The following is a 56,879-nucleotide window of genomic DNA, read 5'->3' on the forward strand; positions in this document are numbered from 1 at the left end:
GGGCCGTGACCGAAAGCCAGTAGCCAAGGGAGTCATGAAGCTTGTAGGGGGGGATCTCGCTCTCCATGCGGCCCATCAGACTGAGCAGGGCCGGAAAGTCAAGCATTGCCGGAGTGATAGCCTTTGCAAATATGGCCCGATGTGTTTGCAAAGGCCGCTTGTCGGTTTGCAAAGGGGTGGTGGGGTATTTGCAAACAGACTGCGGCGCGGGGATGCGGCTGGGCGCCCTGCGGTCGCCGAAACTCCGCGCGGCGCGGTAACGCCGACGGGCCATCGGGGCAGGGCGGCCGCTGATCGGTGCGTGGGGGAGCGCGGCTTGAAGCTGGCCGGTGACGGCCCGGTGGCAGTCTTTCGGCGTGCCTGCGGACAGGATCACAGGGCATATGCCTGACCATTTTCGCTCCTGACCGGTTCCGCGCCGCTGACAGATCCTTTCGATAGATCCTCCCGGCAGATCCTCTGCACTCCGGCCGGGACACGGCCACGACAGGGGCCGCAGCGCGACAAGACCCTGTCAGGGGGACACTGAATGGGGCATTGGATGGGGTGTCGGAGGAGGCGCCGGGACCGGGCATTGAGGCGGGGCGCAGGGACCTGACGGTGGCTGCGTCCGATGCAGGGTCGTCGCTATCCTGCTGAAAGGTGGCGGAAATGTCCCCCTGGCGTGACACCTTCGCCCTAGGTGCGTTTCCGGCTGGACCCGGACGGCGAGAGGGGCTTAGCTCAATGTTGGGCGTTCGGTGCGATCCGGGCAGGCGGCTTTGGGGGCCGTGGGATACCCGGCCGGAGCGGCAGGGCGCCCAGGAACATCAACAGGCGCGCCAGTTCGAAATGCCAGTTTGAATTGCCATGCTGATTTGCCGGTCTGACTTGCCAGTCAGAGAGCGGATCCGATCGCCGGGCCGACGACCGCTGCAATCCCGTCGACGGGCGCAGGGGCCTGAACCCCAGGCGTTTCGGCCAATTGGCGGGCGGTGAGGCGACCCCGGAATGGACCCGGCACCGGCACCGGCCCCGAAGCCGATACCGGTGCTGAACTTATCCGGGACCGGTCCGCAGGTGGGCGACGGGAAAGGCAGGCGGTTGGTAAGGCAGGCGGCGGCGCGCGCAGGGCAGTAGGGGACACTGCATGCTCAAGGGACTACTTTTCGACAAGGACGGCACGCTGTTCGACTTCGGCGGCACCTGGAACGCCTGGGCGTTGGGGGTGATGCAGACGCTTTCGGGCGGGGATCCGGCGCTGATGCAGGGCATGGCGCGCGCGCTGCGCTTCGATCTGGAGGCGGGCAGCTTCCTCCCCGACAGCCCGGTGATCGCCGGGACCAACCGCGAGGCGTCGGAACTGTTTCTCAGCCAATTGCCCGGGCGGGAGATGGAAGAGGTGGAACAGATCCTGATCTCCGCCGCGGCGGAGGCGCCCCTGGTGCCTGCAACCCCCCTTGTTCCCCTTTTCGAAGACCTGCAGGCGCGCGGCCTGGCCCTTGGGGTCATGACCAATGATTCCGAGCATTCGGCCCGGGTGCAGATCCGCAAGGCCGGGCTGGACCCCTTCCTCTCCTTCCTCGCCGGTTTCGATTCCGGCCATGGGGCAAAACCCGACCCCGATCCCCTGCTGGCCTTTGCGCGGCAGGCGGGCATCGGGCCGGCGCAGATCGCCATGGTGGGCGACAGCACCCATGACCTGATCGCGGGCCGGGCCGCGGGCATGATCTGCATCGGCGTCCTGACCGGCTTCGCCCCGGCGGAGGAGCTCACGCCCTACGCCCATGTCGTCCTGCCCGACATCGGCCACCTGCCGGGCTGGCTCGACTCCCTCACCTGACCGCGCCCCGTCGCGACCATCAGGGGGCCGGAAGCCTCGGGGACCCGGCCCCGCCTCCGATCGGGGACACCCGGCCGCTGTCGTCGCCCCCCGACTGCCCCCCAACACCAACCCCCGCCGCCTGACCCTGCACAGTCCCGCGCCAGTACGGCGGCGCATACGCCCCGCCCAGGGCCTCCCACCCCCGGACTTGCCTGAAAACGACGCCTCCTGTCGCATCCGTGGGCGCGCGCCCGCGGCGCCACCGCTCTGCTGGATCCAGCGATGGAGGATCCGATGACCGACACCCCGACCAGCCCCGCCGACACCGCCGCCCCGCGCAGCCGCCGCCGTGGCGGGGGCCGCGCCGGCTCCGCCGCCCGCCGTGGCTCCGCTGCCATCGCGCAAAGCCCCTGGCGCATTCCGGTCAATATCGACGCCCCCACCGAACCCCTGTCCGAAGACGGCGTCGCGGCCATCCACGATGCCGCCATGACCGTGCTGGAAGAGATCGGCGTCGCCTTCCTGCACCCCGAAGCGCGCAGCATCCTCGCCCAGGCCGGTTGCATGGTCGAAGGCGAGGTCGTCCGCATGGACCGCGATTTCGTGACCGAGATGCTGGCCCATGCCCCCGCCGAATGGACGCTCTATTCCCGCAACCCCGACCACGACCTGCCCGTGGGCGGCCGGCACATCCTCTTCGGCAATGTCTCCTCGCCGCCGAACTACTGGGACATGGACCTCGGCCGGAAGATCCCCGGCACCCGCGAACACTGCGCCAACCTGCTGCGGCTCACCCAGTACTTCAACTGCATCCACTTCGCCGGCGGCTACCCGGTGGAACCGGTGGACATCCACGCCTCCACCCGCCACCTCGATGTGCTCTTCGACAAGCTGACGCTGACGGACAAGGTGCCCCACGCCTATTCCCTTGGCGCCGAACGGGTCGAGGACGTGATGGAAATGGTGCGCCTCTCCGGCGGCTGGGACGAGGCGACCTTTGCCGCCCGCCCGCACCTCTATACCAACATCAACTCCACCTCGCCGCTGAAGCACGATTACCCGATGCTCGACGGCTGGATGCGCATGGCGCGGCGGGGGCAGGGGCTGATCGTCTCGCCCTTCACCCTCGCGGGCGCCATGGCGCCGGTGACCATGGCGGGCGCGGTGGTGCAAAGCCTGGCCGAGGGCCTCTCGGCCATTGCCCTGGCGCAGCACATCCGCCCGGGTGCCCCCTGCGCCTTCGGCACCTTCACCTCCAACGTCGACATGAAATCCGGCGCCCCCGCCTTCGGCACCCCGGAATACATGCGCGCCACCCAGATGACCGGCCAGATGTGCCGCCACTACGGCCTGCCGATGCGCGCGTCGGGCTCCTGCGCCGCCAACGTGCCCGACGGGCAGGCGATGTGGGAAACCTCCAACGCGCTCTGGTCTGCCGTGCAGTCGGGCGCCAACGTCGTCTACCACGCGGCAGGCTGGCTCGAAGGCGGCCTGATCGCCAGCCCCGAAAAGTTCGTCATGGACTGCGAGGTGATCCAGCAGATCCAGCGCTACCTGGAGCCGGAAATCTGCGCCACCGACCCCGGATCGCTCGCGCTGGAGGCGATGCGGGAGGTCCGCCAGGACGGCCACTTCTTCGGCATCCAGCACACCCAGGACCGCTACGCGACGGCCTTCTACCAGCCCTTCCTGTCCGACTGGCGCAACTTCGAGGCCTTCCAGCAGGCGGGAGAGGTCTGGACCGCCGAACGCGCCCACATGACCTGGAAACGCATCCTCGACGATTTCACCCCGCCGCCCATGGCGGATGCCAACCGCGCCGCGCTGGAAGACTTCGTCATCCGCCGCAAGGAAGAGGGCGGCGCGCCGACCGACTTCTGACCTCCGCCCGTTGCGGCAGGGGCAGGATGGGGCCATGGAGCAGGAGGCCGGGGAACCGTTCCGAAGAATTTGGGCCGATGAACGTGCTCCGGGGCAGGGGACAGGACCGGGAAACAGACCGGGTCAACAGACCCGCCAAGACAGGCCACCAAAAGCGAAAGGGCCGCCCCCACAAAAAGGACAGCCCCCACTCACTCAAGTCCCGAAATGTACCGTCCTCCCCAGAACGGTGCTTAAATTCCGTGCCGCGCCCTAGCGCACGGCAGAGACGGAGACGATCTCCGGCTCTTCGGTATCTCCCGGCTGCGGCAGGATGAACCCGTCCACCGGGTAGACGCTGCCGAAGGCGCCGGGGAAGCTTTCCAGCCGGACCCGCGACCAGTCGTTGTTCTTGGACACGTCCAGCACGCGCATGCCCAGCGACACCTCGTTGCGGTGCCAGTTGGCGTGATCCACCAGAAGCTCGCGATCCGACACCAGTTCGGACACCACCGCGACATGGCCCAGCGGCATCGACGGGGTGGCGGTAAAGGCCATGACCGCGCCCACGACGGGGCGGTGGTCGACCTCGAATTCCTCGGCCTTGGTGGCCTGCGGGAACCAGGTGCGCGCGTCGCCGTGGATCTGGATGCCCGAGAGGTTGCGGGCGAAGGGCACGCACCACACGCGGGCGCCCTTGGCTTGCAACGCCTCCACCTCTTCGATGGCGAAGGCCAGGTGGTCGGGGCTGATCCCCGTTTCGGTCGTTTCGCCGACCTGGCTGCATGCCGCAGCCGACAGAAGGCTCAGAAGAGCCATGCCGCGCAACAGCGGCCCATAGCGTTTCACGCTCACGGATTATCCCCCGATAGTCCCGTATTTCCCTCGTCACCGGCCGAGCGAGGCCGATGGCAGAGCTTTTCCCGCAAGAAACACGATCTGCCAAGCCTTCGTGAAACCTCTTGGCAGGATTTCGCCGCTATACGCCCGCGCCCGCCCGCGCGTGGTCGATTTCGCGTCATTTTACCTGCGCTGCGGGTCGCAAGCGGTGGAAAAGACTTGCGAAGATGTCCGGATCCGGGAAATCTCCCTGCCGCCGAACGACGGGGCCGCAGAGGCTTTGCATGGAGGCCTCAGGAGGCAACAGGGCCGCAAAGCTCTCGCCTGTCCGTCAGGCGACCGTCGCACCGGGCCTTCGCGGCTCCTGATCACCTTGATCACTGGGCTCTTGATCACCGGGCTCTTGATCACTGGGCGATGACCGCGCCGGTACCTCGCCCGTAATCCGTGCCTTCATCCGGGGCCGTCATCCGTGGCCGTCATCCGGGGCCGTGTCCGGTTGGATCGCGTATGCCGCTCACCGCCGGGGGCCAGGGCGGGGCCGGTTCGGTTCACCACATCAGGTCACACTCTGACCCGCCCGGATCAGGTCACCTTGTCAGACCAGCGGATTGTCATGGCAGACCACCAGGAAGGCCGTGGGCTTGCTCTCCAGCAGGTCCTTCAGGTCCTGGTAGCATTGATCGACCCGGCCCAGGATGCCGATGCAGCCGCGCGTGCCGGGCAGGTTTCCGTCGGGATGGATGCGCAACAGGGTGCGGGTGGTCGAAAACTGCGGGTCCACGTTGACGCTCCAGGGGGGGACGGTCATCGGCCCCACGCTGCAATCAATCGGGATCCCGCCATTGGCCTCGTCCGTGTCCCGGCCCATGTTGGCCTTCTTGCGCAGGCGCAGCGTATGCACCTTGTAGAGCCCGTTGGGCAGCGGCAGCAGGGTCCTGCTCCCGCTCAGCGCCGGGTAGCTGCGCCCGGTGCCCGCCACCTTGAAGACCCCATCGACCCGCTGCCGCGTCGGGTTCTTCGTTCCGTTGAAATACAGGTCCGGTGTCACGACATGCCTCCCCTGGCCGGGCTGCGTCCCCCGGCTGTTTCCCCTGATACTGTGCCGGGCGCAGGCCACTGCGCGCGCCCCGGACGGGACCATTGCGCATCGCTGCGGGCAGCGGGACAAGCCCCCAATACGTCGTAGTGCGGAAATCAACAGGGAGAGGCAGCAGGATGGGACGCAGGACGGGACGCGGGCCCCTTCAGTCCAGCCGCCGGACCTCCACCTGGTTGCCATCGGCGCGGCGCGTCTCGAACAGCGGCAGGGAGGCCACAAGGTCGCTCAGCTTCTTCTTGCCGTAGCTGCGGGTGTCGAAGTCGGGCTTGGCGGCGGTGATGTACTGGCCGATCTGGCCCAGCAGATACCATTCGTCGTCCTGATTGATCGCATCCATCGCGCGGATGATCAGCTTGGTGGGATCCTCGGTTTCTGCCGGGGCCTCTGCGCCCACCGGCGCGGCGCGGCCCGGGGTCTCCTTCTTCGGGGGCTCCTTCTTCTGCTCGCCCTTCGGCTGGTCGGGCAGCAGGTTTTCCACGTAGATGAACCGCTTGCAGGCCTTCACGAAGGCGGCGGGCGTCTTGCGCATGCCCATGCCGAAGACATCCAGCCCCTGTTCCCGGATCCGGCTCGCCAGCCGGGTGAAATCGCTGTCCGAACTGATCAGCACGAAACCGTCGAAGCGGCCCGAATGCAGGATGTCCATCGCGTCGATCACCAGGCTGATGTCGGATGCATTCTTGCCGGTGGTATTGGCGAACTGCTGGTAGGGCACGATCGCCAGGTTAGCCAGCTTGTCCTTGGACCAGCCCTGAGGCCCGCCGCCGGAGAAATCGCCGTAGATCCGCCGGATGCTGGCCTCGCCCAGGGTGGTGATCTCCTCGAACATGGCCTCGGCGTATTTCGCACTGATATTGTCTGCGTCGATCAGAACCGCCAGCAGCGGTGTCTGGTTCTCGGTCGGCATGGGGTCACCTTCATTGTTTCGGCCAACCTACGGCAGATGACGCCCCGGCGCCAGCAGTCACCCCGGCAGCCGGGCGGCAGTAAACCGGCGGGCAGGCGCCACATGCGCCCGGGTGTTGAGCCTATCTTAAACCTCCTTCTCCATCCTGCGGCCAAGCCGGGTCAACGGCACAAACCAGGGCAGCAGCGGCAGATGCACGGCTTGATCAACAGGTCCATACAGACTTTCCTGCGCGACACCTACGGGGAGCCGCTCTGGCTCGACGTGGCTGCCGCCGCCGATCTCCCCTTTGCGGAGTTCGAGGCCATGCTGGCCTATGAAGACGCGCTGACCTGGCGCGTGCTGGAGGCCGCCGCCACGCGCCTGCGCAAGTCCCGCGCGATGCTTCTTGAAGACCTGGGGACCTATCTCGTCAGCCATCCCCACAACGAAGGCCTGCGTCGCCTGCTGCGCTTTGCCGGGCTCACCTACGAAGATTTCCTGCATTCCCTCGATGACCTGCCCGACCGCACCCGCCTGGCCGTCTCCGACCTCGACCTGCCGGAGCTGGAGCTGCGCCAGCATTCCGGCAAGCGCTTCACCATCACCAGTTCCGGGCGCCTTCCCGGGTTCGGCCATGTGCTCGTCGGGATCTTGCGCGCCATGGCGGATGATTACGGGGCGCTCGTCATGCTCGAATACGCCGGTCGTCAGGAGGGCCGGAAGGAGGAGCGTCAGGGCGGGCATCAGCAAGGCGGGCATCAGCAAGACTGGCCGGGGCATCCAACGGGCGCCCCTGCGGCCCCGCCCGGCGGCGCCGATCTGGGCACCCACGAAGTGGTGGAGGTCACGCTGGTCGAAAGCGCCTTCGCCGAAGGGCGCGCCTTCGATCTCGGGGCACGCACAGGATGACGGCCGCCGACGCTCCGCCCGGCTCGGGGGACGGGCCCGGTGTAAATTCCGGTGTTCGGCCCGCCACAAGGCCCGCTGCCGATCCGGATCGCACAGGCCCCGCGATACCGCCGCGGGACAGCGGTCCGGCGGGGGGCAGCGGACGGGCAGGGGCCAGTGGACGGGCAGGCACCAGTGGCGGGGCGGGGGGCGCCGCTCCGGCGGAGGCCCTGGCGCCGCTGACGCGCGATGCGCTGGACATCCTCTCGCCAATGCATGTGCTGCTCGATCCCACCGGCCACGTGGTCCAGGTCGGTCCCACCATGCAGAAGCTGCGCCCGGATCTGCCCATGGCGGGGCGGCGCTTCCTGGAACTCTTCGAACTTTCCCGCCCGCGCATGGTCGATTCCATGCCCTCGCTGCTGGCCTCGGCGGGGACAAAGCTGCACCTGCGGCTGCGCGACGAACCCCGCACCGCGCTGAAGGCCGTGCTGGCACCGCTGGCGCCCGATGCGCAGGGGCGGCGCGGGGCGGTCGTCGATCTTTCCTTCGGGATCTCCATCGTCGATGCGATCCAGTCCTATCGCCTGCACTCGGGGGATTTCTCCCCCACAGACCTGACCATCGAAATGCTCTACCTGATCGAGGCGAAGACCGCCGCGATGGAGGCTTCCCGCACCCTCAACCTGCGCCTGCAGGGGGCCAAGATCGCGGCGGAGGAACAGGCCTACACCGATACGCTGACCGGGCTGAAGAACCGCCGCGCCATGGATCACATCCTGTCGCGGCTGATCCGCACCGGGCAGGATTTCGCGCTCATGCACCTCGATCTGGACTGGTTCAAGCAGGTCAATGACACCCACGGTCACGCGGCGGGCGACCACGTCCTGCAACATGTCGCCCGCGTGATGATAGAGGAAACCCGCGCCGGCGATACCGTGGCCCGGATCGGCGGGGATGAATTCGTGCTGCTCTTCCACCAGCTGACCCGCCGCGCCCGGATCGAGGACATCGCCCGCCACCTCATCGCCCGGCTGGAGGAACCGATCCTTTTCGAAGGGGCGGCCTGCCGGGTCTCCTGCTCCATGGGCACGACCCTTTCGACCGACTACGCCCCGCCGCAGGCCGACCAGATGCTGGCCGATGCCGATGCCGCGCTTTATGAAAGCAAGAAGGCCGGGCGCGCCTGCCACAGCTTCTTTCGCCCGCTGCCCCCCGCCTGATCGGCCCGCGTGATCCGCTCATTCTGATCCCCCCAAACTGATCCCTCTGGCCCGTTCGCCCTGATCTGCTGCCCCGATGTGTTGCGTGCAAAGGCATGATGTGGGGCCTTCAGGCTGCTCCCGATGGGGCGGGATGTGGTGCCCGGCGTGCGGGGCACCTCGGGGCGCAAATCGGGCCCAAACCGGAACTGCCCGGGTACTGTAGCCGCGCCCGCTAAAGTGGCATTCTTGCAGCATATCTCGTGTTCGGAAAACGCCTCTACCCAATCCCCGGTAGACCCCCTATAGTCACTGTGGATAAAACCGAGTTGGCCCCTACTTGCAGGGGCAGGTGTGGGGAGCAAGGGGCCATGCGCTGTCCGTTCTGCGGAAATGTCGATACTCAGGTGAAGGATTCCCGCCCGGCGGAGGATCACGCCGCCATCCGTCGGCGCCGTCTCTGCCCCGCCTGCGGTGGCCGTTTCACCACCTATGAACGCGTCCAGCTGCGCGATCTGGTGGTGATCAAGTCCAATGGCCGGAGAGAGGACTTCGACCGTGACAAGCTCGAACGGTCGATCCGCATCTCGATGCAGAAGCGCCCGGTCGAACAGGAACGGATCGACCAGATGATCTCCGGCATCGTGCGGCGGCTCGAAAGCTCCGGCGACACCGACATCCCCTCCAAGATGATCGGGGAGATCGTGATGGAAGCCCTGGCGCGGATCGACACCGTGGCCTACGTGCGCTTTGCCAGCGTCTACAAGAATTTCCAGGAAGCGGGCGATTTCGACAAGTTCGTCTCGGAGCTGCGCCCCGCCATCCCCCGCGACGAGTGATCCGGCCGTGACCCATCGCCCCGAAGATGCGCGCTACCTGGCGCTGGCCCTGTCGCTCGGCCGCCGGGGGCAGGGGCGTACCTGGCCCAACCCCTCGGTGGGCTGCGTCATCGTCAAGGACGGCATCGTGCTGGGCCGTGGCACCACCGCGCCGGGCGGACGGCCCCATGCCGAACCCCAGGCCCTGGCCCAGGCGGGCGAGGCCGCGCGCGGCGCCACCGCCTATGTCTCCCTCGAACCCTGTTCGCACCACGGCAAGACGCCGCCCTGCGCAGAGGCGCTGATCGCCGCCGGCATCGCCCGCGTCGTCGCCCCGATCGAGGATATCGACCCCAATGTCGATGGCCGCGGCTTTGCCATGCTGCGCGACGCCGGGGTGGAGGTCACGACGGGCCTGCTCTGCGACGAGGCGCTGGCCGATCACGAGGGCTTCTTCCTCAACCGCGCCCAGGGCCGCCCCCGGGTGACGCTGAAACTGGCGCTCTCGCTGGATGGCCGCATCGCCACCGCCTCGGGCGAAAGCCAGTGGATCACCGGGCCGCAGGCGCGGCGCGAAGTGCATGCCATGCGCGCCCGCCACGACGCCGTGATGGTCGGCGCGGGCACGGCGCGGATCGACGACCCCTCCCTGACCGTGCGCGACATGGGCGTGGATCACCAGCCGGTGCGCATCGTCGTCTCCCGCCGCATCGACCTGCCGCTGATGGGCGCGCTGGCGCGGACGGCGAAACAGGTGCCGGTCTGGATCTGCCATGGCCGCGATGCCGACCCGGCGCTGATCCAGGCCTGGGAAGGGCTGGGCGCGCGGCTCTTCTCCTGCAACCTGGCGGGCCGACAGCTCGACATCACCTCGGTGCTGCAGGAACTGGGCGCGGCGGGCCTCACCCGGGTCTTCTGCGAAGGCGGCGGCGCGCTGGCCGCGACCCTGCTGGGCGCCGACATGGTGGACGAACTGGTGGTGGTCTCCGCGGGCCTGGTGCTGGGCGCCGAAGGCCGCCCGGGCATCGGTGCCATGGGCATCGACCGCCTGGCCGAGGCCCCCCGGATGGACCTGGTGGAAGAACGCCGGATCGGCCCCGATGTCATGACCCGCTGGCTGCGCCCCCGCGCCTGATCAGGCTCCCCCCGGCTTCCCAGGTTCTCAGCGGCGCCAGATCCAGGACTGGGTCGCCATGATCCCCTGCAGCTTGGCCAGCAGTCGCAGCGCGGGCGCGCGCGGGCTCACCCCGGCCTCCAGCCGATCCACTGCGACCTCCACCGAACAGGGCAGCCCCGTCACCGGATCCAGGTAGCGCGGGTAGTCGATCAGGGCGGCATGCACCAGGCCTTCCAGGTTCACCTGCACATGGCGCCGGGGCGGATGCTCCAGATCGCGGGTCAGGCCCCAGCCGGCGTAGAAGGGCTGCCCGGTGCAGAACACGTCGACCCCGCGCAACAGCGCCTCGAACCCGGTCAGCGATGTCATCGTCCAGACCGCATCGACCTGCTTCAGCAGGGTGTCGATCTCCGCCCCCGGGACCAGGTGATCGGCCAGCTGCAGGGCCAGGTTCGCGGACATCGCGCCCGGGCGCAGGCCGCGCGCCACGTCGGGGTGGGGCTTGTAGAGCAGGGTCGCATCCGGCTCCACCCGTCGCGCGGCGGCCAGCAGCTCCATGTTGCTCTTCACCAGGCCCGCGCCGTAGCGGACAGAGGCATCGTCCTCCACCTGGCCCACCACCAGGATCATGCGCCGGCCCGGGGTGCGCTCCGGCAGGGTCCGGTCCCCGCCCAGGTTGTATTTCGAAAGCCCGCTGGCGGTCAGCCGCGCGATCAGCCGTTCGGCCCGCCGCTGCTGATCCGGCCGCAGCTCCGCCCGGGTGGCGATCAGCTGTTCCAGCCGGCTTGGCTTGCGGGCGTCGTAGTACATCCCCAGCTCGTCCAGGCACAGCGACAGCGGCGGCACCAGCTCCGCCCCCAACCCGCGGGAGCGCAGGAACCCGTCTTCCACCCCCACCGCCTGGCGCGCGGCGGGGCCCCAGACCATACGCTTTTCGGGCCCATGGGCCAGGGTGAAGCGCATGCGCTTTTCCTGCCCGAAGAAGGCCTGGAAATGCGGCCGCTTCCACAGCCGGATCTCGTTCGACCGCCAGCCCTGCCGGTCCTCGCGCCAGGCCCGCGCGCGCGCGGCCAGCCCCTCTGCGGCCTCCTCGGCGCTGCACAGGCGATCATGGTGGGGATCGTACCAGGTCGGATAAAGCAGCAGCGCCCCGGCGGCCAGCTGCGCCCGGGTCAGGTTGCGCCCCCGGCGGGACGGGCCGATGGGCAGGGGGTGCCGGTCATCGCTCAGCCCCCAGCCGGAATAGAAGGGCAGGCCGAAGACACGCGGCCGGTGCCCGCCCAGGATCGCCTCGAACCCCAGTTGCGAACTGACGGTGTAGACGGCGATGGCCCCCTCGATCAGCGCCCAGGGACTGACAGGGTCGCTCAGCAGGGTGATCCGCCCCTCGGGCGCGCCGGCCACGTCCTTTTCGCCGTAATACCCCGGGCGCTTGCCGCGCGCGGTTTCCGGGTGGGTCTTGATGACGATGCGGGCGCCGGGATGTTCCTCCTGCGCCCAATAGAGCATTTCGCGGAAGGTATTCGCATCCGCCCCGCCCAGGCGCACGCTGGCATCGCCCCGCACCTGGTCGACGACCAGGACGTAGCCCGGGGCGGGCAGGGGCAGGGCGGGATCGGTCGCGCTGTACTTCGACAGATGCGCCTCCTGCATGCGCGCGATCAGCCCGCGGGCCCGGCCCAGCAGGTGGGCATCGTCGAAGGGATGGCTCTTCAGCAGGCTTTCCAGGTCCGACGGGCCGGTGCCGTCGAAATGGCTGCCCGTCTGCGCGATGGTCAGGCTGACGGGCGGCTCCCCCGTCCGGCCGGGGTGAAGGGAGCGCAGGAAACCGTCCTCCACCCGGATCAGCCGCGCACCCGCGCGCTCCGCCGCCGCCTCGCCGCGCCTGGCATAGGGGGAATGGCCCCAGACGGCGATCTGCCCGCCCGGCTCCGGTCGGCCAAGGGTCAGCCGGTATCCCGACAGCTCCAGGATGCGGCGCAGCCGCTTCTGCCGCATGAAGCCGAGGTTGAGGTAATGCAGTGCGACGGGGGAGGCAGCTTCCCCAGGGTCACCCCCGGCGCGGTCTGCGCTCCCCTCCGCTCCGGCCTGGCTATGCGCCGCCGGTGTCATGCCGTCAGTAGTCTGCCACGGATTGCAGCGTATCGACCGAGCTGAGAGAGCCGGTCAGAGCGCCAATCGTCTTGTCCCACTGGGTGAACGGCGCTTCGGTCACATAGACCAGGTCGCCATCGCGGATCAGGAAATCGCGCGCCATGAACATGCCGTTGGGCTTGGTCAGGTCCAGCACGTAGACCATGCGCTGCGCGCCCTGCAGGTCGGTGCGGCCCAGGACGCGTTGCGCGATCTCCTCCGCCTCGTTGCGGAAGACGAAGACGCCGGTGGGGTCGGCCGCGGTGGACTTCAGCCCGCCGGCCTGGGCCAGGGCCTCGATCCCCGAAAGGGTCTGGCTCTCGAAATCTATGACGGCCTGGGTACCGGTGGCGCCCAGCACGGTGAAGGACCGGGTGTCTTCCTCGACGATGATCCGGTCGCCGTCGCGCAGGGCGATGTCGTAGCGCGGATCGTCGAACAGGTCCTGGTACCAGATGGTCTGGCGCTGGTTGCCGCGCACCACGGTGATCAGTGCGCTTTCCGGCGACAGGCTGCCCAGGCCACCGGCGGCGGCGATCATCGACGACAGGCGGCGGGTGGGCCGTTCGATCGGGTAGACGCCATTTCCGGCAATCGCCCCGATCAGGGTGACGCTGGCGCCGTCGCCGGCCTCGCGCACGACCTCGACCTGCGGGTCCGGGGTCTGATCCTGCAGCTTTTCGGTGATGATCCGGCGGATCGCCTCGGGGGTGTTGCCCGCGGCACGGATCCGCCCGGCATAGGGCACGAAGATGAAGCCCGCGCCATCCACCTGCACGGCGTTCAGCCGGGTGAAGTTCACGCCCTCGCTGGCCAGCAGGCCCTCGTCCACGTTTTCCCAGATGGTCAGGGACAGGGTGTCGCCGGGGCGGATCACGTCCGATCCCAGCAGGCCCGCGCGCAGGAAGCTGTCGGAAAAGCCCAGGGAGGGGATCACCGCGGTGGCCCGCGTCACCCGGTCGTTCACATCCACCACGAAGGCATCGCCCTCGCGCTGCACGGAGCCGGCAAAGATCTCACGCTTGTTCGGGCCGCTGCGGGGCAGCACATCGCAGGAGGAAACGGCAAATATCGCCGCGACCAGCGCGACGGACCTCGCCCATCGGGTTGCTTTCGGGTTCACTGCTCGTCTCCTCGACCTGTTTCCGGTCGCTTGTTCTGCCGCGACCTGCCCGGTTTTGCCCGGATCCGCCGCTGTTTTTTCGCCTCTTTCCGGAAGGATATAGCCTCCCGCCCGCAAAATCCAGTCTCTCGCGTCCGGCCTATCGGACCAGTCGCAACTGTTGCCGGGGCGCCGCGGTGCCCGATCGCAGCGCGTCATAGGGGTCTTCCGCCGCCAGCATCATGTCCACCACCTGCCGCAGCAGCTGCCGCCGCGACCGCGCGGCGTAGAACCCGCCGGCGACCTGGCTCGTCTCCAGCAGGAAACGCCGGTAATCCTGGTAGGCCCTGCGGTCGGGCCGGGTGGCGCCGCCGAAGAACTCCGCGATCGGCTGGGTGGAAACGAACTCCGGCTTGTCATAGACCGCCCGCCCGAAGGTCTTCAGCGGGATGCCCCGGTACAGCACCTGTTGCCCGGCGGTGGAATTCACCGTCACCGCGCTGCGCGCATCGGCCAGCAGGGGGGCCAGCTTGCCACCCCGCAGCAGGTGGATCCGCCCCTCCAGCCCCATCTCGCGCGCCAGCCGCGAAAGCTCCGCCCGGACCGGCGCGCGCCCGTCGTCCAGCGGATGCGCCTTGAAGACCAGGTGATGATGCCGCGGCGCGCCCTCGGCAAAGCCGCGCATCACCACCTGAAGGAACTCGGCCATGCTGGCAAAGGGCGAATGCGCCAGGAAGGAACTGTCATGGGCCAGCTGCAGCAGCACCACGTGATAGGGGAACCCGCCCCGCCGCACCTGGCGGGAGGCCAGCCACCGCGTGACGGAGGTCACCGGCATGCTCACCAGCCGCTTCAGGTACAGCTTGAATTCCTGCGCCACCGTCAGGTCCCGGTGCGGGCGGAACTGGCGGTAGCGGCCATTGGCGCACATCACGAACCAGTGGTACAGCGCGCCGTAGAACACGTGTTCGCGCATGTCGCCCCAGACGGCGGGGGGCAGGGGGGCATCCATGTCCGACAGGGCCAGCATCTCCCGCATCTGATCCACCGAAAGGCGCATCAGGCGCGAATGCCCGTTCGATCCGCCCCGTTCGTAGGTCACCCAGTAGGGCCGCATGTAGCCTTCCTCGAAGACATGCACCCGCAACCCCCGCGCCCGCGCCAGCTTTACCGCATCGGCGTGGATCGGGCGCACGTCGCCGTAAAGCACGATATCCGTCACGCCCTTCTCGTCGCACAGGGCGCCAAACCGCGCGGGCCAGTCGCCGGGCGCCCCGTCGAAGGCGATGTAGCTCTCCCGCGCGCGCCAGAAGACGGCATCGCCCGCGTTGAACCCCACCCGCCAACAGGTGCTGCCCGCCCGGGCCAGGGCGCGGGCCAGCTGCTGGAAGAAGGGCCCGTGGGGTCCCTGCAGGAACAGGAAGACCCGGGCGTCCGGCGTCATGTCATTCATCTTTCTACCCGATGGCGGCGGCCCGTCCGGTGTTCCCCGGTTCGGGCGCGCGATGTCTCGCCCCTTCTGATGCGCGCAGGCCCGTCCCAAGCCGGACATGCCGAAAACCACATGCCCAAACCGGACGGAACCGCAGGGTTCATTCTGCTCCATCAGGCCTAGCCCGTCAAACCGGCAGAATTGGGGCCATGGCCGGGCATCTTCCCGGCCCCGTGCCAGCCCCCCGCGCCGCCACCTTGCAGCCGGGGCCGCCGCGCGCTACGCCCTAGATCGACGCGCGGCACCGCGCGGCCACTAGAACGGCAGACAGGAGAACCGCGATGTTCACCGGCATCATCACCGACATGGGCACCGTCCGCGCGCTGGAACACCGGGGCGATCTGAAGGCGCGCATCGGCTGCGCCTACGACATGTCCACCGTCGACCTCGGCGCCTCCATCGCCTGCGACGGCGTCTGCCTGACCGTGATCGAAACGGGCGAAGACTGGTTCGATGTCGAAATCTCGGCCGAAACCATCTCCAAGACCAACCTCGACGCCTGGACCGAAGGGCGCCGGGTCAACCTGGAACGCGCGCTCAAGGTGGGCGACGAACTGGGCGGGCACATCGTCTCGGGCCATGTCGACGGCGTGGCGACCCTGGTGTCGCTCACCGACGAAGGCGACAGCACCCGCGCCCTCTTCGAAGCTCCGGCAGCCCTGGCCAGGTTCATCGCGCCCAAGGGCTCCGTCGCGCTCAACGGCGCCTCGCTGACCGTGAACGAGGTCGACGGCGCCCGCTTCGGCATCAACTTCATCCCCCACACCAAGCAGGTCACCACCTGGGGCCTGGTGAAGGAAGGCGACCGCATCAACCTGGAGGTCGACACCATGGCGCGCTACGTCGCCCGCCTGCAGGAGTGCACGAAGTGACGGACCTCGGCCCTGATCCCCGCGCGGGGCTGGGCCACAACGGCGGTCCGGCGATGGATGACGGGCGCCGCTTCCGCGCGCACATGTGGGCCCGCGCCCAGGCCGGGCGGAAAGAAGCGCAGCTGCCCCTGTCCATCGTCCGGATGCGCATCGCCCGGGCGAAGGAACTGGGCCTCTCCTATTCCGACTACGCCGCGATCCGCGCCACCTCCGGGCGGGATGTCTCGGGCTATCTGATCTCCTCCAATGCGCTGGGCGTCTTCTCCAACGCCGCACCGCCCTCGGTCCGGGTGTCGGACCGGCTCACGGCGCTGCGCCATGTGATGCGCATCGGGCTGGCCCATCCGCCGCTCGATCCGCGCGCGCTGCTGGACCGGGTGGCGGGGCTCGATCTTGCCTTCCCCGCGCCGCCGCTCCTCGGCTCCTTCGCAGAGATCCGCGCGGCGCTTTCCCTCGCTCAGGGCCGTCTTCCGGCGGCGGGCCTCGTGGCCATCACCGCCCTCGGGCTGGAACGCGACTGGGTGACGGCGGGCCGTCTCGCAGGCTCCCTCCCGTCAGAGGCGCTCTTCGGCTGAACCGACAGCAATTTTGGCCGCGATTTCGGACCGCTGCGACAGCATCCGCCCACTGCAAAAACGCACCGTCGCGATACCGACAGGATACCGACGTAATACCGACGTTTTTTTCGCGCCTTTTCAGGCAGGTCCCGAAACAATTGCGGGTTGTGACTATCGCCCGGAAAGGCTCCGGTTCCGGCCAGGCGCGGGCTGACCTCTGCATTGCTGCACATGCGGTCTGTTCCGGCTTCTGGCCCGATACGCCGTGTCTCTCTGGCATTTCTCCTGCCGCTGCGGTAATCCCGCCCAAAGCAAACAGGGCCGGAGTCACGAGGTACCGCCATGTCCGATAGCGCCGCATTCGACAACAAGGGGCCGGTCGAGGAAAGCTGGTCCGATGCCATCTCCTCCATCGAGGATATCATCGAGGACGCGCGCAACGGCCGCATGTTCATCCTCGTCGATCACGAGGACCGCGAGAACGAGGGTGACCTCGTGATCCCAGCCCAGATGGCGACCCCCGAAGCGATCAATTTCATGGCCACCCACGGGCGCGGCCTGATCTGTCTTTCCCTTACGGGTCAACGGGTTGATCAGCTGAACCTGCCGCTGATGGCGTCTCAGAACTCCTCGCGCCACGAAACGAATTTCACTGTTTCGATCGAGGCCCGCGAAGGCGTCTCCACCGGCATTTCCGCCCATGACCGCGCCCGCACCGTGGCCGTGGCCATCGACGCGGGCAAGGGTCCGCAGGACATCGCGACCCCCGGCCACGTCTTCCCGCTGCGCGCCCGCGAGGGCGGCGTTCTGGTCCGGGCCGGTCATACCGAGGCCGCCGTCGACGTCTCCCGCCTGGCCGGTCTGAACCCCGCCGGCGTGATCTGCGAGATCATGAACGAGGACGGCACCATGTCCCGCCTGCCGGAGCTGATCGCCTTCGCGCAGCTTCACGGGCTGAAGATCGGCACGATCTCGGATCTGATCGCCTACCGCCGCCGCCACGACAACCTGGTCCAGGTCGAGAAGGAAGAGGTCGTCACCTCCGAATTCGGCGGCGAATGGACCATGAAGATCTACATCGACAAGACCCATGGCGCGGAGCATATCGTCTTGATCAAAGGGGATATTTCCGGGGAAGAGCCGGTGCTCGTGCGGATGCATGCGCTTGATCCGATGCGCGATCTGGCCGGGCTCGGCTGCTCTGGCCGGGCTGATGAGTTCCGCGATGCGATGAACCTGATCGCCGAAGAGGGCCGCGGTGTCGTCGTCCTGTTGCGCGACCTGCAGATGAAGCTGACCGCCCCCGGCGAGGCCTCTCCGCAGACCCTGCGCCAGTACGGCCTCGGCGCGCAGATCCTGACCTCCCTGGGCCTGTCCCGGCTGGTCCTGCTGACCAATTCGCCCCAGCCCAACGTGGTTGGGCTCGACGCCTACGGGCTTGAAATCACCGGCACCCGCCGGATCGAGGAGTGACCTGACATGGCCGGATCCGAACAGCACTACACCCTGCCGCGCGGCGAATTTTCCAAGCCGGTCAAGGCGTTGATCGTCGTGGCGCCCTATTACAAGGACATCGCCGATGAGCTCATCGCCGGCGCGCAGGCAGAGATCGAGGCCTGGGGCGGGACCCATGACCTGATCGAGGTCCCCGGCGCGCTGGAGATCCCGACGGCCATCGCCATGGCCGGCCGCATGGCCGATTACGATGCCTATGTCGCGCTCGGCTGCGTGATCCGCGGCGAGACCACCCATTACGACACCGTCTGCAACGACAGCTCCCGCGGGATCACCCTGCTGGGCCTGCAGGGCCTGTGCATCGGCAATGGCATCCTGACGGTGGAAAACCGCGACCAGGCCCTGGCCCGCGCCCGCGTGGCCGAACATAATAAGGGCGGCGGTGCTGCCGCTGCGGCCTTGCATCTTGTCGCGCTTTCGCGCAAATGGGGCGCTCCGAAAGCCGGGGTGGGATTCCTTCCGGCTGCTGACGCGCCCGTGCAGGGTGGCTGAAACGCCCGCCCGCTCCCAACCGAGAAGACGCCCCGAGATGAGTGAAGAGACCCCGACCCCAGCCGCCCCGCCTTCGGGCAACCAGAAGCGGAAGATGCGTTCCGCTTCAAGGCTTTATGCTGTCCAGGCCCTTTACCAGATGGAACTCGCCGGGCAGTCGGTCGAGAAGGTGATCGTCGAGTTCGAGGATCACCGCTTCGGTGCCGCCTACGAAGAGGGCGAGTACAACGAGGGCGACTCCGAGCTGTTCCGCAAGACGCTGCGCGACGCGGTGAACTGGCAGGCCAAGGTCGACCAGATGACCGACCGCGCTCTCGTGGCCAAGTGGCCGATCGCCCGGATCGACCCGACGCTTCGCGCGCTGTTCCGCGCAGCCGGGGCAGAGCTGGTCGAGGGAGAGGCGCCGCCCAAGGTGGTGATCGTCGAATATGTCGACGTGGCCAAGGCCTTCTTCCCCGAGGGGAAGGAACCGAAGTTCGTCAACGCCGTGCTGGATCACATGGCCCGCGAAGCCCGGCCCGAAGCGTTCTGAGCCTGGCCGGCTCCGCCGCTGGGTCCCCAGCTGCAAATGAAAAGCCCCGCCGTTGATCCGGCGGGGCTTTCCTTTTGCGTCAGTGGGTTGTGCCAGTGGGTTGCCCCGTGGGCTGGCGCGTCAGAACTTGTAGTTGAAGCTGGCGGAGACCGAATGGGTGCGGCTGTCGGTGGTGAAATCACCTTCGTACATCAGCAGCGCGGTCAGCCCGTCCGCCATGTCGCGGCCGATGGCGATCTTGGTCTTCAGCACATCGCGTTCCTCGCCCTCCACCAGGACGTCGGTGGCGTTCACCGCGACGGTGTAGTCGTCCCCGCCGGTGTCATGGGCATAGGCCAGTTCCATGAAGGCGAAGTTGGTGCCACCGTTGCTCTGCGCGCTGAGGGTGGCGCGGATGCCGATTTCCGGCGTCAGCGAGTCGGTCTCGAAGGCGGAAACGCTCTGCCCGCCGTTGTCCTCCTGGTAGCCGTCCAGGCTGCGCTTCTGGTAGCTCAGCGCGAAGAAGGGATCGAGCACCAGCTCACCCATCTGGCCCATGGGCATCGGGGGCAGTTCCTTGCCCAGTTCCAGGCTGACCTCGAAGGCGTCGCCGTCGGGGCTGGAATGGTAGGGGCCGCCGGAATTGCCGGCCGGATCGCGCACCTGGGAGTAGTCGAAGCTGCCGTAGGTCATCTGAAGTTTGCCGTGGAAGCCGTTGTCCTGCATGAACATCCCGTAAAGGGTGCCCACGAGGGCGTCGGTGCTGATGCGGGATCCGTCGCCATCGTCCAGCCGTGCCGTCAGTGACCCGTAGCTGAGCGCGCCGCCGATGCTGACCTGGCCCAGGGCGCTGCGGTTCGGCAACTGGTAGGTCACGCCGAGCGTGGCGCTGCCGCCGTCGAAATCGAAGCCGGTGCTGCTGTCGGTGGTGTCGTAGTCACCGAAGGCGTAGGTGCCGGTGAAATAGACATCCAGGCCCTTCACGCCCCAGGCGTCCTCTGCAAAGGACAGGCTGTTGGAGCTGTTGTAGGCCGCCCGGGTGACCGTGCCGCCGCCGCTGCTGTTGGGGGTGAAGGTGCCCACCACGCGGCCGTGGCTGATCAGCACGATCTGCTGCACGTTCTGGAAGACGGGGGCGGTTGCGCCGCCGGTGCCGGAACCCGGCGTTTGCGGGTTGGGGGCCGTGGCTGCCGCCGTGACGCAGGTGGCAAAGGCCTCTGCGAAGGCGCTGGCGGCATCGCCGCCCTGGCGCAGGTAGTTCAGGTCCGCAACGCAGCCATTGGCAGTGGACAGCGCCAGCTTCACGTAGTCCTCCGTCGTGGTGCCCTGGTTGGAGCTGATGGCGGCATAGGTCGCGGAAGAGGTCGTGGCCCCGTTCTGGATCAGGACGGTACTGCCATCGGTGGAGATGCCGGTGGCGCCGGTGCCGGTCTGGATCTCGGCATCGACGACGACGACCAGGTTGGCGCCGACGCCGTTGAGATCGGCCAGGATGGAGGCATAGTCGATGTTGGCGTCGGTGTTGTCCCGGTCCTCATCCGTGACCAGCACGAAGGTGAGGGAGGCATTGGGCGTGAAGCTGTAGGTGTTCAGCGCGTAGTTGAGCGCGGCATAGCCGTCTTCGGTGCTGCCATTGATGACCAGCCCGCTGGCCGCCGTGCCGAAGGCCGCTGCATCCCCGTAGAGATTGCCATCCAGCATGAAGGCGTGGCCGGAATTGGTGCTGCCGCCGCCGCCAAAGCCCGTCAGGCCGAAGTTGAGGGTAACGCCGTCGCCGACCAGGGTGTTTTCGATCCCGGTCACGAAGTCGGGCAGGAAGGCATGTTCGCCGGACATGGAGCCCGACTCGTCGACCACGAAGATCACGTCGGCGTAGGATTGTGCCTGTGCAAGGGCGGGGAGGACGGTCAGCGCGGTGCTTGCAAGCAGGCTGGTCCCAAGCGCCCCGGGGAGGGTGGGGAGTTTCATGAAATTGTCCCGTCTAAATTTGTTGACTGCAAAAATGGCCCCGACCTGTCGCCGGGTGAGCCAAGGGGAAGGTTAAGGGCACAGGCGGGGTGCGACCTCCCTCGTTTGGGGGAGATTTCGGGCCTCGCGTGGGAAAATTGGCCGCGACAACACGCCAGCTGGACAGGACGGTGCCGCATGTAGATGATGGAGGGGCCAGATCAACGGGAGGTTCAAATGCCCAAGCTCGTTCGCGTCTACATCACCCAGTGCCTTGTCGGCTTCGGGATCTCTGCGCTTTTCACGGCCGGGCTGATCTATTTCGACGTCATGGGCCTGCAGCGCCTGGTCCTGGGATCCTCTGACGGGATCCTTGGCGCTTTCCTGATCTTCTTCTCCAACGGGATCGTCTTTGCCGGGGTGCAATTCGCCATCACGATCATGCGCCTGGCGGAAAAGGACGAACCACGCGGCGGCACGCGCCTGCCCCTGGTCGCCGAACCCGTACGGGCAGAGGCGCCGCGTCGCCGCTGAGGGTGGGCCCCGTCGGATAGGGCCCTTCGGATCGGGCCCGGGATCCGGATTGTGGGGATTTGAAGGTGGCGGGCCCGCACGCAACCGTTTGGGTGACGCATTCCCGAGGACCTGATGATCAGGTGGGCGCCAGGTAACCGGACCACGGCCCGGACAGAGCCAGCTCCCTCGGATTTGCTTAAGGCCACCGGAATGTACCCGTACACGAGAAGGGCAGCACCCGCCGAGGACCCACCTAGGCCTTCGACACCGCCGCGGCAAGGGGGCGGGGCGAAAACGATTGAAATCCGCAGTCCTGTCGGGCTCGTGGCCCGAGGGTTGCGGCCCGCGATCAGCTTTCCCCGGTCACCATGTCGTAGTCCTGCAGCTCTTCCCGGCTCAACAGGTAGATTTCCTCAGGCGGGGTCACGAGGGCGGGCTGCATCACCCGCAGGTCGATGCCCATGTCCACCAGGTAACTCATGACGAGGCCCTGTCCCCGCTGGATATCGGATACGGCGATGAAGGCCGGCAGCAGGGTATTTTCGCCGAAGTAATGCTGGTGCACACCGATCCGCGCGCCGTCTTCGGCGCTGCGTTCGCCCCCGGCGGCGAAGAGGTAGGGGCAGGCCGAGAGGCAGATGTCATTCTCGGCCATCGCGGTGTCCAGGCCGGCCTGGCGGATCGCACGGCCCAGGTCCAGCGCATCGGTGACCGAACCGCCGGGGGAGTTGAGGTAGATCGTTGCAGGCGGATCCGCGGCGTCCATCCTTGCGGTCATCTGCCGGGCGATGCGCGCCCCGTCCCCCTGTTCGATGCTGCCGCTGAGCCGGAAGGCGCCATCCCGTTCCTCCAGCACCAGCCGTTCGGGCAGGGGGCCATCTGTCCGGATGCCGGGGGAGGCGGGGCGCGTCGCCGGCATGTCCTTCGGGTCGTAGCGGCGGGTCTGATCCCCGGGCGATGTGGGCTGTTCGAACTCCGGCGCGGTGCTGCCGCCGGGCATCGAAAACCCGCTGCCGATATCACCTGCGAAAAGCAGCAGCCCCAGGATGATCTGGAAGCCGAGCGCCCCCGTCAGAACGCCGCGCATGCGCTTGGCTTCGCGGTCATGCCGGGCGGACAGGGGCGGTTGCGGGTCCGTCGTCTGCTGCATGTTCATGCCCCGGGATCCCCCGGCGGTCTTTGTGCTGCGGCGCTGCTGCCGGTCAGGGCCAGGTCCACGTCCCGCGCGGCGGCCAGTGCGGCGCGCAGTTCCGAAACGGTCATTCTGTCTTCGAGCGGGGTTGCCTCACGTCCGGAGCGGATGGCGGATTGCGTCACCGCCAGGATCAGCACCAGCACGGCCGGCAACAGGTCGATCGCGATTGCGCCGGCCCAGGACGGGATGAAGTTGCCAGCGTAGCGGATCACCGCATCGGCGGGGGAAAGGGGGGTATAGGTCGTTTCCGGTGGCTGGGGCAGGGCGATGACCTCTGCCGCTGCATCCTCCAGGGTCGCGGCGCGCTGTGCCAGGACCTCCAGCACGGAGGTGATCGTGGTGCCCTGTGCGGTGCGGTTTTCGGCGGTGGAGCCGTCCAGCTCCGGCAGTACGACCGAGGCGGTCAGGTCCTGCGCGGCGCGTTGCACCAGCGGCGCAACCGACAGCTGGCGCAGCCGTGCGATCAACCCCGCAAGTTGAACCGCCTGCTCCGAAAACTCGACCGAGCGGGTCTCGACCGGACCTGGCTCCACTGTCAGCGCCCGCATCCGGCTGAGCAGGGCATTGCCTTCGGTGAAGGTGCTGTCGACCAGCGGTGCCTGGTCCGCGATCTGGCTTTCCAGCGCCTGCAGCTCTTCCGACTTCTGCCGAAGCACCCGGAAGACGGCGCCGCGGCCGGCAAGCCCCGACAGCCCGCCGGATGCTTCCTGCTCCGACAGGTCCGCAAAGCTTTGCTGGACGCGGGCCACGTCCCTTTCCAGACCCTGGGCGGCCAGGGCGTTCTCATTCGCGCGTTCCAGCGCTGCCTGGTAGTCCTGGACGGTTTCGGCCAGATGCTGTTCCACCGCCGCGCCCCCTGCAAGGGCGGCCGCATTCAGCCAGGAGGACATCGCGACGATGGCCAGCGAACCCAGGCCCATGGCCCCCAGCAGGCCCGCCCGGGCCTGTGCAGACCGCATCGCGGGAAAGAGCCGCATCATGTAGGACCAGAAGACGAAGATCCCGGTGGAGACCGCGACGGAGTAGGCAATGGCGGCAAAGGCCGTCATCGCGCCGTCCCCGTCCAGCAGGGACTGGACCCCGAGGTAGGTATAGATGCCCGAGGCGACGGACAGCACGCCCAGGGCCGCACCCGTGAAGGTGTCGAGGAACGACAGGTGGCCTTCCAGTTCGTCCACCATGCGGGCGCGGGGATCGGGTTTGCGGTCGCCTGTCCCGGCGGGCGGCTCGGCCAGGGTCGGGCGCGCCGTTTGGGGCGCGTTTGTCGTGTCGTCGGTCACTGCTCTCTCCGGTTGTCCCGGCCCGTGGGGGCAGGTTGTACCGTTTCGAGATAGGCGCAGGATCGGTGATCACCAAACGCCCTTGCGCCTGTTCATGAAATGTTCGAGTTTGTGACCATGGTTGTCACATCGCTTTCCCCTGAATCGCCCGAACCGCAGCCGGGGCAGCTCCTGGCGCGGGGGGTGTGCCGTCTGCTGAAGAGCCATGGCTTCGCCCCGCTGGAGGAGTTTGTGCCGGAAAGCGGCAAACGCGTCGACGTCATCGGGCTGGGGCCCAAGGGGGAAATTTGGGTGGTGGAATGCAAGAGCTCCCGCGCGGATTTCATGTCCGACGGCAAGTGGGAAGGCTATCTGCCCTGGTGTGACCGGTTCTTCTGGGCCGTCGATCAGGATTTCCCGCTGGAGCTTCTGCCGGAGGAGAGCGGCCTGATCATTGCCGATTCCTACGGCGGAGAGATCATTCGCATGCCCGAGGAAAGTAAGCTGGCTGCTCCGAGGCGCCGCGTGATGACACAGAAGTTCGCCCGCGACGCCGCGCGCCGACTGCAGAGCCTGAGGGACCCGCGCGTCTGAAGGGGGGCGAAGGGCGGGGGCGCCTGCGTGCGCGGATCAGCGGCGCTTCTTGCCCTTGCCACCCATGGCCGCCGCCGCCTGGGCCGCGGCGCGGATTTCCTCTGCGATCTCGATCGCTTCCTCGGGATCGAAATCCATCGGGATCTCGACCGAGCCTGCGTCGATGAACAGGCGCACCATGCCCTGATCGGTGGGCCCGATCTGCAGGTTCGCTTCGATCTCGCGTTCGGTGTCGATGCTCATGGGATCTCTCCTGAAATGACCTTCGGTGGTTAGCCCGGGACCGGCGTCTTGGCAAGTGGAGGCCGAAGCAGGCGGTGCAACGAGGCGCGATCGTTCACGCCCGTGTGTCCGGGGCGGGAGCATCTGCGGGGCATTTGCCATATTTGCGCCACAATTGTGGCGTATCAAGGTCTCAACTTAGGCCCTTCCGGGTCGCCCTCCAGACAAGCGGCAAAACGCGCCGCACGTCACCAGGAATACAGGATTTCATCCGGATCGCCGGATATTGTCCCTGACGCCACCTTCGGATGCTCTCCCGAAGGTGGCGTTTATCATTTTCGGGGGGCTGTTTCGCCTGAGCATTGGCGCCCGGGGCCGGTGAGACGACCAATGGACGGGGACTGCAGATTTTTGCGTCAAACGGTCTTGCATTCGCCGGGCCGGCTGGGTAGATGACCCCTCACGTGCCGCCTTAGCTCAGTTGGTTAGAGCGCTGGATTGTGGATCCAGAGGTCCCCCGTTCAAACCGGGGAGGCGGTACCACAAACTCCCCCCCCCCCGATAGTCAGCGAAGATAGCCTGATTGCCACGTGACCCTTGATTGCGCGCATGGTGTCCGGTGCCGCAGGCCTGCGGCCAGACGAAGGTGAACTGCTCCAAGGCGTTTCTCTCCCGGAAGTCGGTGGTGACCGACAGCGTCTGAACGCCCTGATCTGGTGGAAGATGTGAGGTGGCGAAGGGCTCTGGCGCCTTCGCCTGAGGGCAGGGCGCCCCGTCCCGGTTCGCCGGAACGGGGGCAATGATCAGGCGCTGTGCTGGATGTCGGTCGTGCGTTTCAGGATATCGACCCCCTGCTGGTTCCAGAAATGCAGCAGGTCGATGAAGATCCAGTTCTCCGCCAGCTTGTCACCATCGCGGCGATAGAGGTCGATGACACGGAATTCTGCGGGCTTGCCGGTGCCGGGCATGCCCATGAAGCCTCCGGTCGGGGTGGCGGTGAAGTTGGGCCAGCCAAAGAACCCGCCGTAGTTGCCTTCGGCCAAGCGGCACAGATGCCTTGTGGGGGTCCTGTCGGCAAAGCCTGCGCGGAAGGGGCCCGAATGTTGCTTGGCGTACCGAGCGATCGTGTAGGTCGCGCCGATGCCCTCGGGGCCCCACCAGATCATGTCATCTGCCCAGGTGCGCGCCAGTTCCTCTTCGAGTGTCAGGCCAGAGTTCCACTGACCCAGATCGTTGATCATCGCATTGATGAGGGCGAGTGTTGTTTCGCCTTCCTCCGGATCCTGCGGTGCAGTCAGTAGCCCGTCGTGGGTCATGGGGCCCGGCTGCACGAGGTGAGCCGCGGTCTGCGGTGGGAAGGGCTGCAGCCCTGCCTGAACCATGAGGTGCGGGATGTCGAAATAGAGCGAGGTTTCGGCGATCTTGCCGTCGACGATGCGCTGGAATTCGCAATAGCGCAGAAAGGCCATTTTGCCCGTCGGCCGAATGCCAAGCCATGGCGTGTCGAAGAGCCCCATCAGGTGCCCCATGGAGACAACCCAGGTGCTGGCGCCATCATCCAACTCATTCTTGCCGGCGAAGAAGATGTCCTGCCGACGCTGCAGATGCGTCAATGCGCGGCGCAGGGGTTGCCAGAAGACCTCTGCTACGGTCCCGGCATCTGCAAGTTCGTTGAAGGGGTGATAGCCCCTCCAGCGGTAATCCGTTGTTGTCGCGGACTGAAGGACGTCGGGAATCGCTTCGATAGACGCGCTGTCCAATGCGCGGTGAAAATCGGCCGCAACGGCCTTTGCTGTCTGAATGTCGCTCATTTGTTTGGCACCCTGGGGTTGGTTTTGCCCAGCTGAACATCATTGCAGGGCATGGATCGGGACTTTTGCATTCGTATGCAAAAATAGCTTTCCCGATCCTCACGCCGGAGTCTACGTCTATTTGCATGCGTATGCAAAGCGCGTCGAGGGGCGCGCCGGACAGGAGGCGACATGGCTGAGATCCAGCTCAGGAACGTGCAGAAACGCTGGGGCGACTTCGTCGGCGTCGAGAATTTCAACCTGACTATCGCGGACCGGGAGTTCCTTGTTTTGCTGGGGCCTTCGGGCTGCGGCAAGACGACGACAATGCGCATGATCGCCGGCCTCGAAGATGTCACAGATGGCGAGATCGCGATCGGTGGGAAGGTCGTGAACGAACTGGAGCCGAAAGACAGGGACGTGTCGATGGTGTTCCAGTCCTACGCGCTGTACCCGAACATGAATGTCTACGAGAACATCCGCTTTCCATTGAAAGTGCGCGGTGTCGATCCGGCAAGCCACGACGAGAAGGTGCTGCGTGCGGCCGACATGGTCGAGCTGCGGGAATTCCTGCATCGCCGGCCGGCGGAACTGTCCGGGGGGCAACGCCAACGAGTGGCGCTGGCACGCGCCATCGTGCGGGAGCCGAACGTCTTCCTGATGGATGAGCCGCTGTCCAACCTTGATGCCAAGCTGCGGGTTTCGACGCGGGCGCAGATCAAGAACCTGACCCATGATCTGAAGGTCACGACCATCTACGTCACCCATGACCAGATCGAGGCGATGACCCTGGCGGACCGGGTGGTGGTGATGAAGCGGGGCAGGGTGCAGCAGGTCGGCAGCCCGACCGAGATCTACGATCGTCCCGCCAATACCTTCGTTGCCAGCTTTATCGGATCCCCGGCGATGAACCTTGTGGATGGGCAGGTGCAGGGCGGTGTCTTCACGGCCGACAACACCGAGGTTCAGGGGCTGGCCATCCCGGACGGTGCGCTGACTCTCGGGTTCCGGGCAGAGGACGCGCGCCTGGCTGAGCCGGGTGAGACCGCACAGATAACCGCACCGATCTATACGATCGAACTGCTGGGCGATGCCGTGATGATCTCTGTCCGCATCGGCGGGGCGCTGGTCTCGGTCAAGGCCGACAAAAGCTATCGCGCAGAGATCGGTGACAGCGTTGCCATCCACGTTCCCGTTTCCATCTGCCACCCGTTTTCGGCCGAGACGGGCGAACGGCTCGACGATTGAAGACCAACCGCAACAAGACGGATCTACTCACAGGGAGTAAACACATGAACCTCAAGACCCTTGCACTGGCGGGTTGCCTTGGCCTGATGGCCTCCGCCGCCTCTGCCACCTGCGCGTTCGAGAATACCGTGCCGGTGAAATCGCTCTCCGCCGGTTTCGAGGCCTGGAAGGCCGTGACCGACGCGATGTCCGAATGCGGCAACTTCCAGGCATCGCTTGATCAGGAGTTCCAGGAGAAGCAGGCAGAGGCCTTTGCCGCAGATCCCGCACTCTACCAGATCGGTGGCGTGGCGAATGCGACCCTCGTGCCCTTGCTCAACGCGGGCACGATCCGTCCGCTGGATGATCTGGTCGCGAAGTATGGGCAGAACCTCAGCCCGAACCAACTGATCAAGGTGGACGGCAAGATCGTTGCCATTGCGATGATGGTGAATACGCAGCACCTGATGGTGCGCTCCGACATCCTGGAAGACCTTGGGCTGGAGGTGCCGACCACCTATGACGAAATGCTGGCTGCGGCCGAGAAGATCAAGGAAGCGGGCCTGGTCGACTATCCCATCGGCGGGACCTTCCAGACCGGCTGGAACCTGGGGGAGGAGTTCGTGAACACCTACCTCGGCGAAGGCGGCAGCTTCTTCGACGCAGACAACATGCCCACCATCAACAACGCGGCGGGTATTACGACGCTCGAAACCATGAAGGCGCTGACCGCCTACATGGACCCCGAATACCTGGTGTCCGACAGTACCTACGTCCAGCAGCAATTCCAGCAGGGCAAGATCGCGATGGCGAACCTCTGGGCCAGCCGGGCAGGTGCGATGGATGACGCGGCCGAAAGCCAGGTGGTTGGCAAGGTCGCGATGGCTGCGGCGCCGATGGGGTCGGTCCGCCCGGCATCGTCGATCTGGTGGGATGGCATCGTGATCGCGGCACATATCACCGATGAGCAGGCGGACGCCGCCTTCCGCGTCGCGATGGAGGGGCTGGACCAGGAAATGGTCGAGGCCAACAATGATGCCGCCGTCTGGCTGGTGAAGGGCTACAAGCCCGGTCACCTGGCCGAAGGCGCTGCGGCAACCGCGGCGGCGGGCGCAGCCCCCTATCCGGGCAATGCCGCGATGGGGGTCATGCACACAGCCCTTGGAAATGGCATCGCCGCCTACCTGACCGGTGCCAAGGATGCAGAGACGACCCTGGCAGACATCGAAGCGGCCTACCTTGTCGGTGCCCGCGAAGCTGGCCTGGTCGACTGATCCGCACGGACAACCGATAGGACCGGGGCGAATGGCGCCCCGGTCACCTCACCCCCCTCAATCCCCAAAGCGCAAGGAGACCGGCAGATGAAGTTCAAGACCTTCGCCGCCTTTGTCGGCCCCTCGGTCGTGATGATGCTGGTTTTCATCGCCTTCCCCCTCGTCAGCGTCTTCATCCAGAGCTTCCAGGTCACGCAGCCTGTCTACGAGACGGTCGAGGTGGAGACCTGCACCCCGGGCTTCCTGACCCAGACCTGTGTCACCGAAAGCCGGAGCCAGCCTGTTCTGGGCGACGACGGCAAGGTGATCACCGAAACCCACTTCGTCGGTCTGCAAAGCTATCGCAACGTGCTGGAACTCGGCCGGGCCTGGGATGCGCTGAAACACGGATCCTGGCGAGCCTTCCAGGCCATCGATTTCTGGAAGGCGCTTCGCTTCACCCTCAGCTTCACGCTGATCACCCTGCCTGCGGTGATCGCCCTTGGCCTGACGCTTGCCCTCGTGATCAACAATGCCGGCAGCCGGATCCGTGGGCCCGTGATCTTCGTCTCGTTGCTGCCGTTCATCATCACGCCGGTCATCGGCGCGCTGTCCATCAACTGGCTGTTCCGGGGGGACGGCATACTGACCGCCCTGATGGAGCGTGCCCTGCACCGTGACATCTCTCTCTTTGCCCAGGCCTGGACGATCGAGGTGCTCATGATGCTCTACCGGATCTGGCATGTCGCACCCTTCGCCGCCATCGTCTTCTACGCGGGCCTTCAGACCGTCAACAGCGACAGCCTGGAATCCGCCCTGATCGACGGGGCATCCCGGTGGCAGCGGCTGAAGTACATCGTGATCCCCCACCTGATGCCACTGATCATCTTCGTCGCCATGATCCACCTGATGGACAGCTACCGGGTGTTCGAAGAGGTGGTCGGTTTCCGCAGCCAGGGGCACGTGATCTCCCTGCAGTGGCTGACCTATGATTTCCTGCAGCCGGATCAGGCAGGCAACCGTTCGATCAGCCGGGCCTCCGCCAGCGCGATGCTGACCATGGTGGGCATTGTTATCCTGCTGATCCCACCGCTGAAGCGCAGCTGGCGCGACCATAAGGGAGTTCACTGACATGACCAGCGCAGCAACCGTTTCTGCCCTGCATCGCCAGCCGCTGGGACTGCGGCTAATCTCGGGCGGCTTCCTCATCCTCTGGTGTGTCATTGCCGCCTTCCCGATCTTCTGGATCGCGGTGATGAGCGTGAAATCCCCGGTCGACGCCTTCGGTGATCATTTCTGGAGCGTCCTGCGCGGCCCGGCAACGCTGGCTGCGGGGAAGGGGATCTCGATCCTGGACATCGTGGTGAACCTCGGTGTGGCCTGGGCGATCTTTCGGGGCACCGCGCGCCGGTTGCCGCTGGCGGTGGCAAGCTACAGCCCGGGGGGGCGCCACTGGATCGGCTGGCTGATCGGCGCCGCAACGATCGCCATCGCGACCATCGTGATCTTCTTCGCCCTGCTGCCCGCGCTCATGTCTGTCATCAACCCGATCGCGGGGCCTCTGGGGCACAAGCTGATCGGCTTCACCACCGAACATTACCGCACCGTCTGGGTCGAACGCGGCTTCTTCCGCAACTTCCAGAACTCGTTGATCGTGACCTGCGGGGTCGTGCTGATCTCCCTGACGGTGGGAACGTTGGCGGGATACGGCCTGGCCCGTTCCGGCAGCACCCTGGCGTTCTGGATCCTCATCGTGGCGCTCGTGTTTCGCGCCTTGCCGCACTCCGTTCTGGTGGCGGGCTACCTGCCGGTTTTCATCAACTCGGCCGAGATCCTGCGCCCGATCCTTGGAGACGCCGCACCGACGCTCTACGGCAAGCCGCTGGCGGTCATCGCGGTGCTGGTGGCCATCAACCAGCCGTTCACGATCTGGATGTTGCGAAGCTTCTTCCAGAACATTCCCGCAGACCTGGACGAGGCGGCCCGCGTCGATGGTTGCACCCATTTCCAGGCGTTCCGGCGTGTCATCATGCCGGTGATGTGGCCGGGGGTGATCACCACGGGGCTCTTTTCCTTCCTGCTGGGCTACAACGACTTCCTCGTTACATCGCTGCTGCTGGATGCGCAGAACCAGACCATGGTTCCGGCCATCGCGGGGATGTTCAATCGCGAAACCACGACAACCGATCAGGTGGTGGCCGTCGCCGCGGCCGTCTCGATCACCGCGCCGCTCTTCATCCTGGTGATGATCTTCCAGCGCCAGATCGTCAGCGGCCTGACTGCAGGGGCGGTGAAGGGATGAGTTGCCAGGCCCGCCAAGGCGCACTGTCGCGCCACCCGGCTCTCAACCGCATGCCGCGGGATTTCCTGGAGGGGAGAGTGTTCCTCCCTCTCAAATGGAAATCCACAAGCAGAAAGGAAACGCCATGACAGGCGCCCGCCCCGAACAGGCCGTGCTGAGCCGCGACACGGACATGACCAGAACAGAAGAGACCCGCCGCGTGATCGAAGGCATGGTCGATGGGCTCAATGATCACCGCATCGATGATATCGGTGCCTTCTTCCATGACAGCTTCCGCTGGATGGGCAACGCCGGATGCGGCACGAAGACCGGCCTGAAGGAATTTCAGGACAACTGGCAAAGGCCCTTTCAGGCGGCCTTCTCCGACAAGGTCTGTGTCGATGAGGCGCGCCTTTTCATGGGCGAATGGGCCGCAGCTTTCGGTCGGCAGGAAGCAACGCATTCGGGCCCCTTCATGGGGATCGCCCCGACAGGCAAAAGGGTGGAGATCCGCTACATGGATTTCTGGAAGGTCGAGGACGGCCGGATCAGCGACAACTGGGTCATGGTCGACTTCCCCCACGTTCTGGCCCAGCTCGGCCATGACGTCTTTGGCGGGGAAGGTTGGGAAGCGTTCGACCGGGGGGAGCGTGTCGCCCCGCGCCCGGTTTCTTCTGCGGAGATGAGTAATGAGTGACCGGCACAGTGCCCACAAGGCCCTGATCGCGCCCCTGCGCGCGGCCATGTATGATTTCACTGAGGGCGGCGTTCGCGCCGCCCTCGACACGGCTTTCGCGACGGACGCGGTTGTTCACATGTGCCATCCCTTCGGGGATCTGGCAGGGCCGCAGGAGTTGTACCGGAGCTGCTATGCGCCCCTGTTCGATGCGGTGCCGGATCTGGAACGACGGGACTACATCGTCATTGCGGGCCCGGACGAGTTCGGAAACGACTGGGTCGGGGCTGGGGGCTACTACACCGGAACCCTTGTCGGTCCCTGGCTGGATATCCCGCCGACCGGCCATCAGGTGCACATGCGGTACGCCGAATTCTTCCGGATCGTCGACGGGCAGGTGGCCGAGATGCAGGCGATCTGGGATATCCCGGAGGTCATGATGCAGGCCGGCGCCTGGCCCATGGCGCCGAGCCTCGGGCTGGAATGGCACGTTCCCGGTCCTGCCAGCCACGACGGGCTCGTTCCGGGCCCCAGGGACGAGGCGCGCTCCTCTGCCAGTTGCCAGCACATCGTGGACATGCTGGACCACATGAAACGGCACCCTTCCCAGGGAGGGCCCGAAGTGATGGAGATGGAGCGGTTCTGGCACCCGCGCATGAACTGGTACGGCCCGGCGGGCATCGGAACCGGGCGCGGCGTCGCGGGCTTCCGAAACTGGCACCAGATCCCCTTCCTGGCCGGCATGCCCGACCGTGGGCAATACCTTGAAGAGATCACCTATCACTTCTTCGGGGACGGCGATTATGCGGCCGTGACCGGCTGGCCGAACATGATCCAGACGGTCACCCATGACGGCTGGATGGGCATCGCCCCCTCGGGCAAGCGGATCGACATGCGAAGCCTCGATTTCTGGCGCCTTGAAAACGGTCTGATCCGGGAAAACTGGGTGCTGGTCGACATTCTGCACGCCTATGACCAGTTGGGCGTGGACGTTTTCCGGCGCCTGCGCGAATTCAACAAGGTTCGCGTACCGGGAAGGATCGCCTTCCCTGTCGGAGAAGCCTGAGCTGAGGAGGAGCATCAGATGGCGGAACGGGTAACGGCCCAGATGGTGGCCGAACGCGCGGGTGTCAGCCAGTCGGCTGTCAGTCGGGTCTTCACCCCCGGGGCCTCGGTCTCTCGCCGGACCAAGGAGAAGGTGCAGGCGGCGGCGGATGAGCTGGGCTACCGGCCCAATGTCCTGGCGCGTGCGATGGTCTCCGGCCGGTCGCGGATCATCGGGCTCGTGGTGGCCTACCTTGAAAACCAGTTCTATCCGGAGGTGCTGGAGAGACTGTCCAATGCCCTGCAGGCGAAGGGCTATCACATCCTCGTCTTCATGGCGTCGCAGGAGGCGGGAACACTCGACAACGTGGTGCAGGAAATCCTGGACTATCAGGTTGACGGGATCGTGCTGGCCTCGGTTTCGCTCTCCTCCGACCTTGCGTCGCGGTGCCAGGCGGCAGGGGTCCCGGTGGTGATGTTCAACCGCGAACAGGACAACGGCGTGCTGAGTGCCGTGACCTCCGACAACTTCGGTGGGGCACACAGGGTGGGGGAATTCCTGCTTGCCGGCGGCCATGAACGCATCGCCTATCTTGCCGGCTGGGAAGGGGCCTCGACCCAGCGGGATCGCGAGGCCGGGTTCCGCGCGGCACTGAAGGACGCAGGGCGCGAGTTGCACGCGCGCGAGGACGGCCGTTTCGAAACGGAGAGGACAGCGCAGGCCGTGCGCCGGATGTTCGCGGGGCCTGATCGGCCCGATGCCGTGTTCGTCGCGGGCGACCAGATGGCCCTGATCGCGATGGATGTGCTTCGCTTCGAACTGGGGCTGTCCGTCCCGGACGACGTGTCGGTCGTCGGGTTCGACGATGTTCCCGCCGCGGGCTGGTTGTCCTACCGCCTCACCACGGTGCGCCAGCAGGCCGCGCTGATGGTCGACCGTACCGTTGAAACGCTGGTGGCCGCGATCGAGGCCCCCGGCGATGCCCCTGCCCAAAGACATGCCATCGAGGCGCCGCTGATCCTGCGCGCCTCGGCCAGAATTCCCGAAGGATGGACCCAATGAAAGGTTTCGACCCGAAATTCCGAGATTTCCCCGATTACATCATCGGTATCACCAAGGAAATCTGGGAGGACCGTGGCATTGCCACGCTCCATGACTACTACGCGCCCGATATCGTCGTTCGCTCCCCGGCGTCGGTCGTACGGGGCAATGCCAACGTGATCGGTGCGACCATGGCAACTCTCGCAGAGTTTCCGGACCGTACCCTGCTGGGGGAGGATGTGATCTGGTCCGGCACGCCGGAAGACGGCATGCTGAGCTCCCACCGGATCCTGTCCACGGCGACCCACCTGGGCGACGGTGTCTATGGCGCGGCGACGGGCAGGAAGCTGCAGTATCGCATCATCGCGGACTGTCACGCGCGCAACAACATGATCGATGATGAATGGTTGATCCGGGACCAGGGCGCAATCGTGCGCCAGATGGGCTGGAAGCCGCGTGCCTATGCCGCTGACCTGATCACCCGGGAAGGCGGGGCGGACACCTGCGTGCGTCCCTTCACCCCGGAAATTGATCTGCCGGGGCCCTATTCCGGTCGCGGTAACGATGACCCCTGGGGGCAGCGCTATGGCGATATCCTGACCCGTATCATGGGGGCGGACATGCGTGTGATCGGGGAGCAATACGACCGCGCCGTGCTGGCGGAATACCCCGGGGGTGTCACCGGCCGGTCCTTCGACGCGGTGGACCGCTTCTGGATGGGGCTTCGGGCTTCCTTCCCCAATGCGACCTTCACGATCCACCACCAGATCGGTCGGGAAGATCCCATGATGCCGCCCCGTGCCGCGATCCGCTGGAGCTTGACCGGGGAACATGACGGATGGGGCGTGTTCGGGGCTCCGACTGGCGCTCGGGTCCATGTGATGGGCGCGGCGCATGCGGAGTTCGGGCTTCTGGGGACCGCCGAACCGAAGGTCCGCCGCGAATATGTGCTCTTCGATGAAACCTCGGTCTGGAAGCAGATCCTCCTGCAGGCCGGTGTGTGATTGCCGGGGACCGGTTCAGTGACCTCGGGTGATACGGGCAGCCTGGCTGCTGGCCCTGACGCGGGTGGTACGGTCGCCCTGCTGGCGGTCGCCTGCGGGGTGTTGGCCGCGAATGTCTACCTTGCGCAACCCCTCGCGGGGCCGATTGCCGCGTCTCTGGGGTTGCCTGCACGCGCGGCTGGGGCTGTCGTCATGTTGACGCAACTGGGCTACGGCCTGGGCCTTCTCCTGATCGTGCCCCTGGCTGACAGGATTGAAAACCGGCGGCTCATTCTTTCCCTGGTGGGGCTTGCCGGGGCAGGGCTCCTCCTCGCGGGGGTGAGCGCCTCGACCTGGCCTTTCCTGCTCGGGTGTCTCGCGATCGGCCTGGGGTCGGTCTGCGTACAGGTCCTGGTGCCCTATGCCACCCACATCGTCCCCGAGGCACGCCGGGGGCGCACCGTCGGGCTGGTGACCGCGGGGCTGATGCTGGGCATCATGCTGGCGCGGCCCGCGGCCGGCCTGCTTGCGGGGGGGATGGAGTGGCCGGCGGTTTTCAGATCCGCCGCGGTGGTCATGGTTGGCCTGTTGTTGATCCTGTCGCGCCGGCTGCCCCCGCTATGTCCGCAAAGTTCGGAAAGCTTTCTGGCGGTGATCCTGTCGATGCTGCACGCGCCGTTGCGGTTCGCATTGCTGCGGGAAAGGATCGTCTACCAGGCGGCTCTCTTCGGCTGCTTTTCCATGTTCTGGACTGCCGTACCGATCTGGTTGATGGGTCCCGCGTGGCAATGGAGCGAGGGGCAGGTCGGGCTGTTCGCGCTGACGGCCGCAACCGGTGCGCTTGCGGCGCCGGTTGCCGGTGCTCTCTCGGACAGGGGGCATGGTGCCAAGGTGACGCTGGGGGGCCTTCTGATGGCGACCGCCGGATTTGCGATGACGGTACTGTCTTCTCCGGGGGAGGGGATCACCGCGGTGCTGATCGTGATTGCGGCAAGCCTGATCAACGCGGCGGTGACCTTTGGCTACGTCGTTGGCCAGCGGGCGGTCTTCGGACTGGATCCCGGCGCGCGGGCCCGGTTGAACGGGATCTTCATGGCCAGCTTTACCCTGGCCGGGGCTTTCGGCTCTGCCTTCGGAAGCTGGCTGCTGGCGCACCATGGCTGGGACGCGATCGTCATCGTCGCGCTCATCGCGTTTTCCGTCGCTCTGTTGCGCTTTGTCCTGGGCGCGCTCCGCCGAGCCTAGGTGCATCCGAGCGGGCGCGGACTGTTTGCAACGAAACCTTATGTGAGCGAGTGGCACCCCGCAGGCACAGCCAGGCAAGTCCCGGGAAGATAACCCAGTTTTCGCCGCTGCCGATCAGCCAGATGCGCCCGGAGGCTGGTAGTTTGCTGGCGGACTTGCACCTCGGACCTGCCGTCCGACGTTTCCCATTCAGAGGGGAACGTGCAAACGGATGTCAGGAAATGCCCCGTAGCAGCGCGATCAACTGGCTCGTCTCTGCCGAACCCAGCTGTCCCAGCAGGTTTGCATCCTGCGCCTCGATCTCCTCCCGGATCTGCAGCATGCGTTTGCGACCAAGCGCCGTCGGCAGGACATTCACCTGGCGGTGGTCGTTCTTGGCGACCTGCCGGTGAACCAGGCCATCTGAAACCATCCGGTCGACCAGCTTGGTCAGGGTCGGTGGGTTCATGAGCACGATCTCTGCCAGTTCGGTCATCGTCATGCGCGGGCCGGCATCCAGGGTTTCCAGGATACGCCAGGCTTCGATCTGAATGCCATGCTTCTTGAGCCGCGCTGCGAGGGAGGTGTGAACCCGCCTGTGGGCCGCTGCCAGCGTGTAGGACAGGTAATTCTGGATCGGGCTGCTCGTTTCCATGGCGCTTTCTGCCTTTCGGGCGGGATTTGCGTTCGCTCTCCCGAATTTAATTGACTTGGAAAGTAAAATCAAAGGGCATGTGTACGTCCCTGCGCCAGGAGTGAAGGGCATGACCGCCTTTGTTCCATTTTCCACCGTTCCGACGGTGCCGACCGAACTCGAAGAGTTCCGCGAAGGTCCCCTGGCCCGTGCCAAGGGGACGTTTCGGGTCGCCTTGCTGATTCCGCTTTGCGGCAGCGCGGGGCTTTGGGCGCCATCCTGCATCTCTTCGGCTCAGGTCGCGGTGGAAGAACTCAACCGCAAGGGCGGCATCGCGGGGCGGCGGATTCAGCTGATCATGATCGACGCCGCCGTGGAAGCGCACACGCCGATCGAGGAAACGATCCACGAGTTGATCGAGGACGGCGCGATTGATGCCATAGTCGGCATGCATATCAGTGCGATCCGCCAGCGCTTGTCCAAGGTGGTACGACAACGCATCCCGTACATTTACACGCCCCTCTACGAGGGAGGCGAGAGTACACCCGGCCTCTATGCGATCGGAGAAACCCCGCAGGAGCAACTTGCCCCGTCGATGGAGCTGCTGCAACGGCGCTACAAGCCGAAGAGCTGGGCGTTGATCGGTAATGACTACGTCTGGCCGCGGACCTCGCACCTTTATGCCAAATCCAAGCTGCGGCAGATGGGGGTGGAACTTGCCTATGAGAAATACCTGCTCTTCGGGCTGCGCGACATGAACCACTACGTGGAAGAGATCGAGCGTTCCGGTGCCGAAGCGGTGTTGATTTCTCTGGTGGGGCAGGACGGAGTGGCCTTCAATCGCGCATTCGGCAAGGCGGGCCTGCATCGAAAGGTGCTCCGCCTGTCCTGCGCGATCGAAGAGAATGCCCTGATGGCCAGTGGAAGCCGCAACACCAAGCGTTTGTTCGTGGCGTCTTCCTACTTTTCGACGCTGCCGACGGAGGCGAACTCCGCCTTCAAGGAACTCTACTACAACCTTCATGGCGACCAGGCGCCGGCGCTGAATGCCCTTGGGCAATCGACCTACGAAGGGGTGCATTTCCTCGCCGGCCTGGTTGCCTCGCACGCGGATGACTGGCGTGCTTTCGGGACCGCAGATGGCCTTCCGGTGAGTCGTCGCTCCGGGCGGAAACGGTTGTCGACAGCCAGTGGGGATCGCGCGCCCATCTATCTCGCCCGTGCTGACGGCCTTGGCTTTGAGGTCACGGATGAGTTATAAATCAATGACTTGAAGTCAATTGATTTCCAGTTCAAGTTTTTACTTGAATTGGAAAGTAAAATCTCCCAACGTTCAGGTGACCGGTGCGACCGGCTGCTGTGGCGGTCGCTGCACCCCCTGACAATCGTGGAGAAATACCTTGCTCTGGATCGCCCTCATCGTGCTTGCCGCACTGATTATCCTTGTCGGGATCTGGTTCCTTCAGAAGTTCTACGCCAAGGCGACACTGGATTCCGCGCTCGTCCGTACGGGGTTCGGTGGCCGCCGGGTGGTGACCGACGGGGGCTGCCTTGCCTTGCCGATCCTGCACCAGATGCAGCGTGTCTCGATGGGGGCGATTGCCTTCACCACCACGCGTGATGGACGCGGGGCTGTCCTGACCCGGGATCAGCTTCGGGCGGACGTGACCTTCGAGTTCGAGCTGCGGGTCGCCCCGACGGACGAGGGCATCGCGACAGCCGCCCAGGCCCTGGGTCAGAGGATCGCCCGTGGCGGCGAGACGGTGGAAGACGTCCTCAAGGGGGCGCTGGTGAACGCGATCCAGAACGCCGCAGCCGCCCGCACGCTGGAGGAAATCCATCTCGACCGTCGCGGCTTCTCGGATGAGGTCGCAGCAGGGATCGAGCTGCAGGCTGCCCGGCTTGGCCTCACGCTGGTTTCGGCCTCTTTGATTTCGGTCGACCAGAGCGATCTTGCCCAATGGGCCGAAAACAACGCCTTCAACGCGCAGGGCATGCGTCGCCTTGCCGAACTGGTGGCGGATCAGCGCAAGGCCCGCATCCGGATCGAGACCGAAGCCGAAACCGCCGTCCGTGAAAGCCGGCTGGCGCAGCACCAGCGGCAGTTGGAATTGCAGCGGGCCGAACGAGAAGCGGAAATCGCCCTGAAGGAACATCTGGCCCGGCTGGAGGCGGAGGCGACCTCCCGCGAGGCGTCCGCCAGGGCAGAAGCGGATCGGGCAAGCGAAAGCGCCCGTATCGAGGGGCAAAGCCGTACCAAGGCCACCCAGGTTGCCGAAGACGAAGCACTGCGACGTGCTGAAATGGCGGCAGTCCTCTCCCTTGAGGAGGCGCGGATCGCCAATGACATCCAGCTTGCCCGCCGCCGTGCGGAAGAGGCGACCGCCAAGGCGGAAGAGGAGGAGGCACGCGCCAAGGTGATCCTGGCCGCCGAACATGTGGAGGCGCAGAAATCCCGCGCCGTCACCGAACGCGAGGCGGAGATCGCGCGCCTGAAACAGCAGGCACAGATCGCGCTGGAAGACGCCAAGGTCAGGAGCGACGTCGATACCCTTCTTGCAAGGGCACAGGCCGAAGCCACCGCGGCCGCCAAATCTGCCGAGGCTGATCGTATCCGGATGGAGGCAGAGGCCCAGGGCCGCGCCGCCCTGAATTCGGCGGAGAATACGCTCAGCGAGGCCGTCATCCGGATGCGCCTCGAGGAACGCAAGCTAGATCGCCTGCCTGAAATCATGACCCAGATGATGAAGCCGGTCGAAAAGATCGACTCGATCCGGATCAACCAGATCTCCGGCATGGGCGGGGCAGGGGGGAGCGGCGGCGAGGGTGTCGAAGGCGCCTTCGGATCGGCCATGGATCAGATCTTGGGAATGGCTGTCCGCCTGCCTGCGATGAAGCAGATGGGGGAGGAAATCGGCCTCGATTTCGATGCCAATCTGGCCGGGCGCACCGCCGATTACGCCAACCGCATCAAGAAGAAGGATGAGTGACGCGGACAACCGCGCACCAACACCAACAACAGGAGAGACGGAAATGACCCTTAACAGACGCAGGTTCCTTGGTGCTTCTGCCACGCTGGCCGGTGCCGCGCTGCTGCCCAGCCTCGGCCGCGCCGCCAGCCCCATTAAGTTCGGTTCGATCCTCGACAGTTCCGGCAACTTCGATGCCTACGGAACGCCGATGGACATGGCAATGCGGCTGGCCATCAGCCAGATCAACGATGCGGGCGGCCTTCTGGGGAACCCGGTGGAAGTGGTCGCTTATGACACGCAGTCCGACATGGCGCTTTATTCCCAGTACGCGCAGCAACTGACGCGGCAGGACAAGGTGGATGTTGTTCATGGCGGGATCCTTTCCGCCTCGCGCGAGGCGATCCGCCAGACCATGCGTCGCTCGAACACGCTCTACTTCTACAATGTGCTCTACGAAGGTGGGGTCTGCGACCGCAACATCTTCATCAACGGGGTCACGCCCGCACAGCAGGTCGCAGCCCTGGTGCCCTATGCGATGGAGAAGGCGGGCAAGAAGGTCTACGTCCTGGCGGCCGATTACAACTACGGTCAGATCATGGCGCGCTGGATCCAGAAGTTCGTGGCGGACAATGGCGGCGAAACGGTCGGCGTGGACTTCTTCCCGCTCGATGTTGCCGACTTCGGGTCGACGATCGCCAAGATCCAGACGGCCGCGCCCGACCTTGTCATCGCGCCGCTCGTTGGCGGTGCTCACCTGTCCTTCTTCCGCCAATGGGCCGCCGCCGGCATGAAGGACAAGATCCCGCTGGCCTCCACCACGCTCGGGGCAGGCAACGAACATAAGGTGCTGACGCCGGAAGAAGGCGACGGGATCATGCTCGCCTACAACTATTCCGAAACCCTGGATACGCCCGCCAACATCGCCTTCAAGGCTGCTTGGGAAGGGGCCTACGGGGATACTTCGGCGCTCCATGAACTGGCTGTTTCGCATTACCAGGGCATCATGATGTGGGCCGAAGCCGTGCGCCAGGCCGGTTCCGCCGAACATGATGCCGTGGTCGAGGCCATGGAAACCGGCCTGTCGATCGAGGCGCCGGGCGGGCTCGTGACCTGTGATCCGCAGACCCACCACGCGGTGCTCGATGTGCATATCATGGAGGTGAAGGATCAGGGGCTTCAGGTGATCGAGAGCTTCCCGCAGCAGCAGCCGATTGACACGCAAGCCGTCTGCGACCTGACCGCGAACCCCGACGACAACACGCAGTACGAAATCCAGATCTGATCGTTTTCTGATCGGACGGAGCGGTGGTCACGGGACCACCCACTCCGGGGCGCGGGAGGCGCCCCGGGGATCGGCCGGGCCTTGCCCGGAGACGTCACCGCGCAATCTGAAGGCGGAATTCATGGACCTTTCTTTCATCATCGGGGTCGAGATCCTCTACGCCATCGCGTCGCTGATCCTGATCAGTGCCGGGCTGGCCGTGGTCTTCGGCATGATGAAGGTGATCAACCTTGCCCATGGCGAGTTCATGATGATGGGCGGCTACGCCACCATCACGGCAGTGAACCTGGGCGTGAATGTCTTTGTCGCGATGTTGATCGTCGCGCCGGTCATCGTGGGCCTGATCGGGCTGGTGGTGGAGCGGCTGGTGATCCGGCATCTCTATGGCCGGCTGGTGGACACGATGCTGGCAACCTGGGGGCTGAGCCTCTTCTTCATCGGGCTGGCGACGATGATCTTCGGGAACACGACCACCGGGATCTCGACACCGATCACCGGGTTCGCCGTCGGGAACTACCAGGTGAACGGCTACAACTTCTTCATCATCGTGGTCGCCTTCGCGCTACTGGCAGGCATGCTGGCCGTGCTGAAGTTGACCCGGGCGGGGCTGATCGCACGTGGCGCGATGCAGCGTTCGGACATGGCTGCGGCGCTTGGCTACAGCCCGGACAGGATCTACATGGCGACCTTCTTCTGCGGGTCCGCGATTTCGGGTCTGGCTGGGGCCGTGCTTGCGCCGCTGGTGGGGCTGGTTCCGACGTCTGGCGGGGCCTACATCGCCAAGGCTTTCATTACAGTCATCGCCGGTGGCCCGTCCCTGATCGCAGGGCTTGTCAGCTCTGCCGCGTCCTTCGGTCTTGTCAGCCAGATCATGACCTTCGCCGTCTCTCCCGTGATTGGTGAGGTCGCCCTGCTGGTTGCGGCGGTGGTTCTGCTGCGCCTGATGCCGCAGGGGATCACCGGGCGGTTCTTCAAGGGAAAACTGTGATGCCCGGAAGCCTTCGCAACGATATCGTGGTCACCGCAATTGTCGGACTGCTGGCGGTCTGGCTGCTGCCCATGGTGATTTCCACCTACACGCTGACCGTTCTTATCATCTACGGGATGCTGGGTCTCAGCCTGGGTCTGATCTGGGGCTTCGGTGGGATCCTGTGCTTTGGTCAGGCCGCCTTTTTCGGCCTGGGCGCGTATACCTACGCCGTCGCCGCGATCAACACGGGCGAAAGCACCCTGCCGATGGTCCTGGCCATCACCGTGCCCGCGCTTTTCGCCGCGCTGTTGGGTGCCATGATGTTCTATGGGCGCCTTACGGATGTCTACCTGGGGGTCATCACCCTGGTCGTCACCCTGATCCTCTACAAGTTCGTCAATTCCACCGCCGGGCCGCAGTACGTCATCGGCAAGGCCCGCCTGGGTGGGTTCAACGGCATTCCGGGGTTTCAAACGCTGAATGTTCCCGGCAACCCGGGGGCCTACATCTGGGGCGATCCCTACTTCTATGTCTGTGCGGCCCTGCTTGCGCTGGTGTTCCTGCTCGTCTCTGCGCTGCTGCGGTCCAGCTTCGGTCGGGTGACTGTCGGCATCCGGGAAAATGAGACCCGCGCGAGCCTGATGGGCTACGATGTCCGTGCCCGCAAGACCGCACTCTTTGCCATAGGGGCCGCGATTGCCGGGTTGGCGGGGGCGCTTTTCGCCAGCTGGGCCGAGATCGTGACGCCGAACCTCTTTTCCCTCAGCCAGTCGGCGGAGATCATCATCTGGTGCATCGTCGGCGGGCTGGGCACACGCCTGGGGCCGATCCTGGGCGCCGCTGGACTGGCCTACCTGAAATTCCTGCTGGGGCAGCAGCACATTGTCGACAACACCCTGATCACGGGGCTCATCCTGGTTCTCTTCGTGCTGTTCTTGCCGAAGGGGCTGGTGCCGGCGATCGCGTCGCTCTGGCGGGCCAGCTTTGGCCGGCGGGGCTTCGGCAAGGTGCATCAGGCCCGCCGCAACCGGAGGGCCAGCCGTGCCTGAAACCGTTCTAGAAACCCATGGCCTGACGATGCGCTTCGGTGGTGTCGTGGCGGCCGACAATGTGAACTTCCGCCTCAGGGCACGAGAGTTGCGGTGCCTGATCGGGCCGAACGGGGCCGGCAAGTCCACCTTCTTCAAATGCGTCGCGGGGCTGCAGACACCGACCGAGGGCCAGGTCTTCATGCGCGGGCAGGAAACCACCCAATGGATGCCGCATCAGATCGCCTCGCTCGGGGTGGGCATCAAGACCCAGACACCCAACGTCATGGATGCGCTGTCGGTCTTCGAGAACATCTGGCTGGCGGCACGTCGTTTTCATCCCAAGGCGGAGGCGACGCGCAAGACCGCAGAGGTGATCGACCGTCTTGCCCTTGGCGCGATTGCGCGCAGCGATGTCGGTCAGCTGGCCCATGGCGAACGCCAGCGGGTTGAATTGGGCCTGGTCGCCGTCGGGGATCCCTGGCTCGTACTGCTGGATGAACCCGCGGCGGGCATGAGCGCGGAGGATGTGGAGCGGATGACCGGCATCATTCATGAGCTCAATCGCACGGCAGCGATCGTCATCGTCGAACACGACATGCAGTTCATTCGCTCCATCGCCGAAACCGTGACCGTGTTCCACCGGGGCGCGGTCCTGATGGAGGACCACGTGGACCGGGTCATGTCCGACCCGGTGGTGCGCAATGTCTACCTTGGAAAGAAGGCGTGAAATGATCCGGGACAGCATCGTGAAAGAGGCCGCAACTCCGGTCGGGGAACGCGCCGAAATCCTCCAGGTGAAAGGCTTGTCCGGTGGCTATGGCAAGGTTCCCATCTTGCATGCCATTGACGTTTCCGTGGCCGAAAACGAAGTGGTCGGGATCCTGGGCCACAACGGCATGGGCAAGACGACCCTGCTGAAGACCGTGATGGGCTTTCTGCCCGCGACCTCCGGCACGGTACGCTTCCATGGCTCCGATGTGACGCGCGTCTCGCCCAATGAAAGGGCCGGGCAGGGGATCGGCTATGTGCCGCAGGGGCGGGGGATTTTCCCGCAGCTTTCGGTGCGCGACAACCTGCGCTTCGCCTGGCACGACTATTCCGGCGCCCCGGAGGCAGAGGTGATGGAACAGGTCCTGGAGGATTTTCCCCGCCTGCGTCGGCTTCTGGATCGTGACGGCGGTGCGCTTTCGGGCGGGGAACAGCAGCTCCTGGCGCTGGCCCGCTGCCTGATGGGCGATCCGGAATTCCTTTTGCTGGATGAGCCGACCGAAGGTATCCAGCCCTCGATTATCGAAGAGATGGCCGAAACGCTCCTGCAGCTGCGGGAGGCGCGGGGCCTTTCGATCCTGCTGGTCGAACAGAACTTCGATTTCATCAAGGACCTGTCAGATCGCGTGCTGGTGCTGGAACGCGGCCGGATCACCGGCGAACTCAGCCGCGGAGATCTGGATGATCAGGCCAAGGTGGACCAGTTTCTGGGCTTCGGTGCGGCGCGGTCGACCAGAGGCAGCGATGGCAAGGGGGCGCCTTCGATGTCGGCGACCTCTCCCGCTCCGGTTCCGGCGCCGAAACCGGGGAGCTTTGCTTCCCCCTCACCGGCTGCCGCGCCGGTTTCCTTTTCCACCACCACGCCCGCAACGCTCCCCCGTTCCGTCAGCCCGAGTACAGCCATGACCGTCAAACGCCCGACCCTTCCCCAGATGCGCCAGATGGCGGCCAACCTTGGCATGACGATGTCCGACGAGGATCTGATGGAATTTGCCCAGATCATGGAGGGCAACATGCAGTCCTACGACCGGCTGGACGCGATGCCGGACTACCTGCCGGAAGTCCGCTATCCGCGCGCTCCGGGACGGTTCCCCGATCTGTCGGAAAATCCGCTGGCTGCCTGGTACGTCAAGACGGAGGTGAGAGGGGCGCCGGACGGGCCGCTGCGAGGCAAGAAGATCGTGCTGAAGGATACCGTTGCCCTGGCTGGCGTGCCGATGATGAACGGCTCGCCCATCATGGAGGGTTACGTGCCAGAGATCGACGCCACCATCGTCACCCGCATGCTGGATGCCGGCGCGGTGATCGTGGGGAAATCGAACTGCGAACATTTCTGCCTGTCGGGGGGCTCCCATACCTGTGCCAAGGGGCCGATCCGCAATCCGTGGAAGCCCGCGCACATGGCTGGGGGCTCCTCGGGCGGGTCGGCGGTTCTGGTCGCGACGGGAGAGGTCGACATGGCCATTGCCGGCGACCAGGGCGGGTCGATCCGGATTCCTTCCTCGAACTGCGGCGTCTACGGCATGAAGCCGACCCATGGGCTTGTTCCCTACACGGGCGTGATGCCGGTCGAGCAGACCATCGACCACGTCGGCCCGGTGACCAGCAATGTCGCCGACAACGCGTTGCTGCTGGAGGTTCTGGCGGGCGAGGATGGCCTCGATCCCCGCCAATATGCCCCCAAGGCCTATCGCTATACCGAGGCCCTTGGCCGGGGCGCCCACGGGCTGCGCATCGGGATCCTGTCCGAGGGGTTCCACCGCGCCGAGAGCGAAAGCGACGTGGATGACAAGGTTCTGGCAGCGGCAGAGACCTTCCGCCAGCTGGGCGCACGGGTGGAGGAGGTCTCCATTCCCGAGCACAACCTGGCAACCGATTGCTGGGCTGCCATCACGCTGGAGGGCATGCAGGACCTGATGCTGCACGGCAATTCCTCTGGCACCAACTACAGGGGGATGTTCGTGCCGTCCTGGACCGATCACATGGCCACCTGGCGCAACCGGGCGGATGAGCTGAGCCATTCCCTGAAGGCGTCGATGTTCGTGGGCGAATACTTCCAGACCCACTATCGCGGGCGCTTCTACGGCAAGGCGCAGAACATCATGCGGCGCGTGAACGAACGCTTCAACGCCGCACTGAAGCAATACGATCTGCTCCTGATGCCAACGGTGCCGATGAAACCGCAGGAGATCCCTCCGGCCGACTGCTCGATCTCCCTGTATGTGCAGCGCGCCTTCGAGATGATCGGAAACACCGCCCCCTTTAATGGCACGGGCCTGCCGGCGATGTCCGTGCCTTGCGGTCTGTCCGACGGGCTGCCGATCGGGATGATGCTGGTCGGGCCGCAATATGGCGAGCTGAAGATCTACCAGGCAGCCCACGCCTTCGAGCAATCGGGCGACTGGCGCGAGATGTAAGCTGAGGAGGGGCGCATGTCGATCTTGAAAGACAGCCTTGCGGGCCGGATTGCCGACTGGGGTGCAGGTGGGGGCGCGGCTGGAAGTGCTCCCAGCCAGCAACCCGCGCTTCCCGTTGACGGTCGCGCCTATCTGAAAGGGGGATCTCACCCGCCACTTGCCCATATCACCATTGCCCGGCTGCTGGCTTCGGCGGTTGCGCAGTCGGGGCCCCGAGATGCGCTGATTGTCCCGGCGGAGGGCCTGCGGTTGAGCTATTACGACCTTGATCGCGCCGTGGATGAGACCGCATCGGGCCTTCTCGCCCTCGGGCTTGAACGCGGGGACGTCCTGGCCATGCAGGCCGCCGGTGGCCAGGCGCTGATCTTGCGCCTCGCGGTTGCGCGCGCCGGGCTGATCCTGGCAGAGTTGCCGCCCACGCTCAGCTCCGCCGATTTGCGCGACAGCCTGCGTCTTCTCGGGGCAAGTGTCCTCGTCCCACGGTCCGGTGTCTTGCCGGGGGATTTTGGGGTGCAGCTTTCGCCTCATGCGCAAGGCAGGTTGTCCTGCCCGCAATTGCCCCGTCTGCGCGCGATCCTGACAATGGCGCAGGCCTCGGACGCGGGCTTCATGTCGCTGGTGGATTTGCGCGCGATGGCAGGACCGGCCCAGCAACTGCGCCTTCCCGCCATAGAGCGGATGACCGATCCGGATGACTGCGCGCTGATCGTCGTGGATACGGATCACCCGGCGGGTCTGGCGTTTTCCCACTATGCGTTGGTCAACGCGGCGCGCAGCATGGCGACTCTGGCGGGGCTTCTGGAAACGGACCGCATTGCCATCTGCGAGCCGGGTGCTGCAGCCTATCTGACCGGTCTCTTGCCCGCAGTGTCGCGGGGTGCCGCGCTCCTCCCTGCGGGAGAAGACGATCTGGCCGCGCTTTTGACCAGCGGACGGGTCACGGTGCTGAAAGGGGATCCACTGCGCATGGAGGCGCTGAGGGGTGTGGCGAAGGGGGCGTCGCTACGGGTCCTGCTGCCTTCGGGACCGATCAAGGCAGAGTTGCCTGTGCCGAACGTGCCAGCGATCATGATGCGGGATCTTCCGGGGGGGCTACCGCTGTGCCTGACCATGGCGGGAGGTTGGCTGCAGCCTCATCTCGAAGCGAAGATCACCGATGCGTCGGGGCGGATCCTGCCTGTTGGTGACAGGGGTCGGCTTTCCATCCGCGGGTTTGCCGTCCCGCAGGGATACTGGGCCGGGAAGGGTCCATCGCTGAAGGACGGCTGGTTCGAGACCGGGCTCATCGCCCATTTCGATCCGGAGGGCGGCTTGCAACTGAACGATGCCGAGGGGCGCGCAGCAGACTGATCGGGTCCTCCGGCCAGTTTTGGGTCAGGCTTGGGCCATTGGGGCCGCCCCGCTCCGTTACAGGGAGGGGCGGCCGGGTTTCAGGCTGTTTCGCGCAGCACGCCACGTGCCTTGTCCAGCGCCTCACGCGCGCGATCAAGGGCGGGCACCTTGCCGATCCTGTGCGCCTGGGCGACCTCGACGCTCAACACGATCTCATCCGGCAGTGCCCGCAGGAGCGCACTGGTGTCGAAGTCGCCGTCGCCTGGCATCAGGCGGTTTCCCCGGGCGGTGGCTATCAGTGCTTCGTCTGATGCATCATAATCGCCCGGGCCGTCACAGAGCTGGGCATAATGGATCCAGCCGGGATCGAGCGCGGCGATTTCATCGAAGGTCGAGCGTGATCTCTGGACATGCAGCGCATCGACGAGGATCCCGGCAGCCGGGTGTGCCACTGCCCTGACCTGGGCGGCCGCAGTGGAGACATCGGGGATGCAGGTCCAGGGCATGAATTCCAGATCCGCCGTCATCCCATGCTGCCCTGCCAGCTCGCAAAAGGCGCCGTAGTTCTGCGTCATGCGAGAGGCGTCGGGGTCGTAACCCGCGGTCAGGATGTTGCGGGCGCCAAGTTCGGCGCCGCGTTCCAGGAAGGGCAGGGTATCCATGGGGCGGAAATCCGGAGTGATCCTGATGATCTCGATGTCCGCCACCCGGACCCCCGTTTCACGGATCGCCTTGCGGGTCTCATCAAGCAGGGACCGGTCCGTGAGCAGGGGGTAGGGGCCGTCGGTGCCCGCAGGCAGCAGCCGCAGCCCGACGAAATCGAAACCGGCCTCTGCCGCGATCTGCACCGCCTGGGGCGGTGTCAGTTCGGGCACGGTCAGAAAGGCCAGGGAATAGCGGTAGCCCATTATTACCTCACTTCAGCGGCGAGAACGGCAGGGGGACGGCAAGGGTCGACGTCATCTCGGCCGAGAGCCAGTCGGGGCCACCCTTGGGCGGCCAGATGCCGTCGGCTACCGTCTTGGCCCGGGTTTCGGCGCGGTGGTTGGCGCTTTCATAGGGCCAGATCTGCGTGAAGCGGGTCGGCCCGTCCAGAGAGTACATGGCAATGGAAAGCGGGCTGTACTCGGTCCGGACCGGAACGGCCTCGCGCCACTTCTCGATGGTGGGCCCCATGCCGTTCAGTTTCGGTTGGTAGCTGCGAATTTCGTAGACCTTGCCGTACTCGCCGGGGGTGACAGGCAGGGTGAAGTCCAGGGGGACATAGCTGTCGGAGGTCCAGCCGCGCAGGTGTTCCATGCAGCCGTAGGGGTTGTCGGACAGATGGGTGCGGGTCCGTTCCGCGATCAGATCGTCTGCGCTGTCGAACTGGCGCAGCAGGATGATGTCGTTCAGCGTCCCGATGTCCGGCGCCCAGGCGCCAAGCAGGGTACCCTTCGCTTCGGGGGCGGCAAGCCAGTCCTGCAGGGCTGGCGCAACCTTGGGCGTGGCGAAGAGGGCGGTCTTCAGGGTGACGATGTCAAACAGCGGCATGGATATCTCCTCCGTTAGTCCCGGCAATGTCCGCCGGGGAGCCTTGGTGTGGGGGTGTCGTTGCGTCCGGGGCCCACCGGCCTGCTGCGTGGTGGGCGGCGATGTAGCCGAAGGTCATTGCGGGGCCGAGCGTGATGCCCCCGCTTGGATACTGCCCGGCGAAGATGGAGCTCAGGTCATTGCCCGCGGCATAGAGCCCCGGGATAGGGGTTCCATTGGCATCCAGCACGCGGGCGCTTGTGTCGGCGTCGAGGCCCGCGAAGGTCCCGAGGGAGCCCGACACGATCTTCACCGCGTGGAACGGCCCGCGTTTCAGCGGTCCGAGGGAGGGGTTCGGCTTGTGATCGCGGTCGCCCTGCACGCGATTGTAGAGAGAGGCGCCACGGCCAAAATCTGGATCCGTGCCCGCTTCGGCATGGGTGTTGAACCGGGAAACGGTCGCTTCCAGGACATCCGGATCCAGGTTGCAGGCGCGTGCGAGATCGCGGAGCGTGCGTCCGCTGCGCAGGTAGCCCCCGCGGCGGAAGGGGGCCAGCGGGAAGGGGAAGGGGCGGGCCCAGCCAAGTCCCCAACGGCGTTGTGCGGGGTGATCCGCGATCAGCCAGCATTCGGGGGCGCGCCCTTCCGGCGTGGCGTCGAAAAGACCGCGCATGAAGGCGTGATAACTGTCTGCTTCATTGGTGAAACGCGTCCCTTTTCCGCGTACCGCGATGATGCCCGGCTTGGCGCGATCGATGAGGTGGGGAAAGTGCATCTGTCCGCCCCGGCCGTCCGGAACGAGAGAGACTGGCGCCCAGGCGCCTGCACTGGCCAGGTCGTCGCGCAGGACGCCACCCGCCCCGGTGCCCAGGCGGATGCCGTCGCCGGTATTGTCCCGTGGCGCGGCAGAGAAATGCTCGGCGCCGGTGTCGCGGCCGAAAAGGCGCGCCCGGGTCGCGTCATCATGGGGGAAACCACCGGTGGCCAGCACGACACCGCGCAGCGCGTGAAGCTCTGTCCCGTCGGACAGGCGGAGCCCCGTGACCCTGTCGTCCTCATGGCACAGGGATGCGACGCCTGCGTTGGTGAAGAGGGCCACACCCCGATCCAGGCAGGACCGCAGCAAGCCTGCGGCCAGGGCGTTGCCGTTCACCAGCTGCATGGAGCGCCGGTGCCGGACGAGATCCGCGCCATGCCGCGCCAGGCGGCGCGCAACATGGAGCGCGGAGGCGGGGCTTCGCGTCGCCTTGAAGAAATGCGCCATGTCCTGACCAGAGGCGATGCCCATTCCCGCCAGGGAGATCTCCGCCAGGGGTGGGCGCAGCTTGGAGATCCAGGGGCCGAGGCGTCGCCCGTCAAAAGGGGCGGCGCAGACGGAGCGGCCGCCGGTTGCGGCCCCCTGGATGTCGGTAAAATCAGGGACCTTGTTGCCGTCGACCCAGGCGACCGCAGTGCGATCGCGGAAGAAGCGCACCATCTCTGGCCCTGTCTCGAGGTAGGTGCGGATGCGGGGATCGCCGACACGATTGCCCATGATGCCCGACAGATATTCCAGCGGCGCATCGACGTCTTCCTCGATGCCTGCTTCGACCGCCAGGGGGTTGCGCGGCACCCAGAGCCAGCCCCCCGACCAGGCCGTTGTCCCGCCGAAATGCTCCGCCTTCTCCAGGACCGCGACGCTGAGGCCGAGTTCCGCGGCCGTGACAGCTGTCGCAAGGCCGCCCGCTCCCGATCCCACGACCAGCAGGTCGTAGGTTGCCCCATTGCTGGGGCGTTCTTCGATTGTCATGGTCTCCTCCCCGTTCAGAAATTGCCCGGTCGGGTCAGCGGTGCGCCTGTCTGCGCCCCAGGGTCTCGTCGTACCAGCGGGTGAAACTGCGTCCGGCCATGCTCGCCTCGGCCAGGTCCGTGGCGGCCTGCCTCAGTTCCGGCAGGAAGCTTTGCAGCAGCTCCGGTGTCGCCCTTGCGGAGGGACCCGCGATGGAGACCGTGCCGATCGGTTCTTCCGTGTCCGGATGTCGGATCAGGACGGCGATCGCGGCCATGCCCAACATGAAGCTGCTGCTGTTCTGCGCGTAGCCCTTGCGGCGCGCATCCTGGACGATCGCCATCAATTCGGCCACGCTGGTGGGGGCAGAGGTGCCGCCGGCGCCGGGCTTGTCCATCCCCTGGCGCATCACCGCGGCGATGGCCTCATCATCGGTCAGCCCTGAAAGCCAGGCCTGTCCCCCCGACGCAGAGGCAAGGTGCACGATCTGCCCGTGTTCCGCGTCAGGATCATAGCGCAGACCCGATGTCGCGCCCTGGGACACGCCAACCCAGATCAGCTCCTCTCCGTCGAAGAGGGCCATCCGGATCAGCTCTTTCGTGTCCTGCGCAAGCCGGTCGAGAATCGGCTGGCTCAGGTCCGGGATCCCGGTGCGGGCAAGGAATGCGAGCCCGTTCGTTGCCAGTTTCAGCGTCAGCATGTAGTCGCCGTGTTCCCGGTTCTGTCGGGTGTAGCCCAACCCCTCCAGTTCTTTCAGGAGCCGATGTACCCCCGAAGGGGGTAGGTCGAGAGCCTTCGCGATCTCGCTCACCGATGCGCCCTCGGGCCGTTCGGCCAGAAAGCTGATCACCGACAATCCCTTTTCCAGTGCGCTGCTCATCCGATGCCTTTCCTTGCTGGCCTCCGCCTCGCGGCATGTGGCGTTGCGGTGAGGTTATGGAAGTCGGATCAAAATGTGAAGCAAATTAAAAACTGGAATGACATTTCATTTTTTGGCAATGATTGATGGAGACGCGATTCGACGCCGACCGAGGAGCCCGCACCTCAATCATCGAGGGGTGGGAGGGGGCGTCAGGGAGGACAGACATGTCAGACACGAGGGCGGATATCCGCTTCGATGAACTTTCACCTGACTACGACGTGGTGGTGATCGGTTCGGGCGCCGCAGGGCTGGGGGCTGCCGTATTCGCGTCCCTGGAGGGTGCGAAGGTCCTCGTGGTCGAGCGGACGGAATATGTTGGCGGCACCTCTGCTCTCTCCGGCGGGACCGTCTGGGCCCCGGGCACCCGGACCGGGCAGAGCGTGAACCCGGAGGACAGCCGAGAAAATGTTTCGGCCTTTCTGGACAGCGCCGTGGGCAACTTCGGCAACCGCGACATGCGCGAGGCATTCCTCGATGCGGCGCCGGAGGCGATCGCGACCCTCGAAGACCGGACGCAGGTCCGGTTCCGTCCCTATCCGCGCCATCCCGACTACGAATGGGATCATCCGAACGCGACGCTCAACGGGCGTGCAATCGAACCCGTTCCCTTCGATACGCGCGACATGGGCCCCGCGCGGGAGATGATCCGGCCGCCGATCCCCGAATTTACCGTTCTGGGGGGCATGAACATCGACCGTGTCGACATCGGTCACCTTCTGAACCGCTACAAGTCCCCGGGATCTTTCGTGCATGTGGCGAAGACCGTGACCAGATACATGCGGGACAAGGCTGTATATGGGCGCCACACCCGGCTGGTGATGGGGGGCGCGCTCGTCGCGCGGCTGCTGGCGTCGGCGCTTGAGCTGGGGGTCGATATCCTCCGGGAGACCGAGGTGACCTCGATCCGCGAGGCAGGCGGAACGGTGACCGGGCTTGATCTGCGGTCGGGCGATGCAACGGCGCAAGTCGCCGTCAGCGGCGGGGTCATCCTGGCGACCGGCGGATTTGGCCGTTCGGAGAAGCTGCGCGCGGGGCATCTTCCCGCTACGCTTCCGGCGGAAAGCCCCTCTGCTCCGGGGCACACGGGCCGGATGCACGAAATGGCCTTTGAACTGGGCGCGACCTATGGGGCCGGTGGCGATCAGGGGGCATTCTGGGCGCCCTGTTCGGTGCGCAAACGCGCCGATGGAAGCACGGCGGTCTTTCCCCACTTCGTTCTGGACCGTTCCAAGCCGGGGACGATCTGCGTGGACCTGAAGGGGCGCCGCTTCGTGAATGAAACGGTCTCCTACCACGCGTTCGGCAAGGCCATGCTCGAAGGCGGCGCTGATACGGCGGGTGCCTGGATCGTGACGGATGCGCCGACCCTGGCGAAATTCGGCCTTGGCATGGTGCATCCCGGCGGGGAGAACCCCCGCCCGTACATCGAGGAAGGCTACCTGATCGAAGCGCAGACCCTGGAGGAACTGGCAACCTCGACGGGGACCGAACCCGACTTCCTGAAAGCCAGTGTCGAAGACATCAACCATGCGGCGGCAACGGGTGAGGACAGCGCCTTCGGACGTGGGGGATCGCCCTATCAACGCAACAATGGGGATCCGAGCGTCACGCCGAACCCGACGCTTGGCGCCATCGCAGTGCCCCCCTTCTACGCCGTGCGCCTGCAGCCGGCCGATATCGGGACGGCCCAGGGGCTGCGCGCGGACACCAACGCGCGGCTGCTGAGAGAGGACGACAGCGTGATCGACGGTCTCTACGCCTGCGGCAACGACCTGCATTCCATCATGGGCGGGACCTATCCCGGCCCGGGCATCACCCTGGGTCCCGGGCTGGTCTTCGGCTGCATCGCCGCACGTCACGCCGTTGCTCGTTCCAAGCAAGAGAAAGGACAGTCCCGTGCAGCTTGACGGTGAAACCATCCTGTTCCCGATCATCGGGGATCCTATCGCCCAGGTCCGCTCTCCGAAGTTCCTGACGGAGATCCTGGCGGAGCGGGGCGTCAACGCCATCGTGCCGCCGCTGCATATCCACGCCGACCATGTCGCGGCGGCGATGGAGAGCTTCCGCAACATGCAGAACGTGGGAGGCGTGGTCGTCACGGTCCCGCACAAGATCGCCTCTCTCGACTACTGCGACATCGTCAGCGACCGTGCGCGCTTCGTGGGATCGGTCAACGTGATCCACAAGGATGCCGAGGGGCGGTTCATCGGCGATAACGTCGATGGGATCGGCTACCTGGACGGGATCAAGGCGCTTGGCTTCGAACCTGCCGGGACGAAAGCCCTGCTGATCGGCGCCGGCGGGGCAGGCAGCGCGGTGGCCTTCGAGATCCTGGATCGCGGCGCCGCACATCTGACCATCGCCGATCTGGACGAGGCGCGCCTGTCCCGGATCGTCCAGGCCCTCGAAGAGCGTTTTCCCGGTCGTGTCAGCGCCGGAGGCAACGACCCGACAGGCATGGACCTTGTGGCGAACGTCACCCCCTGCGGCATGCGTGAGGGAGACCCGTTCCCGGCAGATCCGGAGAAGATGAGCGCAGAGACCTTCGTGGCCGATGCGATCACCCGGCCGGAGGTATCGCCCATGGTGGCTGCGGCCCGTGCCAGGGGCTGCAGGACCATGACCGGGGCGGGAATGTTCAACGCCGAGGCCGAGCGCCTGGTGGATTATCTGCTGGGAGAGGGGCTGCCCTCCGACCCGGCGAAGGAGGAGGCGGCCTAGGCCGTCGGATCAAAGGGAGGAAGACCATGAGAAACGTGATTGCAGGCCTGGCCTTGTTGGCAATGTCCGGGGGCGGTGCCCTGGCGGCGGACTATCCCGCGAAAGAGATCCAGGGGGTCATCCAGTGGGGGGCTGGTGGCTCCACCGATACGGTGATGCGGGCCGTCACGCCCCACGCGGCCGAGGCCCTGGGTGGCAACATCGTGATGCAGAACAAGACGGGTGGCGTTGGCGCCATCGCGCTGCGCTACGTTCAGACCCAGAAGGCCGACGGCTACACCCTGCTGATGGGGGCGGAAAATCCGCAGATGTACAAGGTCCTGGGCCTTGGTACCGACGACTACACCGACATGGTGCCGATCAGCGTCCTGGCCCGTGGCGTGCCGATGTTCGTCGCCAACAATGACGCCCCCTACGACACGATGGCGGAGTTCGTGGCCTACGCCAAGGCGAACCCGGGGGAGGTTCGCGTCGGTTCCACCGGTCCGGGCGGGCTGACCTCCATCGTGCTGGCGATGCTGACCGCCCAGGAAGATGTCGATTTCACCCGGGTCCCCTATGATGGCGACGGCCCGGCGCTGACGGCCCTTCAGGGTGGCGCAATCGACGTGATGCCTGCTGTTCTCGGGGCGGCAATCGAGGGTGTGAAGGCAGGGCGCATGAAGGTGATCGGCCTCGTCGATACCAAGCCCAACGATCTGCTGCCCGGTGTCGTGCCGATCACCGAAGAAATCCCCGGCTTTGCAGACTACCTGCCCTGGGGGCCGTTCTTCGGTGTCTTCGTCAAGAAGGGCACGCCGGAGGATATCGTCGCGGCGCTGCAGGCAGCCTATGCCGAAGGCGCCAGGAACCCGGATTTCATCAAGCTTATGGAAGATCGCGGTTTCATCATCATGGGCATCTCCGGCGACGAGGCGATGGAGTTCCTCGAAAGCTATCGGTCGACCTCCTCCTGGCTGGTGCATGACGCGGGCTTCTCGAAGAAGTCGCCTGAAGACTTCGGCATCCCGCGTCCCTGAGACGGGCCGCGCGACGCTGCAAGCTCATGAGAAAGCGCGGCGCCCCCGGGGGCGCCGCCACGGTACGGCCCGGGCTGCGGGAGGCAGCCAGGCCCTTGCCTGCAAGGAGGAGCCAACATGAAAATCGACTATCGCGGTGATGAGGATCACCATGACGGAACATCAGATGCGATGCCCGGCGGCTACTCCGACAGGCGGCGCCCCGGTGAACTGGTCTTCGCGCTGCTTCTCGTTGCCGGTTCGGGCACCTTGCTCTGGAACGCATATGGTATCGCGGGGTTCGAGGCGCTCTCCTCTGCCGGTGCGGTTCCGATGGCCGTGACTGCAGTCATGCTGGTCTCCGCCCTGGTCATCTTCTTCGAGGGGCTGCGCAAGGGGCCGGTCCTGACCGAAAGCCTGTCGAGGGACATCCTGCCGCCGCTGGTGATTTTCCTGATCCTGGGCCTTCTGGCCTTCGGGATCGCTCTGGTGCCGCTTGGCTTTGTGCCGACCGCGGCGATCTTCCTGGTGGTGTCGATCAAGTTCATGGCCCGCAGGTCCTGGCCTGTCACCCTGGCCGTGGCATTCGGCAGCCTGCTGGTGATCTGGCTCGTCTTCCGCCTGATATTCACCGTGCTGCTGCCGTCCGGCATCCTGCCGGAGGCGGAACTGGTGCAAGGGCTTCGTGATCTCTTTTCCGGGGGAGCAAACTGATGGACACGCTTCTGGCCTTCCTGACCATTTTCAGTCAGCCCCAGCTTCTGCTGCTTGTCGGGCTTGGTACCTTCGCCGGTGTCTATGTCGGGGCGATCCCGGGGCTTTCCGTCACCATGGCGGTATCTATCCTGATCTCCTTCACGTTCTCCTGGGATGTACTGCCGGCGATTTCCCTGATGATCGGCATCTACATGGGCGGCGTCTACGGCGGCTCGCGTACGGCGATCCTGCTCAACATCCCGGGCGCGCCCTCGGCCATTGCCACGGCGCTGGATGGCTATCCAATGGCCCAGAGGGGCGAGGCGGGCACAGCCATCGGGGTGACGACGGTGATGTCCTTCATCGGTGGCTTCGTGGGGATTGGTGTCCTGGCGCTCGCCGCGCCCTA

Annotated in this window: 52 protein-coding genes and 1 tRNA gene (2 of these 53 running past the window's edge); 36 read left to right on the forward strand and 17 right to left on the reverse strand. The window is 65.7% G+C overall.

The window, feature by feature from the left end:
- Positions 1–106 carry the 5' portion of a MarR family winged helix-turn-helix transcriptional regulator gene (locus AC2IR1_RS08615; protein WP_486475870.1) on the reverse strand. It extends 392 nt beyond the left edge of the window, so the window shows 106 of its 498 coding nt (coding positions 1–106); it begins with the start codon at positions 104–106; the stop codon falls past the left edge of the window.
- A 1,023-nt stretch (positions 107–1,129) separates the two neighbouring features.
- Here AC2IR1_RS08615 and AC2IR1_RS08620 point away from each other — a divergent pair.
- Both AC2IR1_RS08620 and AC2IR1_RS08625 read left to right on the forward strand, forming a co-directional pair.
- Positions 1,130–1,822: an HAD family hydrolase gene (locus tag AC2IR1_RS08620; protein ID WP_486475871.1), complete on the forward strand. Its 693-nt coding sequence runs from the start codon at positions 1,130–1,132 to the stop codon at positions 1,820–1,822.
- Between the two features lie 276 nt (positions 1,823–2,098).
- Positions 2,099–3,685 carry a trimethylamine methyltransferase family protein gene (locus tag AC2IR1_RS08625; RefSeq protein WP_486475872.1) on the forward strand — a complete coding sequence of 529 codons (1,587 nt, stop codon included), beginning with the start codon at positions 2,099–2,101 and terminating at the stop codon, positions 3,683–3,685.
- Positions 3,686–3,937: 252 nt separating this feature from the next.
- Here AC2IR1_RS08625 and AC2IR1_RS08630 read toward each other — a convergent pair whose 3' ends face one another.
- The 3 genes from AC2IR1_RS08630 to AC2IR1_RS08640 form a co-directional block, all read right to left on the reverse strand.
- Complete coding sequence (locus AC2IR1_RS08630; RefSeq protein WP_486475873.1) at positions 3,938–4,519, reverse strand: CHAP domain-containing protein; 582 nt, start codon at positions 4,517–4,519, stop codon at positions 3,938–3,940.
- 583 nt (positions 4,520–5,102) lie between these two features.
- Entirely contained in the window at positions 5,103–5,555 is a 453-nt protein-coding gene (locus tag AC2IR1_RS08635) for a hypothetical protein (RefSeq protein WP_486475874.1), read from the reverse strand.
- Between the two features lie 196 nt (positions 5,556–5,751).
- Positions 5,752–6,513 carry an NYN domain-containing protein gene (locus tag AC2IR1_RS08640; protein ID WP_486475875.1) on the reverse strand — a complete coding sequence of 254 codons (762 nt, stop codon included), beginning with the start codon at positions 6,511–6,513 and terminating at the stop codon, positions 5,752–5,754.
- Between the two features lie 192 nt (positions 6,514–6,705).
- Here AC2IR1_RS08640 and AC2IR1_RS08645 point away from each other — a divergent pair, with 192 nt between their 5' ends.
- The 4 genes from AC2IR1_RS08645 (at position 6,706) to ribD (ending at position 10,538) form a co-directional block, all read left to right on the forward strand.
- Positions 6,706–7,404, forward strand: a complete 699-nt coding sequence (locus tag AC2IR1_RS08645) for a heme NO-binding domain-containing protein (protein WP_486475876.1) — start codon at positions 6,706–6,708, stop codon at positions 7,402–7,404.
- A gap of 251 nt (positions 7,405–7,655) precedes the next feature.
- On the forward strand, positions 7,656–8,606 hold the full coding sequence (locus AC2IR1_RS08650; protein ID WP_486475877.1) for a diguanylate cyclase domain-containing protein: 951 nt from the start codon (positions 7,656–7,658) through the stop codon (positions 8,604–8,606).
- 350 nt (positions 8,607–8,956) lie between these two features.
- Positions 8,957–9,424 (forward strand): transcriptional regulator NrdR, encoded by a 468-nt coding sequence (gene nrdR / locus AC2IR1_RS08655; RefSeq protein ID WP_486475878.1) that lies wholly within the window; start codon positions 8,957–8,959, stop codon positions 9,422–9,424.
- A gap of 37 nt (positions 9,425–9,461) precedes the next feature.
- The gene (gene ribD / locus AC2IR1_RS08660) at positions 9,462–10,538 is read left to right on the forward strand and encodes a bifunctional diaminohydroxyphosphoribosylaminopyrimidine deaminase/5-amino-6-(5-phosphoribosylamino)uracil reductase RibD (protein WP_486476388.1); all 1,077 of its coding nucleotides are present in this window, start codon (positions 9,462–9,464) and stop codon (positions 10,536–10,538) included.
- 27 nt (positions 10,539–10,565) lie between these two features.
- Here the strand turns inward: ribD and AC2IR1_RS08665 are convergent, their stop codons facing one another.
- From AC2IR1_RS08665 to AC2IR1_RS08675, 3 genes are all read right to left on the reverse strand, one after another.
- Positions 10,566–12,632, reverse strand: a complete 2,067-nt coding sequence (locus AC2IR1_RS08665; protein ID WP_486475879.1) for a capsular polysaccharide biosynthesis protein — start codon at positions 12,630–12,632, stop codon at positions 10,566–10,568.
- A gap of 4 nt (positions 12,633–12,636) precedes the next feature.
- A complete protein-coding gene (locus AC2IR1_RS08670) occupies positions 12,637–13,776 on the reverse strand; it encodes a polysaccharide biosynthesis/export family protein (protein WP_486475880.1) in 1,140 nt (379 codons plus the stop codon).
- 139 nt (positions 13,777–13,915) lie between these two features.
- Entirely contained in the window at positions 13,916–15,208 is a 1,293-nt protein-coding gene (locus AC2IR1_RS08675; protein WP_486475881.1) for a capsule biosynthesis protein, read from the reverse strand.
- Positions 15,209–15,528: 320 nt separating this feature from the next.
- Here AC2IR1_RS08675 and AC2IR1_RS08680 point away from each other — a divergent pair, with 320 nt between their 5' ends.
- The 5 genes from AC2IR1_RS08680 to nusB all read left to right on the forward strand — a co-directional run bounded on the left by AC2IR1_RS08680 (position 15,529) and on the right by nusB (position 19,215).
- Positions 15,529–16,119 carry a riboflavin synthase gene (locus AC2IR1_RS08680; RefSeq protein ID WP_486475882.1) on the forward strand — a complete coding sequence of 197 codons (591 nt, stop codon included), beginning with the start codon at positions 15,529–15,531 and terminating at the stop codon, positions 16,117–16,119.
- The gene (locus AC2IR1_RS08685; RefSeq protein ID WP_486475883.1) at positions 16,116–16,694 is read left to right on the forward strand and encodes a hypothetical protein; all 579 of its coding nucleotides are present in this window, start codon (positions 16,116–16,118) and stop codon (positions 16,692–16,694) included. The genes AC2IR1_RS08680 and AC2IR1_RS08685 overlap by 4 nt, the downstream gene beginning before the upstream one ends.
- Before the next feature lie 324 nt (positions 16,695–17,018).
- A complete protein-coding gene (gene ribB / locus AC2IR1_RS08690) occupies positions 17,019–18,149 on the forward strand; it encodes a 3,4-dihydroxy-2-butanone-4-phosphate synthase (RefSeq protein WP_486475884.1) in 1,131 nt (376 codons plus the stop codon).
- 6 nt (positions 18,150–18,155) lie between these two features.
- Positions 18,156–18,683, forward strand: a complete 528-nt coding sequence (locus AC2IR1_RS08695; RefSeq protein WP_486475885.1) for a 6,7-dimethyl-8-ribityllumazine synthase — start codon at positions 18,156–18,158, stop codon at positions 18,681–18,683.
- A gap of 37 nt (positions 18,684–18,720) precedes the next feature.
- Positions 18,721–19,215, forward strand: coding sequence for a transcription antitermination factor NusB (gene nusB, locus AC2IR1_RS08700; protein ID WP_486475886.1), 495 nt, complete (start codon positions 18,721–18,723; stop codon positions 19,213–19,215).
- Between the two features lie 120 nt (positions 19,216–19,335).
- Here the strand turns inward: nusB and AC2IR1_RS08705 are convergent, their stop codons facing one another.
- Complete coding sequence (locus AC2IR1_RS08705) at positions 19,336–21,162, reverse strand: autotransporter domain-containing protein (RefSeq protein ID WP_486475887.1); 1,827 nt, start codon at positions 21,160–21,162, stop codon at positions 19,336–19,338.
- A gap of 216 nt (positions 21,163–21,378) precedes the next feature.
- On the opposite strand from AC2IR1_RS08705, the gene AC2IR1_RS08710 reads away from it, so the two are divergent.
- Positions 21,379–21,675: a hypothetical protein gene (locus tag AC2IR1_RS08710; protein ID WP_486475888.1), complete on the forward strand. Its 297-nt coding sequence runs from the start codon at positions 21,379–21,381 to the stop codon at positions 21,673–21,675.
- 331 nt (positions 21,676–22,006) lie between these two features.
- On the opposite strand, the gene AC2IR1_RS08715 is transcribed toward AC2IR1_RS08710, so the two are convergent.
- Entirely contained in the window at positions 22,007–22,807 is an 801-nt protein-coding gene (locus AC2IR1_RS08715; protein WP_486475889.1) for a COG3904 family protein, read from the reverse strand.
- A 2-nt stretch (positions 22,808–22,809) separates the two neighbouring features.
- Positions 22,810–24,132 (reverse strand): hypothetical protein, encoded by a 1,323-nt coding sequence (locus AC2IR1_RS08720; protein WP_486475890.1) that lies wholly within the window; start codon positions 24,130–24,132, stop codon positions 22,810–22,812.
- Positions 24,133–24,231: 99 nt separating this feature from the next.
- Between AC2IR1_RS08720 and AC2IR1_RS08725 the strand changes: the two genes are divergently transcribed.
- The gene (locus tag AC2IR1_RS08725) at positions 24,232–24,705 is read left to right on the forward strand and encodes an MmcB family DNA repair protein (RefSeq protein WP_486475891.1); all 474 of its coding nucleotides are present in this window, start codon (positions 24,232–24,234) and stop codon (positions 24,703–24,705) included.
- A 36-nt stretch (positions 24,706–24,741) separates the two neighbouring features.
- Here the strand turns inward: AC2IR1_RS08725 and AC2IR1_RS08730 are convergent, their stop codons facing one another.
- Positions 24,742–24,948 (reverse strand): DUF6324 family protein, encoded by a 207-nt coding sequence (locus AC2IR1_RS08730; RefSeq protein WP_486475892.1) that lies wholly within the window; start codon positions 24,946–24,948, stop codon positions 24,742–24,744.
- 445 nt (positions 24,949–25,393) lie between these two features.
- On the opposite strand from AC2IR1_RS08730, the gene AC2IR1_RS08735 reads away from it, so the two are divergent.
- A tRNA-His gene (locus AC2IR1_RS08735) sits at positions 25,394–25,470 on the forward strand.
- Between the two features lie 260 nt (positions 25,471–25,730).
- Here the strand turns inward: AC2IR1_RS08735 and AC2IR1_RS08740 are convergent.
- The gene (locus AC2IR1_RS08740; protein ID WP_486475893.1) at positions 25,731–26,738 is read right to left on the reverse strand and encodes a nuclear transport factor 2 family protein; all 1,008 of its coding nucleotides are present in this window, start codon (positions 26,736–26,738) and stop codon (positions 25,731–25,733) included.
- Positions 26,739–26,909: 171 nt separating this feature from the next.
- Between AC2IR1_RS08740 and AC2IR1_RS08745 the strand changes: the two genes are divergently transcribed.
- The 9 genes from AC2IR1_RS08745 to AC2IR1_RS08785 all read left to right on the forward strand — a co-directional run bounded on the left by AC2IR1_RS08745 (position 26,910) and on the right by AC2IR1_RS08785 (position 36,468).
- Positions 26,910–27,965: an ABC transporter ATP-binding protein gene (locus tag AC2IR1_RS08745; RefSeq protein WP_486475894.1), complete on the forward strand. Its 1,056-nt coding sequence runs from the start codon at positions 26,910–26,912 to the stop codon at positions 27,963–27,965.
- Positions 27,966–28,009: 44 nt separating this feature from the next.
- Positions 28,010–29,218, forward strand: a complete 1,209-nt coding sequence (locus AC2IR1_RS08750) for an ABC transporter substrate-binding protein (protein ID WP_486475895.1) — start codon at positions 28,010–28,012, stop codon at positions 29,216–29,218.
- Positions 29,219–29,305: 87 nt separating this feature from the next.
- Positions 29,306–30,328, forward strand: coding sequence for a carbohydrate ABC transporter permease (locus AC2IR1_RS08755; protein ID WP_486475896.1), 1,023 nt, complete (start codon positions 29,306–29,308; stop codon positions 30,326–30,328).
- Position 30,329: 1 nt separating this feature from the next.
- Positions 30,330–31,499: a carbohydrate ABC transporter permease gene (locus tag AC2IR1_RS08760; RefSeq protein ID WP_486475897.1), complete on the forward strand. Its 1,170-nt coding sequence runs from the start codon at positions 30,330–30,332 to the stop codon at positions 31,497–31,499.
- Positions 31,500–31,623: 124 nt separating this feature from the next.
- Positions 31,624–32,175, forward strand: a complete 552-nt coding sequence (locus AC2IR1_RS08765) for an ester cyclase (RefSeq protein ID WP_486475898.1) — start codon at positions 31,624–31,626, stop codon at positions 32,173–32,175.
- Complete coding sequence (locus AC2IR1_RS08770; RefSeq protein ID WP_486475899.1) at positions 32,168–33,220, forward strand: ester cyclase; 1,053 nt, start codon at positions 32,168–32,170, stop codon at positions 33,218–33,220. Before AC2IR1_RS08765 ends, AC2IR1_RS08770 begins: the two co-directional genes overlap by 8 nt.
- A gap of 18 nt (positions 33,221–33,238) precedes the next feature.
- Positions 33,239–34,261 carry a LacI family DNA-binding transcriptional regulator gene (locus AC2IR1_RS08775; protein WP_486475900.1) on the forward strand — a complete coding sequence of 341 codons (1,023 nt, stop codon included), beginning with the start codon at positions 33,239–33,241 and terminating at the stop codon, positions 34,259–34,261.
- A complete protein-coding gene (locus AC2IR1_RS08780) occupies positions 34,258–35,244 on the forward strand; it encodes a nuclear transport factor 2 family protein (RefSeq protein WP_486475901.1) in 987 nt (328 codons plus the stop codon). The genes AC2IR1_RS08775 and AC2IR1_RS08780 overlap by 4 nt, the downstream gene beginning before the upstream one ends.
- 18 nt (positions 35,245–35,262) lie before the next feature.
- Positions 35,263–36,468, forward strand: coding sequence for an MFS transporter (locus AC2IR1_RS08785; protein WP_486475902.1), 1,206 nt, complete (start codon positions 35,263–35,265; stop codon positions 36,466–36,468).
- Positions 36,469–36,682: 214 nt separating this feature from the next.
- On the opposite strand, the gene AC2IR1_RS08790 is transcribed toward AC2IR1_RS08785, so the two are convergent.
- A complete protein-coding gene (locus AC2IR1_RS08790) occupies positions 36,683–37,102 on the reverse strand; it encodes a MarR family winged helix-turn-helix transcriptional regulator (RefSeq protein WP_486475903.1) in 420 nt (139 codons plus the stop codon).
- Positions 37,103–37,211: 109 nt separating this feature from the next.
- Here AC2IR1_RS08790 and AC2IR1_RS08795 point away from each other — a divergent pair, with 109 nt between their 5' ends.
- The 8 genes from AC2IR1_RS08795 to AC2IR1_RS08830 all read left to right on the forward strand — a co-directional run bounded on the left by AC2IR1_RS08795 (position 37,212) and on the right by AC2IR1_RS08830 (position 47,871).
- Complete coding sequence (locus AC2IR1_RS08795; protein ID WP_486475904.1) at positions 37,212–38,342, forward strand: substrate-binding domain-containing protein; 1,131 nt, start codon at positions 37,212–37,214, stop codon at positions 38,340–38,342.
- Positions 38,343–38,481: 139 nt separating this feature from the next.
- Positions 38,482–40,071, forward strand: coding sequence for a flotillin family protein (locus AC2IR1_RS08800; protein WP_486475905.1), 1,590 nt, complete (start codon positions 38,482–38,484; stop codon positions 40,069–40,071).
- A 43-nt stretch (positions 40,072–40,114) separates the two neighbouring features.
- Positions 40,115–41,335, forward strand: a complete 1,221-nt coding sequence (locus tag AC2IR1_RS08805) for an urea ABC transporter substrate-binding protein (RefSeq protein WP_486475906.1) — start codon at positions 40,115–40,117, stop codon at positions 41,333–41,335.
- 121 nt (positions 41,336–41,456) lie between these two features.
- Complete coding sequence (locus tag AC2IR1_RS08810) at positions 41,457–42,323, forward strand: branched-chain amino acid ABC transporter permease (RefSeq protein ID WP_486475907.1); 867 nt, start codon at positions 41,457–41,459, stop codon at positions 42,321–42,323.
- Positions 42,323–43,354 carry a branched-chain amino acid ABC transporter permease gene (locus AC2IR1_RS08815; protein ID WP_486475908.1) on the forward strand — a complete coding sequence of 344 codons (1,032 nt, stop codon included), beginning with the start codon at positions 42,323–42,325 and terminating at the stop codon, positions 43,352–43,354. The genes AC2IR1_RS08810 and AC2IR1_RS08815 overlap by 1 nt, the downstream gene beginning before the upstream one ends.
- On the forward strand, positions 43,347–44,063 hold the full coding sequence (locus AC2IR1_RS08820; RefSeq protein WP_486475909.1) for an ABC transporter ATP-binding protein: 717 nt from the start codon (positions 43,347–43,349) through the stop codon (positions 44,061–44,063). Before AC2IR1_RS08815 ends, AC2IR1_RS08820 begins: the two co-directional genes overlap by 8 nt.
- A gap of 1 nt (position 44,064) precedes the next feature.
- Positions 44,065–46,521, forward strand: a complete 2,457-nt coding sequence (locus tag AC2IR1_RS08825) for an amidase (RefSeq protein WP_486475910.1) — start codon at positions 44,065–44,067, stop codon at positions 46,519–46,521.
- 15 nt (positions 46,522–46,536) lie between these two features.
- Entirely contained in the window at positions 46,537–47,871 is a 1,335-nt protein-coding gene (locus tag AC2IR1_RS08830; RefSeq protein ID WP_486475911.1) for an AMP-binding protein, read from the forward strand.
- Positions 47,872–47,951: 80 nt separating this feature from the next.
- On the opposite strand, the gene AC2IR1_RS08835 is transcribed toward AC2IR1_RS08830, so the two are convergent.
- The 4 genes from AC2IR1_RS08835 to AC2IR1_RS08850 are packed head-to-tail and all read right to left on the reverse strand — an operon-like array spanning position 47,952 to position 52,013.
- Positions 47,952–48,761, reverse strand: a complete 810-nt coding sequence (locus AC2IR1_RS08835; protein WP_486475912.1) for a sugar phosphate isomerase/epimerase family protein — start codon at positions 48,759–48,761, stop codon at positions 47,952–47,954.
- Positions 48,762–48,768: 7 nt separating this feature from the next.
- Positions 48,769–49,386 (reverse strand): NIPSNAP family protein, encoded by a 618-nt coding sequence (locus AC2IR1_RS08840; protein ID WP_486475913.1) that lies wholly within the window; start codon positions 49,384–49,386, stop codon positions 48,769–48,771.
- Positions 49,373–51,154 (reverse strand): FAD-dependent oxidoreductase, encoded by a 1,782-nt coding sequence (locus AC2IR1_RS08845; protein ID WP_486475914.1) that lies wholly within the window; start codon positions 51,152–51,154, stop codon positions 49,373–49,375. The genes AC2IR1_RS08840 and AC2IR1_RS08845 overlap by 14 nt, the downstream gene beginning before the upstream one ends.
- A gap of 34 nt (positions 51,155–51,188) precedes the next feature.
- Entirely contained in the window at positions 51,189–52,013 is an 825-nt protein-coding gene (locus AC2IR1_RS08850) for an IclR family transcriptional regulator (protein ID WP_486475915.1), read from the reverse strand.
- A 206-nt stretch (positions 52,014–52,219) separates the two neighbouring features.
- Between AC2IR1_RS08850 and AC2IR1_RS08855 the strand changes: the two genes are divergently transcribed.
- From AC2IR1_RS08855 to AC2IR1_RS08875, 5 genes are all read left to right on the forward strand, one after another.
- On the forward strand, positions 52,220–53,962 hold the full coding sequence (locus AC2IR1_RS08855) for an FAD-dependent oxidoreductase (RefSeq protein ID WP_486475916.1): 1,743 nt from the start codon (positions 52,220–52,222) through the stop codon (positions 53,960–53,962).
- A complete protein-coding gene (locus AC2IR1_RS08860; RefSeq protein ID WP_486475917.1) occupies positions 53,952–54,776 on the forward strand; it encodes a shikimate dehydrogenase family protein in 825 nt (274 codons plus the stop codon). Before AC2IR1_RS08855 ends, AC2IR1_RS08860 begins: the two co-directional genes overlap by 11 nt.
- A gap of 26 nt (positions 54,777–54,802) precedes the next feature.
- Positions 54,803–55,795, forward strand: coding sequence for a Bug family tripartite tricarboxylate transporter substrate binding protein (locus AC2IR1_RS08865; RefSeq protein WP_486475918.1), 993 nt, complete (start codon positions 54,803–54,805; stop codon positions 55,793–55,795).
- A 117-nt stretch (positions 55,796–55,912) separates the two neighbouring features.
- On the forward strand, positions 55,913–56,488 hold the full coding sequence (locus AC2IR1_RS08870; protein WP_486475919.1) for a tripartite tricarboxylate transporter TctB family protein: 576 nt from the start codon (positions 55,913–55,915) through the stop codon (positions 56,486–56,488).
- Positions 56,488–56,879 carry the 5' portion of a tripartite tricarboxylate transporter permease gene (locus AC2IR1_RS08875; RefSeq protein ID WP_486475920.1) on the forward strand. 1,123 nt of this gene lie beyond the right edge of the window, so only the first 392 of its 1,515 coding nucleotides appear in the window; it begins with the start codon at positions 56,488–56,490; the stop codon falls past the right edge of the window. The genes AC2IR1_RS08870 and AC2IR1_RS08875 overlap by 1 nt, the downstream gene beginning before the upstream one ends.

The sequence above is a fragment of the Pseudooceanicola sp. NS-SX8 genome (assembly GCF_057380755.1).

Coding starts and splice junctions, on each gene's coding strand:
- AC2IR1_RS08620 (WP_486475871.1), top strand. CDS start 1,130: ATGCTCAAGGGACTACTTTTCGACAAGGACGGCACGCTGTTCGACTTC.
- AC2IR1_RS08625 (WP_486475872.1), top strand. CDS start 2,099: ATGACCGACACCCCGACCAGCCCCGCCGACACCGCCGCCCCGCGCAGC.
- AC2IR1_RS08640 (WP_486475875.1), bottom strand. CDS start 6,513: ATGCCGACCGAGAACCAGACACCGCTGCTGGCGGTTCTGATCGACGCA.
- AC2IR1_RS08645 (WP_486475876.1), top strand. CDS start 6,706: ATGCACGGCTTGATCAACAGGTCCATACAGACTTTCCTGCGCGACACC.
- AC2IR1_RS08650 (WP_486475877.1), top strand. CDS start 7,656: ATGCATGTGCTGCTCGATCCCACCGGCCACGTGGTCCAGGTCGGTCCC.
- nrdR (WP_486475878.1), top strand. CDS start 8,957: ATGCGCTGTCCGTTCTGCGGAAATGTCGATACTCAGGTGAAGGATTCC.
- AC2IR1_RS08665 (WP_486475879.1), bottom strand. CDS start 12,632: ATGACACCGGCGGCGCATAGCCAGGCCGGAGCGGAGGGGAGCGCAGAC.
- AC2IR1_RS08675 (WP_486475881.1), bottom strand. CDS start 15,208: ATGAATGACATGACGCCGGACGCCCGGGTCTTCCTGTTCCTGCAGGGA.
- AC2IR1_RS08680 (WP_486475882.1), top strand. CDS start 15,529: ATGTTCACCGGCATCATCACCGACATGGGCACCGTCCGCGCGCTGGAA.
- ribB (WP_486475884.1), top strand. CDS start 17,019: ATGTCCGATAGCGCCGCATTCGACAACAAGGGGCCGGTCGAGGAAAGC.
- AC2IR1_RS08695 (WP_486475885.1), top strand. CDS start 18,156: ATGGCCGGATCCGAACAGCACTACACCCTGCCGCGCGGCGAATTTTCC.
- nusB (WP_486475886.1), top strand. CDS start 18,721: ATGAGTGAAGAGACCCCGACCCCAGCCGCCCCGCCTTCGGGCAACCAG.
- AC2IR1_RS08705 (WP_486475887.1), bottom strand. CDS start 21,162: ATGAAACTCCCCACCCTCCCCGGGGCGCTTGGGACCAGCCTGCTTGCA.
- AC2IR1_RS08710 (WP_486475888.1), top strand. CDS start 21,379: ATGCCCAAGCTCGTTCGCGTCTACATCACCCAGTGCCTTGTCGGCTTC.
- AC2IR1_RS08715 (WP_486475889.1), bottom strand. CDS start 22,807: ATGCAGCAGACGACGGACCCGCAACCGCCCCTGTCCGCCCGGCATGAC.
- AC2IR1_RS08725 (WP_486475891.1), top strand. CDS start 24,232: ATGTTCGAGTTTGTGACCATGGTTGTCACATCGCTTTCCCCTGAATCG.
- AC2IR1_RS08730 (WP_486475892.1), bottom strand. CDS start 24,948: ATGAGCATCGACACCGAACGCGAGATCGAAGCGAACCTGCAGATCGGG.
- AC2IR1_RS08740 (WP_486475893.1), bottom strand. CDS start 26,738: ATGAGCGACATTCAGACAGCAAAGGCCGTTGCGGCCGATTTTCACCGC.
- AC2IR1_RS08745 (WP_486475894.1), top strand. CDS start 26,910: ATGGCTGAGATCCAGCTCAGGAACGTGCAGAAACGCTGGGGCGACTTC.
- AC2IR1_RS08750 (WP_486475895.1), top strand. CDS start 28,010: ATGAACCTCAAGACCCTTGCACTGGCGGGTTGCCTTGGCCTGATGGCC.
- AC2IR1_RS08755 (WP_486475896.1), top strand. CDS start 29,306: ATGAAGTTCAAGACCTTCGCCGCCTTTGTCGGCCCCTCGGTCGTGATG.
- AC2IR1_RS08760 (WP_486475897.1), top strand. CDS start 30,330: ATGACCAGCGCAGCAACCGTTTCTGCCCTGCATCGCCAGCCGCTGGGA.
- AC2IR1_RS08765 (WP_486475898.1), top strand. CDS start 31,624: ATGACAGGCGCCCGCCCCGAACAGGCCGTGCTGAGCCGCGACACGGAC.
- AC2IR1_RS08770 (WP_486475899.1), top strand. CDS start 32,168: ATGAGTGACCGGCACAGTGCCCACAAGGCCCTGATCGCGCCCCTGCGC.
- AC2IR1_RS08775 (WP_486475900.1), top strand. CDS start 33,239: ATGGCGGAACGGGTAACGGCCCAGATGGTGGCCGAACGCGCGGGTGTC.
- AC2IR1_RS08780 (WP_486475901.1), top strand. CDS start 34,258: ATGAAAGGTTTCGACCCGAAATTCCGAGATTTCCCCGATTACATCATC.
- AC2IR1_RS08790 (WP_486475903.1), bottom strand. CDS start 37,102: ATGGAAACGAGCAGCCCGATCCAGAATTACCTGTCCTACACGCTGGCA.
- AC2IR1_RS08795 (WP_486475904.1), top strand. CDS start 37,212: ATGACCGCCTTTGTTCCATTTTCCACCGTTCCGACGGTGCCGACCGAA.
- AC2IR1_RS08805 (WP_486475906.1), top strand. CDS start 40,115: ATGACCCTTAACAGACGCAGGTTCCTTGGTGCTTCTGCCACGCTGGCC.
- AC2IR1_RS08810 (WP_486475907.1), top strand. CDS start 41,457: ATGGACCTTTCTTTCATCATCGGGGTCGAGATCCTCTACGCCATCGCG.
- AC2IR1_RS08815 (WP_486475908.1), top strand. CDS start 42,323: ATGCCCGGAAGCCTTCGCAACGATATCGTGGTCACCGCAATTGTCGGA.
- AC2IR1_RS08825 (WP_486475910.1), top strand. CDS start 44,065: ATGATCCGGGACAGCATCGTGAAAGAGGCCGCAACTCCGGTCGGGGAA.
- AC2IR1_RS08830 (WP_486475911.1), top strand. CDS start 46,537: ATGTCGATCTTGAAAGACAGCCTTGCGGGCCGGATTGCCGACTGGGGT.
- AC2IR1_RS08835 (WP_486475912.1), bottom strand. CDS start 48,761: ATGGGCTACCGCTATTCCCTGGCCTTTCTGACCGTGCCCGAACTGACA.
- AC2IR1_RS08840 (WP_486475913.1), bottom strand. CDS start 49,386: ATGCCGCTGTTTGACATCGTCACCCTGAAGACCGCCCTCTTCGCCACG.
- AC2IR1_RS08845 (WP_486475914.1), bottom strand. CDS start 51,154: ATGACAATCGAAGAACGCCCCAGCAATGGGGCAACCTACGACCTGCTG.
- AC2IR1_RS08850 (WP_486475915.1), bottom strand. CDS start 52,013: ATGAGCAGCGCACTGGAAAAGGGATTGTCGGTGATCAGCTTTCTGGCC.
- AC2IR1_RS08855 (WP_486475916.1), top strand. CDS start 52,220: ATGTCAGACACGAGGGCGGATATCCGCTTCGATGAACTTTCACCTGAC.
- AC2IR1_RS08865 (WP_486475918.1), top strand. CDS start 54,803: ATGAGAAACGTGATTGCAGGCCTGGCCTTGTTGGCAATGTCCGGGGGC.
- AC2IR1_RS08870 (WP_486475919.1), top strand. CDS start 55,913: ATGAAAATCGACTATCGCGGTGATGAGGATCACCATGACGGAACATCA.